Raw genomic sequence first — 56,265 nt, 5'->3', positions numbered from 1 at the left:
CGCATCGCCGGGATCATGGCCGCCAAGCGCACCTGGGAGCTCATCCCCCTCTGCCACCCGCTGCCGCTCTCCAAGCTGGCCATCGACTTCGAGCCGGGCGAGGACCGCGTCCGGATCATCGCGACGGTGACCACCCGCGGCGTCACCGGGGTCGAGATGGAAGCGCTGACCGCCGCGAGCGTCGCCGCGCTGACCCTCTACGACATGATCAAGGCCGTCGACAAGCAGGCCGTCATCACCGGAACCCGCGTCCTCGCGAAGTCCGGCGGGAAGAGCGGCGACTGGAGCGTCGAGTGAGCGCGGAGGCCCTGCGCACCGCGCGCGTGATCGTCGCGTCGACGAGTGCGGCGGCCGGCGACGCGGCGGACCGCACGGGCCCCCTGATCGTCGCGTGGCTGCGCGAGCGCGGCTTCGAGACGCCCGAACCGGTCGTCGTCGCCGACGGCGATCCGGTCGCCGAGGCCGTGACCCGGGCTCTCGCCGAGGACGCGGACGCGGTGCTCACCACCGGCGGCACGGGGATCTCCCCGAGCGACGCGACCCCCGAGGCGGTCGATCCGCTGCTCGACGTGCGCCTGCCCGGCCTGATCGAGGAACTGCGTCGTCGGGGCACGGCGGCGGGCCTGCCGAGCGCCGCGCTCACCCGCGGCGTCGCCGGCTTCGCGGGACCCGCATTCGTCATGACGTTCCCCGGCTCCCCCGGCGGGGTGCGCGACGGCCTCGCCGTCCTCGATCCGCTGCTGGAGCACCTGCTCGACCAGCGCTCGGGATCGCCGCGTACCGGACACGGGGCGCGGTAGCCCTCGACGTCTCGCGGAGCAGCGCACGCCGGGTATCTTCGCCGCGCTCGCCTCGCGGTTGAGGGGGTATGCAAGGTACTTCGAAGGAAACGATGGTAACCACCACCACTCAGCTGTCCGTTGGCCGACCGGACGGCACAGCTGACCGCTCCGACGTCCCGCAGGAGCCACGGGTCTCGAAGTCAATTCCGTTGATTTCACTTGGATTTGCGGCGCTCGGGATCTTTCTCTTGGCGATCTCGAACGGCTCGCTCTGGCTCATCAGCAATGGGGTGAACGGACTCCTGCTTGCAATGGCCGGCGCGTATGTCCTCTGGTATTCGTCCACCAATCGCATCGCAACCGGGCAGGTCCGCTACGCGAGAGGCGGAAGCGGTCTGCGGTTTTCCCCTCGTGGCCCACGCACGATCGCACTCCTGGCGTTTGTAGGAGTCGCGACCACCCTAGGAGGCCTCCCCTCGCTCCTGATCATCGCCTCCGGGTTCGACCCTGAGCTCGCCGGAGGGACCTTTAGCTGGCGCGGCAAGTTCGCAGTGTTCCTCCTGGCCGCGATGTCCTTCGTCGGCGTATACCTCCTCGTCTTGAGCGTGTCCGTCGGCGTCCATCCGCTCGGGCTGCGCATCACTCAGGCCGGGATCTCGCACTTCCGGAGATTCCGCACCGTCACGATCCCGTGGGAAAGGCCGGTACGCATCTTCGTGGATGAGCCGTCGACCGGACCCGTCCTGATGCTGGACCGAGGAGAAGGGAAACCATACAAGTTCCCGGCGCCCTCGCTCGGCTCCGACCCGTACGTGGTGCACGCCATCATCAGCTTCTACCAGGCGCATGAGAGAGATCGACGTTTCCTGGAGACCCCCGAAGAGGCGATTCGCCGGTTCAAGAGTTCATCCTCTTCGTAGCGATCGAGGAACGGGCCACGGAGCACGGCAGCGCGCGGAGCACGAGAGAGGCCCTTCGGGTTCCGGTGATCCGGAACTCAAGGGGCCTCTCTGCTGCGGTGCCGGGCTACGCCCCGAGCAGGGCCTCGATGGGGCCGCGGGCGAAGAACACCACGAAACCGGCGGCGACGATCCAGAGCAGCCAGTGCACCTGCTTGGCCCGACCCGAGAACGCGTGGACGAGCACCCACGAGACGAAGCCCGCGCCGATGCCGTTCGCGATCGAGTAGGTCAGCGGCATGACCGCCGCGGTGAGGAACACAGGCAGCAGCACGCGGAAATCGGTGAGATCGATGTGCGCGATCTGCGCCATCATCAGCGCGCCCACGATGACGAGCGCGGCCGCGGCGACCTCGGTCGGCACGATCTGCGTCAGCGGCGTGAAGAACATGGCGAGCAGGAACACGCCGCCGGTGACGATGTTCGCGAAGCCCGTGCGCGCGCCCTCGCCGATGCCGGCGCCCGACTCGATGAACACCGTGTTCGAGGACGACGAGGTGAAGCCGCCCGCGATCGCGCCGACGCCCTCGACCACCAGAGCCGACTTGAGGCGCGGGAAGTTGCCCTTCTCGTCGGCCAGGCCGGCCTCGCGCGACAGACCCGTCATGGTGCCCATCGCGTCGAAGAAGTTGGTGAAGAGCAGCGTGAAGACGAGCATGACCACGGTGACCATGCTCACCTTGCCGAAGTCGAAGCTGACCGCGCCGAACAGGCTCAGGTCGGGGACGCTGAACGGTGCACCCGAGAGCGCGGGCACGGTGAGTCCCCAGCCGCCCTTGTTCTCCTGCGCGGAGCCGAGGTGCCAGATCGCCTCGACGATCACGGCGACGACGGTGCCGCTGACGAGGCCGATGAGCAGGCCGCCCTTGACCTTGCGGGCCACGAGGATGCCCGTGAGCACGAGCGTGAAGACGAAGATGACGGTCGGGACCGTGCCGACCGATCCGCCGACGCCGAGACCGACGGGCGGAGAAGCCGCACCGGTGGCGGTCACGAAGCCCGCGTTCACGAAGCCGATGAAGGCGATGAAGAGACCGATGCCGACCGTGATCGCGAGCTTGAGCTGCACGGGGACCGCGTCGAAGATCATGCGGCGCAGGCCGGTCGCGGCCAGCAGCACGATGAGCACGCCGTTGATGATGACGAGCGCCATAGCCTCGGGCCAGGTCACCTGGCCCACGACCGAGAAGGCGAGGAAGGCGTTGATGCCGAGGCCCGCGGCGAAGCCGAAGGGCATGCGTGAGACGATGCCGAAGAGGATCGTCATGACGCCGGCGGTGAGCGCCGTGACCGCGCTCACCGAGGCGAACGGCAGCTTGTCGCCCGCGACGTCGGCGCTGCCCGACAGGATGATCGGGTTGAGGATCACGATGTAGGCCATCGTGACGAACGTCACGAGCCCGCCGCGCACCTCCCGCCCGATGGTCGAGCCGCGCTCACTGATCTCGAAGTACCGATCGACCCAGCTCCGTGCCTCGGTCGTCTGCTCTGCTGCCACCATGCGTCCCTTCGTGCAGTGAAAGCTGCGAATCTCCAGGGAACGACGTTACCAGGCGCACGAGGAAGCCCCCGATTCCTGCGGGAATCGGGGGCTTCGAATGTTCGATGCGCGAGCGGGTCAGCTGACGCCGAGCAGATCGATCACGAAGATCAGGGTCTTGCCCGCGAGGGGGTGCGCACCCGCCGCGCCGTAGGCCTGCGCCGGAGGCACGATGAGCTTGCGGCGGCCGCCGACCTTCATGCCGGGGATGCCGACCTGCCAGCCCTGGATCAGGGAACGCAGGGGGAAGTTGATGGACTCGCCGCGGCCCCACGAGGAGTCGAACTCCTCGCCGGACTCGAACTCGACGCCGAGGTAGTGGACGTTGACGGTGGAGCTCGCGAGAGCCTCCTCGCCGGATCCCTCGACGACGTCGACGATCTGCAGCTCGGTGGGAGCGGGGCCCTCGGGGAACTCGATCTCGGGCTTCGACAGCGATGATTCAGTCATGACTCCATTCTTGCGGGTCCGGAGCCCGCTCGACACCGCGTTCGCTCTCAGGGAACCGTGTCACCATTCGCGTTCGCACCGGGATCGTCCGCGACGAACACCGCGTCCGGGTTCAACTGCCCCCGCGGATCGAACAGTTGCCGGATCCCCCGCTGCAGCGCGAACGACTCGTCCCCGAGCTCGTCGCGCAGCCAGCGCGCCTTCAGCACGCCGATGCCGTGCTCGCCGGTGAGGGTGCCGCCCAGGTCGAGCGCTGCGCGGAACACGCGCGCGGCAGCGTCCCAGACACGCTCCGGGATCTCGCCGCCCGGGGTGCGGTCCTCGGCGCGCACGGACAGGTGCGGATGCAGGTTGCCGTCGGCCGCGTGCCCCGCCGTCGGGATCTCGATCCCGGTCTCGGCCTCGATCCGCGCGATCGCCGCGTACATCTCGGCGAGCCGCGAGCGCGGTACGCAGACGTCCTCGATCAGCACGTCGGTGCCGTTCGGCAGCGCCGGGTTCATCGCGCGCCGGACGCCGAGCACCCGCTCTCCGCCCGCTTCGTCGTCGCAGCGGATCGCGCGTCCACCGAGCGCATCGACGAGACGCATCGCGCGCTCCGCGGCCGCTCCGGCGCCCTCCGCGTCCCACTGGACGATGACGGCCGCCGATCCGGCGCCGAGCGGACCCGCGAACGGCCCGGGCCGATCGGCCTCCGGCAGGTACCGGGTCACCGCCGCGAGCGAGCGGGCGTCCATGATCTCGAGCAACGCCGGCCGCTGTCCGGCCGCCTGCAGCTCCCGGCACAGCTCGAGCGCTCCGCCGAGATCCGGCAGGACCGCGCCGACGGTGACCGGCTCCACGTCCGGACGCGGGATCAGGCGCACCGTCGCCTCCGTGATGACGCCGAGGGTGCCCTCCGATCCGACGAGCAGCGCGGTCAGGTCGTAGCCCGTGACCCCCTTCACGCTCCGGTGCCCCGTGCGCAGGATCCTGCCGTCGGCCAGCACCGCGGTGAGGCCGAGCACCGCCTCTCGGGTCACCCCGTACTTCGCGCAGAGCAGACCGCCGGCGTTCGTCGCGATGTTGCCGCCGATCGTCGAGATCGCGCGGCTCGCCGGATCCGGGGCGTACCGCAGGCCGTACTGGCGCGCCGCTCGGTCCAGCTCGGCGTTGATCACGCCGGCGCCGACGACGGCGACCTGGTCGACCGGGTCGATCTCGCGGATCTCGGTCATGCGCGCCGTCGACAGGGCGATGCGTCCCGCACCGACGACTCCACCGCCGGCGAGGCCGGTGCCCGCTCCCCGCGGCACGACCGGGACCCCGTGCGCGGCCGCGATCCGCAGCACCGCCGCGGCCTGCTCGGTGTCCGCGGGCTCCGCGAGCCCGATCCCCCGGCCCTCCGCGATCAGACCGCTCCGGTCCCCGCGCAGCGCTTCGAGCCGCGATCCGTCGGTGATCCAGTGCGCGCCGAGCAGCCCGCTCAGCTCCGCGTCGAGGCTCGATCCCGCATTCGTTCCGCTCATGGGTCCATCGTGGTCTCGCCTCCCGGATCCGTGCAACTGAGGGGTGCCGACGAAACCAGGGGCCCGACGCGCGAGGAACCCCACCATCGAATGCCCGAGTCGTGCGCGCGGAGACATGGATCGGGCCGCTATGCCCTAGCCTGGAGAGGTGAAGTTCGCACATCTCATCCCCGCTGAGTCCCCCGCCGGTTCCGACCCCGAGCTGGTGCTCGTACGCGAGGACCGCGGGGTTCCGGTGCGCGAGCTCGGCAGCAGCGCCACGACCCTCGGCGATCTCATTGCGGAGGGTCCCGAGGCGCTGGACCGGGTGCGCGCCGCAGCCGAGGCGCTGAGCGCCGATGCGGGCTACGCGATCGACTCCGCGAGCTACGCGCCCGCCGTCATCGCACCCCCCATCGTGCTGGCCGTCGGACTCAACTACGACGAGCACGCGAGCGAGCTGAGCCTCGACAACGACTCGGGTCCCGTGCTGTTCTCGCTGTTCCCGAACTCGCTGGGCGCGCACGAGGGTCATGTTCCGCTGCCCCCCGCCATCAGCGACGAGGTCGACTACGAGGGCGAGCTCGGTGTGATCATCGGCAAGACCACCAAGAACGCGTCCGTCGAGGAGGCGCTCGACTCGGTGTTTGGCTACACCGTCATCAACGACATCACGGCCCGCGACATCCAGTTCCGCGAGCCCCAGTGGTCGCGCTGCAAGTCGTTCGACGGCTTCACCCCTGTCGGTCCCGTCGTCGTCACCGCCGACGAGATCCCCGACCCGCAGGCGCTGCACATCACCACCGACGTCGACGGCCTGCGCGTGCAGGACTCGACCACCGGCTTCATGATCCGCACCGTCGCTCAGCTCATCTCGACGCTGTCGCAGGAGCTGACCCTGCTGCCCGGCACGCTCATCTCCACCGGCTCCCCCGGCGGCGCCGGCCGCTCGCGCAAGCCCCCGCTGTACCTGCGGCCCGGCACCGACGTGACCGTGACCATCGAGGGCATCGGCGCGCTCACCTCGCACTGCATCCTGCCCGAGTAGTCCGCGCATGTGCAGCGAACGGCCGCCCGCGTCTCCGCGCGGGCGGCCGTTCGCGTTTCGCGGTGATCGCGTTTCGCGGTGATCGCGTTTCGCCGCACTCGCGGCGTTCGCGTCGGAAACGCGGACGGGGCGGGCGGCGGATCCGTGGATCCACCGCCCGCCCCGTCCGTTCAGGCGGACCCGAGGGTCAGTCGCTGCCCTTCGCGGGCGCCTTGGCTGCCTCGGGAGCCTCGCCCGCGGCGTCCGGCAGAACCTGCTTGGGGATGTCGATGACCCCGGTGTCGGGAGCCAGGCCGGCGAGCTTCGCCGGCTGCAGGATCTCGTCGAGCTGCGCCTGATCGAGCAGGCCGGCCGTGATGACGAGGTCGGAGACCTTCTCGTTGGTGGCGAGCGCCTGCTTCGCGAGCTTCGCGGCCTCGGCGTAGCCGATGACGGGGGCGAGCGCGGTGATGACGGTCACCGAGCGGGCGACGGTGTCGGCCAGACGCTCCTCGTTCGCGGTGATGCCGTCGACGCAGTTCACGCGCAGCGTCTGGCAGGCGCGCTCGAGCCAGGTGATCGACTGGAACAGCGAGTGCGCGATGATCGGCTCGAACGCGTTCAGCTGCAGCTGACCGGCCTCGACCGCCATCGACACGGTGACGTCGGCGCCGGCGACCGAGTACGCCACCTGCGAGACGGCTTCGGGGATGACGGGGTTGACCTTGCCGGGCATGATCGACGAGCCGGCCTGGCGGGCGGGCAGGTTGATCTCGCCGAGACCGGCCTGCGGACCCGACGAGAGCAGGCGCAGGTCGTTGGAGATCTTGGAGAGCTTGAGGGCGCTGCGCTTGAGCGCGCCCGAGAAGGTGATGAACACGCCGGTGTCGCTGGTGGACTCGACGAGGTCGCCCGCGGTGACGAGGTCGAGACCGGTGATCTCGCGCAGGTGCCGGATGACCGACTCCTTGTAGCCGCGCGGCGCGTTGATGCCCGTGCCGATGGCGGTGGCGCCCATGTTCACCTCGCCGAGCAGCGAGACAGCCTCGCGGAGGCGCTCGATGTCCTCGCGGAGGGTGACGGCGAAGGCGTTGAACTCCTGGCCGAGGGTCATGGGGACGGCGTCCTGCAGCTGCGTGCGGCCGACCTTGATGATGTGCGAGAACTCGCGGCCCTTGGCGGCGAACGACTCGGCGAGCAGCGAGAGCTCCTCGAGCAGGCTCTGCAGCGAGAACGCGAGCGCGATCTTGATCGCGGTCGGGTAGGTGTCGTTGGTCGACTGCGAGCGGTTGGTGTGGTCGTTCGGGTTGATGAAGGCGTAGTCGCCCTTCTGGTGACCCGCGAGCTCGAGCGCCCGGTTGGTGATGACCTCGTTCGCGTTCATGTTGGTCGAGGTGCCGGCACCGCCCTGCACCACGCCGACCACGAACTGGTCGAGCAGCATGCCCGTCTTGACCTCTTCGCAGGCGCGGTCGATGAGGGTCGCACGCTGCTCGTCGAGCGCGCCGATCTCGAGGTTGGCGCGCGCCGCCGCCTGCTTCACGCACGCGAACGCGCGCACGAAGTCGGGGTAGACCGAGATCGGTCGGCGCGAGATCGGGAAGTTCACGTGCGCTCGCGCGGTGTGCACCCCCCAATAGGCCGAAGCCGGGATCTCCAGGCTGCCGAGCGAATCAGTCTCGGTGCGGGTCTGGCTGGACAGGAAGTCACTCACGATGTATCAGGCTCCACGAATGATGCTGAGCGCGCGGCGGCCGCCGACGCACGACAGCACTCAGCCTACTCCGTGCGGGGCGTCTCCGCTGTCGTCGCGGACGCGCCGCAGCACCTCGATGGGCGCCGTCAGCGTCTCGACCTGCGCTCCGGGATCGTCTCCGAGTCCGGGTCGCCCCGCGTGGGTCACCCGGAACCGGTGATCCCGGTCGTAGTGCACGCGGAGCCGACGCTCGACGAGCAGCCAGCCGACGCCGATCCCGAACGCGACGGCACCCGAGATCGCCGCGACGCCGAGGGTCCAGCGCGGACCGAAGGCGTCGGCGATCGCGCCGACGACGGGCGCGCCGATGGGCGTGCCCCCCATGAGGATCGCGAAGTAAAGCGAGAGCACCCGCCCGCGCACCGCCGGGTCGGAGGTGGTCTGCACGAAGCCGTTGGCGGTGGTGAGCAGCGTCGCCGTCGAGAAGCCGAGCAGCACGAGCGTCGCCGCGAAGCTCCAGAAGCTCGGCATGAGCGCGGCGATCAGGCTCGCGGCGCCGAAACCGCCGGCCGAGAGCACGACGACGCGCAGGCGCGCCGCGGGCCGACGTGCCGCGAGCAGCGCTCCGGTGAGGGATCCGATGGCGAGGATCGACGACAGCAGGCCGTACTCCCCCGCGCCGCGGTGGAACTCCACCGCCATGGTCGAGGAGACGACGGGGAAGTTCATGCCGAAGGTGCCGATCACGAACACCATCGCGAAGATCACGAGCAGGTCGTGCCGACGCCAGACGTAGCGGAACCCCGCCGCGAGCTGGCTGCCGTAGGAGCCCGCTCCCGCGCCGATCCGCACGTGCTTCGGGAGCCGGATCGCCCAGAGCGCGCCGAGCACAGCGAGGAACGAGACGGCGTTGATGATGAACACCCAGCCGGACCCGACGACCGCGATCAGCAGGCCGGCGGCGGCCGGTCCGATGAGGCGGGCGGAGTTGAACGAGGCGGAGTTGAGCGCGACGGCGTTCGAGAGCTGGGCCGGACCCACGAGATCGGAGACGAACGACTGCCGCGCCGGAGTGTCGAAGGCGTTGACCGTGCCGAGCGCCAGCGCGAAGCCGTAGACCATCCAGAGTTCCGCGACCCCGGTGATGAGCAGGACACCGAGCCCGAGCGCGAGCAGCATCAGCAGCGACTGCGTGACCATGAGCACGCGTCGCCGGTCGAAGCGGTCGGCGACCGCGCCGCTGATGGGCACGAGCAGGATCTGCGGACCGAACTGCAGCGCCATGGTGATGCCGACCGCCACGGCGTCGGTGTGCGTCAGCTCGGTGAGCACCACCCAGTTCTGCGCCGTGGCCTGCATCCAGGCGCCGATGTTCGAGACGAGCGCGCCGCCGAACCAGATGCGATAGTTGCGCACCGAGAGCGAACGGAACATGCCTGACACGGAACGGGTGACCTCCTCGGAGCGTCTTTCCACCCTACGCCCCTCGGGGGCTCCGCGTCGCCGCGCGTGCTGATTCGGCTAGAACTTGCCGCCCATATCGAGCAGACGGCGGATGCGATCCGGGATGGGCGGGTGCGTGGCGAACAGGCGCTGCGCGAGGCCCGGCTTGAGCGGGTCGGCGATCCAGAGGTGCGCCATGCTCGAGTTCTGCTTCTGCATGGGGCGCCCGTACTCGGACAGCTTGTGCAGCGCGCTGGCCAGCGCCTCCGGATGCCGGGTGGTCATGGCGCCGGTAGCGTCGGCCAGGTACTCGCGCTGACGAGAGACCGCGAGCTGCACGAGCGTTGCGACGAGCGGGGCCACGAGCATCGCGACGAGGCCGAGCACCAGCATGATCGGGTTGCTGTTGTTGTTATTGCGCCCGAAGAACGCCATGCGCATGAGCATGTCGGCGATCATGCCGACCGCGACCACGAGCCCGTAGACGATCATCGAGACGCGGATGTCGTAGTTGCGCACGTGCCCGAGCTCGTGCGCCATGACGCCCTCGAGCTCGGAGTCCGTCATCATCTCGAGCAGGCCCGTGGTGGCCGCGACGATCGCGTGCTCGGGATCCCGGCCCGTGGCGAAGGCGTTCGGCGCGGGGTCCTCGACGATGTAGACCTCGGGCATGGGCGTGCCCGTGGTGATCGAGAGGTTCTCGACGATGCGGTAGAGCCGCGGCTCCTCCGCTGCGGTGACCTGTCGCGCGCCCGCCATCGAGATGGCCTGACGCCCGGCCATGAAGTACTGGAAGACGGCGTAGCCGACCGCCATGACGACCACCCAGATGACGATGGTCGGCGAGCGGTAGATGTACGAAGCGAGCCACCCGAGCCCGCCAACGATCGCGAGGAACAGCAGGATGATGAGAACGCTGTTGACCTTGTTGCGACGGATCGCGCGGTACACGGAACCTCGCTAGAACTGGATGCGCGGCGGCTCGGAGATCGCAGCCACGTCTTCGACCTCGAAGAACTCGCGCTGGGTGAACCCCATGCCCTTCGCGAACAGCGAGTTCGGGAACAGCTGGATCTTCGTGTTGTACTCGCGGACCCCGCCGTTGTAGAAGCGGCGAGCCGCCTGGATCTTGTTCTCGGTGTCGACCAGCTCGCTCTGGAGCTGGAGGAAGTTCTGGCTGGCCTGCAGTTGCGGGTAGGCCTCGGCGACCGCGAAGATGCTCTTGAGCGCGGACTGCATGTGACCCTCGGCCAGGGACGCCTCTGCGGGGCCCTGCGCCGAGATGGTCTCGGCACGCGCCTGCGTGACCGAGTCGAACACGCCCTTCTCGTGCGCGGCGTAGCCCTTGACGGTCTCGACCAGCGCGGGGATGAGGTCGGCTCGGCGCTTCAGCTGCACCGTGATGTCGCTCCACGCCTCATCGACCCGCACGCGGAGCGTGACGAGGGAGTTGTACGTGGCCCAGACGTAGATGCCGAGGATGGCGATCAGCGCGACCACGACGATGACGGCGATGAGGGTTGCGTTCATGCCGCCCAGTCTATCGGCGCGCACCGACAATCGGCAGGGAAACGGGAATCGTTCTCCCGCGGAGGAATCCGGCCTACGCCCCCAGCACGCGGCGCAGGTACGGGTTCGCGAACACCCGATCCGGGTCGAGCCGATCGCGCGCCTCGACGAAGCGGTCGAAGTCGGGGTACCGCTCGCTCAGCGACGCGGCGTCCTGCGTGTGCATCTTGCCCCAGTGCGGACGCCCCTCGTGCGCGGCCAGGATCGCCTCGGCTTCGCGGAAGTACTCGCGGTCGGGATCGCGGAAGTAGCGGTGCACCGCGATGTAGCCGGACTCGCGTCCGCTCGCCGTCGACAGCAGCCGGTCGTCTGCAGCCGCGGCGCGCACCTCGATCGGGAACGAGATCCGGTAGTCGCGGCGCTCGATCAGCGCGCGCAGCTCGCGCAGCGCCGTCGGCACGGCCTCGAGCGGGACGCTGTACTCCATCTCGCGGAACTTCACCCGGCGCCGGGTCACGAAGACGCGGTGCGAGAGGTCGCGATAGCTGCGCCGGCTCGAGACCTGCTCGATCATACGGTTGAGCGCCGGCGTGCTCGCCGGGACCCAGCGCTCGAACGAGACGAGACCCGCGAGAGCGGCGTTGTTGACGAGCTCCTCGTCGACGAAGCGCGAGACGGTGCCGAGCGGCTCGGCGCCCGCCGCGACCGGCATGCGGGTGTTGGTCTTGGTACGCGTCCCCTCGGTGTGCGGGAACCAGTAGAACTCGAAGTGGTCGGAATCGCGGCAGCGCTGCTCGTAGCTCTCGAGGACCTCCTCGAACGGCGCCGGCGCCTCGACCGCGTGCAGCAGGTAGCTCGGCACGCACTGGATCGTGACGGTGACGAGGACGCCGAGCGCCCCGAGCCCGAGCGCGACGGCGGGCAGCAGTTCGGCGTTCTCGGTCTCGCTGACGGTCAGGACCTCGCCGGTCCCGGTGACGAGCGTCGCGCCGACCACCCGGCTGGCGAGGCCGCCGTAGCCGAGCCCCGTGCCGTGGGTGCCGGTCTGGGTCGCCCCGGTGATCGTCTGCCGATCGATGTCGCCCATGTTCTCGAGCGCGAGCCCCAGCGGATCGAGGATGTCGGGCAGCTGCCAGAGCCGGGTACCGCCCCAGAGCGTCACCCGCCCGCGCGGCAGATCCGCCGAGACCATGCCCTGCATGCGATCGAGCTCGATCCGGATCCCGTCCGTCGCGCCGATCGCGGTGAAGCTGTGCGAGGCGCCGATCGGCTTCACGGTGTGCCCGGTCTCGCGGGCGCGCTCGACGGCGCGCACCACGTGATCGATCGATTCGGGCGCGATCACGGTCGCCGGTTGCGACGACTCCGTGCGCGCCCAGTTCTGCCAGCGTGCGCTCACAGGAAGCACCGCCCCTCTCCTCGATAGGTCGGCAGCTCGTCGACGACGGCGGCCTCCTGCACCAGCACTGCGGCGTTCGTGTGCTCCATGATCTCGCCGGACTTGGTGTGGCGCAGCCAGACCCGATCCCCGGCCCGCAGCCCCGCGGCCGCTCGGCCGAGCAGCGGGGTCTGCACCTCGCCCGCGCCCTCGCGCGGCGCGAACCGCAGGCCCTCCGGCCAGGCCAGCGTCGGCGAGCGGTCGGCGCCGGCCACTCCGGAGGCGATCCAGCCGCCCCCGAGCAGGGTCGCCGTCTCGGCGCTCGGCTTGCGCACGACGTCGAGCGCGAACGCGGTGGCGGGGGCCGGGGTGAACGACCGGTACCCGTCGAACAGGCGCGGACCGAAGAGCCCGCTGCCCGCCGCGACCTCGGTCACCGCGCCCTCCGACACGGTCCGCTCGATCGACCCGGTGCCTCCCCCGTTCACGAACTCGAGGTCCGCCACCGCGCGCACCGCGGCGATGGCCCGCGCCCGGCGCTCCACCAGCTCCGCGCCGCTCGCACGCTGCACCGCCCGCATCAGGGCGCCGTTCAGCGGCCGCCCGGGAGGATCGTCGGTGACGCCGGCGATCTGCGCCTCGTAGGACATGACCCCGACGAGCGCGAAGCCGTCGCGACGCAGCACCAGTTCGGCCAGCGCGCGCAGCTCGGCCGGCTCATGCACCGGCGAACGCAGCACGCCGATGTGTCCGAGCGCCCGGGTGCGCCAGGACGCGTCGAAGTCCAGGCAGACGCGGATCGGCGCCGCGCGCTCGGCGGGCGGAACGGCCGCATCGATCAGGTCGAGCTGCGCCGCGCTGTCGATCATCACGCTCACCGCAGCCGATGCCCGCTCGCTCGACGCGAGCGAGCGGATCGCCGCGCGGTTCGCCGTGGGGTACGCGACGACCACGTCGTCGGAGACCCCGCTCTCGGCGAGCCAGACCGCCTCGTCCAGCGTGTAGGCCAGGATGCCGCGGTACCCGGGCAGCGCGAGCACCGATTCGAGGACGCTCCGCACCCGGATCGATTTGCTGGCGACACGGATCGGGAGCCCGCCTGCGCGGCGCAGCAGATCGTGCGCGTTCCAACTCAGCGCCTCGACGCTCAGCGCCACGACGGGCGCGGGGAGCTCCCGCGTCGCGGAGGACAGGCTCGTCCAATAGCGCTCGGGGTCCGTGCGCCAGGTCTGTTCAGCGGCTCGGGCGCGCAGCGTCGCGGCCCCCAGATCGAATGCCATGTCCGCAGTGTAGTGGGCGGACCATGAGGCACGGGGAACGCCTCAGCTGGGATCGCCCGATCCCATGCGACGACGCCACCAGCCGCGCACGCGCATGAAGATGCCGAGGATGGCCGCGGTGAGCAGCGAGACGACGAGGAGGATCTTGGCGAGGATCACGCTCCGAGCGTACCGTTCGCGGCTTCCTGCTCCGCACGCTTGACCTTGACACGGTGTCAAGGTGTGGACTACTCGTGGAAGGAGATCCCATGAACACCCAGATCCCGAAGACCAGGCTCCGCGCCGACCGGTTGGCGCTCGCGCTGCGCGCGAGCGATCCCTCCGCGCGCCTGCAGGCCGCACTCACGGCGGGCACGACGCCCGAGCCGGAGTTCGTCGCGCCCCTCGTCGCCCGCTGCGGCGTCGAGCCCGATTTCTCGGTGCGCGACATGCTCACCTGGGCGCTCACCCGCATGCCGCGCGAGCTGGCGCTGCCCGCCGTGCTCGCCGAGCTCGACTCCCCCGTCGCGCTTGCCCGCAGCCAGGCCCTGCACACGCTGTCGAAGTTCGGTGATCCCGCGACCTGGTCCGCGATCCGCACGGAGTTCCTGCACGACGCGGATCCCGACATCGCCCGCACCGCCTGGCGCGCGGCCGTCGCGGTCGCGCCGGAGCCCGCGCACGCCGGACTCGCGCGCGAGCTGGCAGCCGAGTTCGGTCGGGGCGACTCCGAGACCATGCGCAGCCTGAGCCGCGCGCTCGTCGCGCTCGGCGACGCCGCGACCGTGCCCGTGCGGGACGCGAGCCGCGACCCGGACCCCGCCATCCGGATCCACGCGCTCGCGACCGCGCGCCTCCTCGAGGACCCCGACGCGTCGTTCGCCCTCGATCCCGCCGACGCGGGTCGCATGGCCACGGCGTTCTCCGGGAGCCGCGGTGCGCATTAGCGAGGTCGCGAGCCGGTCGGGCGTGAGCGCGCGCATGCTGCGCTACTACGACCGGCTCGGAGTGGTGCGCCCCTCGGGGCGCACCACTTCCGGCTACCGCGAGTACGCCGAGCAGGACGTCTGGCGGCTGCTCCGAGTCGAGGGGCTGCGCTCGCTCGGACTCAGCCTGCAGGAGGTGCAGCGCGTGATCGACGCGTCCCCGGACGCGCACGAGCTGATGCCTCCGGCCCTGCTCGGCGAACTCGTCGCCCGCACCCGCGAGCAGATGCAGCAGCACCGAGAGCTGCTCGACCGGCTGGAGCAGCTCGCGGCCTCGGGTCCGGGCGATTGGGCGGAGGCGCTCGACACCGTCCAGCTGCTCAAGCGGCTGGGTTCGGGGCGTCCGGAGGCCCGGTATCGAGCGGCGCTCGATGCCGCATCCGGATCCGCACCGCCTGCCGCCCCGATCGCGGAGGCGCTGCTCGGGGAAGACGAGACGAACGCCGCGGGCGCGCTGCGCTGGGCGCTGGCGCGCGCCGACGCCGGATCCGACGCCGACGGCCCGGCCGGAGCGGTCGCCGCGCTCGATCCCGTGTTCACCCACCCGGATCCCGCGGTGCGCGAACGCGCCGTCCGCGCGCTCGCGTCGCTGGATCCCGCCCGCTCCGAGGCGCTGCTCCTGCGCGCGCTCGAGGATCCGGTGCGCTCCGTGCGCGGCCTCGCGGCGCTCGCGCTGGGGCGGCACGGCGGCGCAGCGGGGATCCGGGCGGTCCCGGTGCTCATCGCGCTCGTGGTCGACGGGTCGCGCGATGTCGACGCCGCAGAGGCGCTCGGCACAGTCGCCGCGTCCGCGGACCCGCGGGTCGCCGAGCGGATCGTGCGCGCCTTCGCCGCGCGCGTCGACGCGTTCGACTCGGCGCCGGAGGAACGCGCGCGGATCGCGCAGGCGCTCGCGGAGCTGCCGCTCGCGGTCACGGAGCCGCTGCTCGAGCGGCTCGCCGCCGACCCGGACCGCAGCACCGCCCGGATCGCGGCGTACGTGCGCGGCATCGCGGAATAGGCGAGTCCCCCGACTGGGATTCGAACCCCTATTCCCTGACAGAAGTATTCGTCGACCGCCGCTTGCCCCCTCCCCTGAAACTACCCGCTGGATCTGGTCGGGTGTGGGCAAACGACTCAGGCGGCGAACCGCACTTGGTGCCCCTGTCGAGCACATCAGCAACATGCTCAGGATCGTCATCGAAGAGGCCCACGTAGGTGTCGAGCGTCATCGCGGCCGAGGCGTTCCCGGGCATCCGCTGGACAGCCTGGAGATTCGTCTCAGCGCTCATCACCAGAGCGGCCGCCGCGTGGCATCGGTCGTCCGCGACGGCAACTTCGTCTACATGGTCGAGTCTGGCGAGGCCCGCGTCACCTTCCAGACTGAGGGCCGCCAGGTCCGGTTCACGATCCCGCTCCCGGACCGGGCAGCGAAGGAGTTCACGCACCACTCGCGCGGCGTGCGCACGGCGTCGGCGCGCGATGCGGCATACGAGCAGGCGACCCGGCAGCGGTGGCTCGCGCTCGTCGTGAAGGCGAAGCTCAAGGCGATCGATCTTCGCGCACATCGTGCTCCCGTCCGGGCGCACCGTATTCGAGGAGACGGCCGAGCAGGTCGCCCACCTCATCGAGTCCGGCATGCCGGGCCGCCTGATGCTCGAAGGAGGAGCACGATGAGTCGCCGGCAGGTGCGCTGCATCCAGGACCGGTGCACCGAGATCGCGCGCCCGGGGTATGTGCTGGTCGCACTACTCGAAGCACGCAGGGAGGGCGCTCTCCCACACATCACCCCGAAGGCGGTGCCGGTCCAGGCGCCGCCTTCCCCGTCTCTCGGAGAGGCCAGGCACCGACCGCAGCAGCCGTGCGACCGGTGCGGCATCGACATCCCGGAAGGTGCGCGCATCCTCCAGCTTTGCCGGGACTGTCTCTCCGTCGTCCGAGGATCGGAACGACTCGCATGGGCGGCAGCGTGACCACCGCGGTCGACCCCTACGCGGTCAGCGTGGTGCCGTCCCAGGCGCTCGCGGCGTATCGGCAGCTCGGCGCGGTCGCGGCTATTGCCTAGGCGTGTCCCATTCGATCACGGCCACAACGCTCGGTGCCGCGAAGAATGGCTCGAACTGGCAGCTGATCTGCATATCCGGGATGGCGGAAACTTCGTCAGCTCGTCCCGGATTGCGTTGAGCGTGGTTTCCATCGATTGGAAGGTCGTCTTGTAGATCATCGCTTGCCCAATGCCTCTAGCGACATCAACGTGTCCGTCTACGGCCGCGTGCGCTTCTGACCAGTGGGTTCCGAGCCACCACCGGTAGAGCCCTCCATCTTGAAGGTGCCAGCCGATCTGTCGGGATTCAGGGGCGGGCGGCTGGGCGTCTCCGGTCCAATTTTTCCCGTCCCAGTAGCCAAGGTCGCCGGTAGGTGTCGGGTACCAGCCGGGCGGGAAGTTCGAAGCCATGAAGGCACCCTACCGCCGCGCCCGCAACCGCGGCGCGGCCAACCACAACAGACAAGGAGAACACCATGACCGCTGAGATGCGGATCCTGACCGTGCGGCAGCCCTGGGCCTGGGCGATCATGCACGGCGGGAAGAACGTCGAGAACCGCGTGCGGAACATCGCGGGAGCCCGGTCGCGATTCACGCTGGCAAGACCGACGACAGCGAGGCTCTCGCATCCTGGCCCGCCAGGGCCTCCTGGCCGGGGCCGGTCGATCGGGGAACGATCATCGGCGTGGTCGACCTCGTCGACGTGCACGAGAGCCCGGCGCTCGTCGGCATCGCCGACGTCGCCAACCTCCTCGCGCAGGGCAAGCTCATCGTCTCCGACCGCTGCGAGACGTTCCTCGCCGAGGTCACCGAATACGAGTAGGACGAGAAGGCCAGCACCGGAGGCCGCGACGAGGTCGTGAAGAAGGACGAACACGCGATGGACGCCGCGCGCTACGCGATCCGCTCCACCATCGGCCAGTGGGAACCGATCATCTACGCTCTCGCGGCCTAGTCGAGGGGAACTGTGATGCGGCGGTCAACACGGGTTTCATCACGCATCTCGAAGCCGAGCAGCTCTATTGCCCGCACGTGGCCGGCGTACAGGCCAGCTTCAAGAACTAGCGAACCCCCTTGGGGCAGGGTGATCGGCTCCTTCTTCATGCCGTTGCTGCGAGTTGTTGCTGATCGTCCGACCGCTGTGGCTTCGAACAGCGGAGCTTGACCAACATTCACGATCCGAAATTTGCCTCCGTCCAAACGGTGGACCTCAAAGCTCGGCTCACGAGGAGGCATGCCTTCCGCCGCAATGTGGTTGGCACGACGCGCGATGAACAACGCCCATATCGAGACGCCGAAAGCGCCCAACGCGCCGATCCCACTAGCTGCGTTCCACATGTCCATAGCCAACGACCATACCGGGAGGTAGATCCACATGCCGATGCCCGGCCCCAACACGCCCTGGCCCCGAAGGAATGGGCGCCCGCGTACGCGCAGTACGCCGAGAACGACGCCTGGCTGACCGGCGACGTCTCGAAGCTCCAGGAGCTCTACCGTCCGGACGGCAGCGCGACGCACACCCGGAACGGCGTCCCGCACCGCGGCGGCCTCGCCGACATCGCGCAGCGCATGTTCTGGGGCCGCCCGGTCCCCGCGGGCGAGCAGCGCCCCCGCCTGCATATTCCCGCGGCCGGCGACCTCGCCACGCTCGCCTCGGACCTTCAGCATTCCGACCCGCCCGTCACCTCTTTTGCGGGCGACGCGCAGCACAACACTGTAGTGCAGGCCCGCCTCGCCGAGGCAGGACCGCCTCCGATTCCCCTAGTGATTTCTAGGCGAGGCGGCGCTTCCTCTGCGTCCCCCGACTGGGATTCGAACCCAGACTGAACCGATTTTAAGTCGGTTGCCTCTGCCAGTTGGGCTATCGGGGGGGGCGAACTTCCATCGTGCCACAGCGCGTGGGAGCGCCCGGCGCACGGTCACCCGGGCCCGCTCTGGGCCCACCCGCGCAAAAGAGTGAGCCCCGAGCTGGGCAGAACTCGGGGCTCACGGTAGGTCGTGGGGTTCGAGCTGGGCAGAACCCGAACCCCACAGCTGTGGCGGTCGACCGGAGGCCGACCGAAATCATCAGGCGGAGAGGCGCCCTCGCAGCGTCTCGAGCTCCTGGTGCAGGCGAGCCGGCACGCGGTCGCCGAACTGCGCGAAGAACTCCTCGGTCAGCTCCGCCTCGGCCAGCCAGGAGGCCGGGTCGATCGCGAACAGCTCGTCGAGGTCGGCGGCCGGGAGATCCAGGCCGTCGAGGTTCAGCTCGCCCTCGGCGGGCACGGTGCCGACCGCGGTCTCGCGACCCTCGACCTCGCCGGCGATGCGGCGGATCACCCAGTCGATGACGCGCGAGTTGTCGCCGAATCCGGGCCACAGGAAGCGGCCGTCGGCGCCCTTGCGGAACCAGTTCACCTGGAAGATCTTCGGAGCCTTCTCGCCGAGCTTCTCGCCCATCTCGAGCCAGTGGCCCCAGTAGTCGGCCATGTTGTAGCCGCAGAAGGGCAGCATCGCAAAGGGATCGCGGCGCAGCTCGCCGACCGAACCCTCCTGAGCGGCGGTCTTCTCCGAGCCCATGGTCGCGCCGACGAACACGCCGTGCTCCCAGCTGAGCGACTGCGCCACGAGCGGCACGTTGGTCGCGCGGCGGCCGCCGAAGAGGATCACGTCGAGCGGGACGCCGTCCTGCTCGTACCAGTCGTCGGCGAGGGTCGGGGTCTGCTGGATCGGCACGGTGAAGCGCGAGTTCGGGTGCGCCGCCGGTCGGCCGGACTCGGGGGTCCAGTCGTTGCCCTGCCAGTCGATCAGGTGGTCGGGGACCTCATCGGTCATGCCCTCCCACCAGACATCGCCCTGATCGGTGAGCGCGACGTTGGTGAAGATGGTGTTGCCCCAGAGGGTCTCCATCGCGACCGGGTTGGTCGACGCGCCGGTGCCCGGTGCGACGCCGAAGAAGCCGGCCTCGGGGTTGATCGCGTACATGCGACCGTCCTTGCCGGGGCGGAGCCAGGCGATGTCGTCGCCGATGGTCTCGACCTTCCAGCCGGGGATCGTCGGCTGGAGCATCGCGAGGTTGGTCTTGCCGCAGGCCGAGGGGAACGCGGCGGACAGGTGGTAGTCCTTGCCGGTCGCGGTGTCGGTCAGCTTGAGCAGCAGCATGTGCTCGGCGAGCCAGCCCTCGTTGCGGCCCATCACCGAGGCGATGCGCAGCGCGAAGCACTTCTTCGAGAGCAGGGCGTTGCCGCCGTAGCCCGAGCCGAACGACCAGACCTCGAGCGTGTCGGGGAAGTGCGTGATGTACTTCGTGTCGCTGCACGGCCATTCGACGTCCTGCTGGCCCGGCTCGAGCGGAGCGCCGACCGAGTGCACGGTGCGGACCCACTCGCTGCCGGCGGTGATGCCGTCGAGCGCGTCCTGGCCCATGCGGGTCATGATGCGCATGTTGAGCACGGCGTAGGGCGAATCGGTGAGCTGGACGCCCAGCTGCGAGATCGCACCGCCGACGGGGCCCATCGAGAATGGCACCACGTACATGGTGCGGCCGCGCATGGAGCCCGCGAAGAACGGCTGCAGTTCGGCCTTCATCTCGGCCGGCGCGCGCCAGTTGTTGGTGGGGCCCGCATCCGCCTCGTTCTCGGAGCAGATGAAGGTGCGGTCCTCGACGCGCGCCACGTCGCCCGGGTGGGAGCGAGCGAGGAAGCTGCCGGGACGCAGATCCTTGTTGAGCGGGAGCAGGGTGCCCGCCTCGACCATCTCGGAGGTGAGCTGCGCCCACTCCTCCTGGGATCCGTCGCACCAGACGACGGCCTCGGGACGGGTGAGTTCGGCGACCTCGGTCACCCAGGTGAGCACCTCGGCCACATCGGTGGTCGCGTTGCTGCGGACCAGCTCGGCGATCGTGGCTTCCGGCGCGAGAGTCGTGGCGCTGCCCATGACGTCGTACTCCTCGGGTAAGAAACGGTGGTAGACCCATTCTCGGACGCCCTTCGGACACCGAACCGTCACTTTCGACTGTAAAGAATCGCACTTCTTGCCGTATAGTCAAGGAATGGCCCCCCACTCGGATTCCATCACCGACGACAGCGCGAGCCAGCGCCTCCTGCTCGGCAAGCGCATCAAGCACTTCCGCGTCGCGGCCGGACTCACCCTCGATCAGCTCGGCGAACGCGTCGGGGTCGTCGCGAGCCAGCTCTCCCACATCGAGAACGGCCGGCGGGAGCCTCGGCTGTCCCTCCTGCAGGGAATCGCGCAGGCCCTCGATGTCGACACCGCCGAGCTGCTCAAGGCCGAGGCCCCGGATCGCCGCAGCGCGCTCGAGATCGAACTCGATCGCGCGCAGGCGCTCCCCCTCTACGCGCAGCTGCAGCTCCCCCGGGTCCGCATGCCGAAGTCGCTCAGCGACGACGCCCTCGAATCGCTGGTCGGGCTGCACCGGGAGCTGCTGCGCCGTTCGCGCGCCGCGGCCGCGACCCCCGAGGAGGCTCGCCGGGCCAACACGCGCATCCGCATGCAGATGCGCGAGCGCGACAACTACCTGCCCGAGCTGGAGCGCGCCGCGGACGAGCTGATGAGCCGCCTCGGCCCCCGCTACGGCGCGCTGCGCCACCGCGAGGTGGCCGTGCTCGCCGAGTCGCTCGGCTTCACCCTGATCTTCGCCGACGACCTACCGCCGAACACGCGCAGCATCACCGATCTCGAGGGCGGCCGCATCTACCTGCCGCCCGCCTCGATCCCCGGCGGTCACGGGCTGCGCTCCCTCGCGCTCCAGGCGATGGGCCACCGCGTGCTCGGGCACCGGCCGCCGGCGAGCTACGCCGAGTTCCTCGAGCAGCGGCTGCAGATCAACTACTTCGCCGCGGCCTGCCTGATCCCGGAGGCCCGCGCCGCCGAGTTCCTGCAGCAGGCCAAACGCGAGCGGAACCTCGCGATCGAGGATCTGCGCGACGCCTTCGGCGTGACGCACGAGGCCGCCGCGCACCGCTTCACGAACCTCGCGACCGAGCACCTCGGCCTGCGCGTCCACTTCTACCGGGCCGACGGCGCGGGTACGCTGCAGCGCGGCTACGAGAACGACGGCCTGCCGTTCCCCGCAGACGAGTCCGGTTCGGTCGAGGGGCAGCCGCTGTGCCGCAAGTGGGCCGGGCGTACCGCGTTCAACCGGACCAACCGCACGAGCGAGTTCTACCAGTACACCGACACCCCGGCGGGCACGTTCTGGGCGAGCGCGCAGACCGGTGATGCCGAGCAGGGCCCGTTCTCGATCACCTTCGGGGTGCCGTTCGACGACGCGAAGTGGTTCCGCGGTCGGGAGACCACCACGCGGACCTCGTCCACCTGCCCGGATCCGTCGTGCTGCCGCACCGCCGAGGGCGGACTGCTCGAACGCTGGGAGGGGAAGGCCTGGCCGAGCGCGCGCATGCACGCGCACGTGCTCTCTCCCCTGCCGACCGGGTCGTTCCCCGGCGTCGACGACACCGAGATGTACGAGTTCCTGTCACGGCACTCCGACGAGGGCTGAGCCCGACCCCGCTCACCCGACGGGGCGCAGCCGCGGCACCCAGCACCGCACCCGGGCCCGGTAGGCCTCGAACTCCGCGCCGAAGCGACGCGCGAGGTCGTCCTCCTCGAACGGGCGCACGAGCTCGTTCCAATAGAGGATCCCGCAGAGCGCGTAGACGGCGACCAGCCAGGAGCTGCCACAGAGCCCGACCCCGAACGCCTGCACGATCCCGGCCAGCGCCATCGGGTTCCGCACGAGGCGGTAGGGACCCGTGAGCACGAGCCGGTTCGCGGCGGCCGAGGGCAGCGGCGTGCCGTCGCCGCGCAGCGCCATCGCGAACGCCGACCAGACGCCGAGCGCACTCGCCAGCAGCAGGATCCCGGCGCCGAGCACGCGCACGGCGACGGGGAACTCCACCCGCAGCGCCCAGCGCCACTCCAGCAGCGCGATCCCGAGCGGGATCACCCCGAGGAACAGGATCCAGAACACCGACATCTGCAGCAGGGTCCGCACGAGCTGCCGGAGCGGCGGAGTCCCGCGCCGCGCAGTGCCGAAGCCGAGCGGACCTGCGAGCGCGGCGTCGGCGGGGATCCTGCCGAAGCGCAGCAGCAGCCAGGCGAGGGCGCTCCCGATGCCCGCGGCGCCCATGAGCAGCGCGCCCCAGCCCGCCGCCCCGGTGACCGTGGCGACGACGATCATCGCCCCCGCGACGAGCAGGGTCCAGGGCACGGCGATCCAGACCGCCCATCGGGCGCCGAGCGCGACGAGCGCGGAGGCGAGCACGAACAGCGGCACGTCGGCCGCGGCCATGAGCACCGGATCGATGCCGCCCAGCGTCGCACGACGCACCGCGGGGACGGTGAACACCGCGATCCACCAGACCGCGCCGGCGATCGCCTGCAGCCCGAAGTACGCGCGGCCGATCGTGCGCGAGGCGGCGCTCTCGCGCACCCACCGCCCGGAGCCCAGCAGTGCCCCGGCAGCCTGGTTCATGATTTCAGTCTAGGGAGTCCGCACAGCACCCCCGGACACGGCAGCGCCCCGCCGGGCGAATGGCTCGGCGGGGCGCTGCGGTGGAGCTGAGGATTACTCGGCTGCGGGCTTCGGACGGCTCGCGAACTCCTGGAAGATCGCCTTCGGCTCCTGAACGGCCTCGATGTTCACGACATCGCGACCCAGGAAGAAGTGCCCGACCCAGCCGCCGAACACGCGCCACTTGCGCTCCCACGTGGGGATCGCGAGGCCGTGGTAGAAGCGGTGCGCGAGCCACGCGAAGTAGCCCTTCATCGCGAACTTGCCCGACTGGAACACGCCGGTGTTCAGTCCGAGGCCCGCAACCGCGCCGGCGTTCTTGTGGTTGTACTCGCGCACGCCCTCGCCGCGCAGGTCGGCGACGATGTTCTTGGCGAGCAGCTTGCCCTGGCGCACGGCGTGCTGCGCGTTGGGCACGCAGAAGCCGCCGGGGCCGGGGGTCGCCGAGATGTCGGGGACCTGCGAGGTGTCGCCGGCGGTCCATGCGCCGTCGAGCTCCGAGCCGTCCTCCGACGTGATGCGCAGGTTGGGGCTCGCGATCACGTGGCCGCGGGGGCCGATCGGCAGGTCGGTGCCGCGCAGGAACGGGCGGGGCATGACGCCCGCGGTCCAGACGATGAGGTCGGACTCGTAGTTCTCGCCCGTCGAGAGCTCGATCTTGCCGTCGACGGCCGAGCTGAGCTGCGTGTCGAGGTGGATGTCGACGCCGCGGCGGGTCTGGTCCTTGACGACCCAGTTCGCCGTCTCCTGCGACACCTCGGGCATGATCCGTCCCATGGCCTCGATGAGGTGGAACTTCGTCTCGTCGAAGGTGATCTCGGGGTAGCGGCGCAGCAGCGAGGTGGCGAACGAGCGCAGCTCGGAGATCGACTCGATGCCGGCGAAGCCGCCGCCCACGACGGTGACGGTGAGGAGCTTCGCGCGCTCGGGGCTGCCGGCGGGCAGCGACGCGGCGCGCTCGAAGTTGCCGACCATGCGGTCGCGCACGGCGACGGCCTCTTCGATGGTCTTCATGCCGATCGCGTTGTCGGCGATGCCGGCGATCGGGAAGGTGCGCGAGACCGAACCGGTGGTGACCACGATGTGGTCGTACGCGAACTCGAAGGGCTCGCCCTCGGTCGGCGTGACCGTGGCGGTCTTCGTGGCGTGCGAGATGCCCGTGACCTTGCCCGCGATGTTCGCGGTGCGGTTCAGGTGGCGGCGACGCGCCACGACCGCGTGACGGGGCTCGATGGAGCCCGATGCCACCTCGGGGAGGAACGGCAGGTACGCCATGTAGGGCAGCGGGTCAACGATGGTGACCTCGGCCTCACCGGCACGGAGCATCTTCTCGAGCTTCCATGCCGTGTAGAACCCGGCGTAGCCGCCGCCGACGATCAGAATCTTCTTCGCCACGAAGCAGTCTCCTTGGGACGCATAGCTGATGAGCACCCGAGTAGAAACGGGCACAGAAAAACCGGGCGACGTCCGCCCGATGTTTTCAGTCTACTCCCGGGAAACGGGTGGGTGGTGCGCTTTCTGCTGTTTTCGTGCGCGGAAGGCACAGAAGCGGGTGCGAATCAGCGTTTGCGCCGCAGAAGGTTCAGCCGTTCTGCCAGTGGGCGAGTCCCGCACGCTCGAGCGCGAGGTCGCCGATGGGGTTGACGCCCTTGCCCGCGGCCAGCGCGTGGCCGACGAGCGCGTGCAGGCACTTGACCCGGTTGGGCATGCCGCCGGCGCTGACGCCGGCGAGCTCGGGCACCTCGCCCAGCTGATCGCGATCCTCGATGTAGGCGCGGTGCGCTTCACCGTAGGCGGCGAGCACCGCTTCGTCCTCGGCGAGGAGCTCGTTGTACTCGACCATGACGCCGGTCGCCTCGAGACGCGATGCCGCGGCGACCGCCTCCGGGTGGCACAGGTAGTAGAAGGTGGGGAACGGGGAGCCGTCCGGCAGTCGCGGCGAGGTGGCCACGACCGCGGGGCTGCCGTCGGCCGCGCGCGCGGCGATGCCGACGACGCCTCGGGCTTCGCGGCCCAGCTGCTCGCTCACCGCAGCGATATCGGCCTCGGTCGGTGCGGGGTACGGGGGCCTGCTCACGGTGCCTGCTTCTCCTGGGTCTTGGGGGTCTCGGTGGTCTTGGCGGTCGGGCTCGGAGCGGTCTGCTTCGAGCCGGTGCCCGACTTCTGCTGCGCCCGCGCATCGGGGCTCAGCTGCTCGGGGGTCGCGGCGGTCGTTCCGGCCCCGAGGGTCGACGACACCAGCGACTTCGCCCAGTTCCGGTCGATCCGGGAGAGCTTCGAGCTGGTGCCGTCGGTGCGCTCCGGGGGCAGCACGACGTCGCTGATCACGCTCAGCTGGGTCTCCCCCGGCATCACGTAGAACAGTCGGCCGCGCGCCTGGGAGCGCACGTAGACCGGATCCTTCCACTTCGCCCGCTCGGCGTCGATCTCGTTCACCGCTTCGCGGTGCTGCTTCACGCTCTCCCGGAGTTCCGAGATCTGGCGCTGCTGCTGCACGAAGGTCGACAGGATGGGGCTGATCGCGAACGCGCCGATGACGACGAGCGCGATGTTGATCACGGTGAAGGCGCTGAAGCGGAGGCTCGAGGACCAGTCCCCGGCCCCCTGGGCTTCGCGCTTCGCCATGGAAGGATCCGGTCCGGGTGCTTAGTTCGCGTCCGCGGTGAAGCGGGGGAACGCGGCGCGGCCGGCGTAGCGCGCAGCGCCGCCGAGCTCCTCCTCGATGCGGAGCAGCTGGTTGTACTTGGCGACGCGATCGGAGCGGGCAGGTGCACCGGTCTTGATCTGGCCGCAGTCGGTCGCGACGGCGAGGTCGGCGATGGTGACGTCTTCGGTCTCGCCCGAACGGTGCGACATGACGGCGGTGTAGCCCGAGCGCTGCGCGAGCTGCACGGCGTCGAGAGTCTCGGTGAGCGTACCGATCTGGTTGACCTTGACGAGGATCGAGTTGGCGGTGCCCTTCTCGATGCCCTCGGCGAGACGCGCCGGGTTGGTGACGAACAGGTCGTCGCCGACGAGCTGCACGCGCGCGCCGATCTCGTCGGTGAGGTGCTTCCAGCCGTCCCAGTCGCTCTCGTCGAGCGGGTCCTCGATGGAGACCAGCGGGTAGCGGTCGAGCAGATCGGCGTAGTACGCGCTCATCTCGGCCGCGGTGCGATCCTGGCCCTCGAACTTGTAGACGCCGTTCTCGTAGAACTCCGACGACGCCACGTCGAGCGCGACGGCCACGTCGCGGCCCGGCACGTAGCCGGCGCGCTCGATGGCCTCGACGATCAGGTCGAGCGCCTCGGCGTTGGTGGGCAGGTCGGGAGCGAAGCCGCCCTCGTCGCCCAGGCCCGTCGAGAGGCCCTTCTCGTTGAGGAGCGACTTGAGCGCGTGGTAGACCTCGACGCCCCAGCGGAGCCCCTCCGAGAAGGTCTCGGCGCCGAGCGGCACCGCCATGAACTCCTGGATGTCGACGCCGGTGTCGGCGTGCGCGCCGCCGTTGATGATGTTCATGAGCGGCACGGGGAGCGTGCTCGCGTTCGGGCCGCCCAGGTAGCGGTAGAGCGGCAGACCGGCCGACTCGGCGGCGGCGTGCGCCACCGCGAGGCTGACGCCGAGGATCGCGTTCGCACCCAGGGCGCTCTTGTTGTCGGTGCCGTCGGCCTCGATGAGCGCCATGTCGATGAGGCGCTGGTCGTCGGCGGCGAAGTCGTCGATGGCCGGGCCGAGGCGGTCGAACACCGCGTCGACGGCCTTCAGCACGCCCTTGCCCTGGTAGCGATCGGCGTCGCCGTCGCGGAGTTCGTAGGCCTCGAAGGCCCCGGTCGATGCGCCCGACGGGACGGCTGCGCGCCCCACGGAGCTGTCGGTCAGGCCGACCTCGACCTCGACGGTCGGGTTGCCTCGCGAGTCGAGAATCTCGCGTGCGATCACCGCATCGATAAATGCCACCATGCACTCCTTGCATTCGCCGTGGGGGTTGAACGGTACCGGGAGCCGGCACCGGGATCGAGTCTACCGGCGAGCCCCGTCGGGACGCGCCGGAGACGCTGTGGCTACGCGGAGAGTTCGCGCAGTTCGAGCGCGTCGACGTCGCGCTCCCCCGCCCGGACGTTCGCGAAGCGGGTGAAGCCCTGCTCGGCCACGCGGGCCAGCAGCGTCTTCATGTTCTTCTGCCGGCGCTCGAGCCGCACGCGGTGCCCGCGCGCGACGAGCGCGGCCTTGAGCGAGGCCAGGTCGGCGGGAGCCGCATCGGCGTCGTGCACGAGGGCGACGGCCTCGGGGCCGGTCGACGCGGGCAGCTCGATGAGGTCGACGATCCGCTCGAAGCCGATCGACGAGCCGACGGCCGGCACGTCCTGGCCGAGGAAGCGGCCGATCATGCCGTCGTAGCGTCCGCCGCCGCCGACCGAGCTGCCGGAGCCCGGGTGCGCCACCTCGAAGATGGTGCCCGTGTAGTAGCCCATGCCGCGCACGAGCGTCGGGTCGAAGCGCAGCTCGACGCCCTCGGGCAGCACGCCTTCGAGCGCGGCGCCGATCTCGGCGAGGTTCGCGACGCCCTCGGCGGCGGCTCCCGCGGGCAGGACCGCGGAGATCGCCTCCGCGGTGAGCGGGATCCCGTCGCCCGCGAGGCGCGGCTCGACCGCGGCCAGCACGGCACCGAGTCGCTCGGCGGCCTCGGGATCGAGTTCGCGGAGCTCGCCGATGACGCCCTCGGCCCCGATCTTGTCGAGCTTGTCGACGATGATCAGTGCGCGGTCGTGGGTCTCGGGCGCGAAGCCGCAGTGGTCGAGCAGACCGAAGAGGATCCGGCGATCGTTCACGCGGAACACGCAGCCGGTGAGGCCGAGTTCGGCGAACACCCGCGAGGTCGCCGAGAGCAGCTCGACCTCGGCGAGCAGGCCGGCCTCGCCGATGACGTCGATGTCGACCTGCACGAACTGCCGGTAGCGCCCCTTCTGCGGACGTTCGGCGCGCCAGACGGGCCCCATCTGGATCGAGCGGAACACGGGCGGCAGCTCGGCGCGGTGGCTCGCGTAGAAGCGCGACAGCGGCACGGTCAGGTCGAAGCGGAGGCCGAGGTCGGCAAGCTGCTCGGCGTCGCCGGTCTCGGCCGCGGCGGCGAGCGCCTCGGCGCCGAGGCCGCGCTTGAGGATCGAGAAGCTGAGCTTCTCGTTGTCGCCGCCCAGCCCGGCGTGCAGGCGCGCGTGATCCTCGACGACGGGCGTCTCGATCTCGTCGAAGCCGTGATCGCGGTAGACGCGCTTGATCACGCTGAAGGCGTGCTCGCGCTTCGCCTTGTCTGCCGGAAGGAAGTCGCGCATGCCGCGGGGCGGGTTCACCTGTGAGGCCATGCGGACCATTCTTCCATCTCGGCGCGGGCTTCCGCGTCGCGGCGTGTTGCGGGCGGTCGGGACGCGAGGAGACCCTGGGGCGAAATCTTGATCTGCGCAGCCAGCACAAGTTGTGCTACTTTCTCAGCACAAGACGATCGACGAGCACCTCCGGCTCACGGACCGCCCCGAAAGGACGGACATGGACACGCTCATCCAGCTGCTCCACTCAGCCAAGGAACTCTTCCCGGTCGAGGTCGCCCTCACGCTCGGCACCGTATTCTTCGCCCTGTCATGGATCCGACCGCGCAGCACGGTCCAGCTCCCCTCCCGGAAGCAGGCGGCGCTGCCCCTCTTCCTGTGGGGCATCGTCTCAGCGCTCCTGGTGCTCGGGATCGGAACGACGACCAGCTGGATCGCCGCGAGCAACCCGATGCACGTCGACTGGGACGCGTGGTGGCAACGCCCGCTCCCGCTCTTCGCCACCGCCGCCCTGCTGCTCGTCGTGGCGCTCCCCCTCCGCCTGGCCGGAGTGCCGGCGCCAGGCCACCGCGCGATCACCCCTCGCCGCCGCTGGTGGGAGTTCACGCCGAGGACCCTGCTCTGGATCACGGCGATCACGGGCACGCTCGGACTCCTCACCGCAGGGTGGCAGATCCTGATCGGAGTGTCGGTCCCGAGCGACGGGGACCGTTACGGCATCGGCTCCATCCCGACCGATCTTCCGGCATTCGGCCGGTTCCAGGATGGCATGGGCTATTACTGGGGAGCCGGTTGGCCGAACCACCTGCTCACCCTGGTCGCCCTCCTACTCTGCGCGATCGCGCTACCGCTCGCACTGGACGCGGGGGCCAACCGTCCGGCTCCCGTCGATGCCCTCGCTGCTGAAGTTCGCGTATCGCGCGAGGCCGCGGCCAGGACCATGACGCTCTTCGCGCTGGGCGGGATCCTTCTGACGCTCGGGGCAGTCTGGGCCTTCGTCGGCTTCGTCGGCGAGATCATCGTCGGCGTCGATGGTCTCGCGGCTTCCCCCGGAGAGCTCGTCACCATCGGCACGGGCTACCGGGATGTCGCACGACCGCTCCACTGGGCCGGCTACATCGTGCAGGGAATCGGGGCGGCGTTGCTCATGCGTCTCGCCGTCGATCTCGTCCGTTCCTTCGTCTCGGGGCGGCGAGCGGAGGCGAGGGCGGTCGCCAGCAGCGCCGTCGGCGTCGGCGTCGGCGGAGGAATCGCCCGCGCGGAAGGCGAGCAGTGATGACCACGCCGGGAACCGCCGACGAGCTCGCCGAGCTGTTCCGGGGAGCGATCCGCTCGGGCCGGCTCGGCGACGGCGAGCGGCTGCCGACCGTGCGGCAGACCGCACGCGATTTCGGCCTCGCGCAGGCCACCACCGCGAAGGCCTACAAGCAGCTCGAGTCGGAGGGGCTGGTCATCACGCGCACCGCCGCGGGCACCCGCGTCGCCCCCGGCGCCTCACGGGCGCCGCAGCCCGTGGTCGAGGCGGCGCGGCGTCTCGCCGAGGCCGTCCAGAGCGCGGGAACCTCGCTCGACGACGCGGTCGCGGTGCTGCGCGCGCTCTGGGCCGAGCCCGAGGAACCCGGCGCCGGAAACGCTTGAGCCGGCCAGGAGGCGCGTCCGCGCCTCACTCCCCCGGCAGAGCCCGAGCGGCGAGTCGGTCCACCGCGCGACGCAGCGCGCGATCCGGATCCACACCCAGCGCGTTCGCGCGCACCACCAGATCGATCAGCGCATCACCGAGTTCCGCCTCGGCCTCGGCACCGTTCACGGCCTCCTCCGCGCGCACTCGGCCATTCGGGCGCTCCGCCGCGGGATCCAGCGCACCGGCGCGCTTCAGCCGCTCCACGACCTTCGCCGCTCGGGCCAGCGTCGGCATCCCTGCGGGGATCCCCTCGAGCGCCCCGCGCGATCCGCGCCGCTCCCCCGCGGCGTCCTCCTTGAGCCGCTCCCACTCGGCGTGCAGCTCCTCGACGCTCAGGTATCCGCGATCCCCGAAGACGTGCGGGTGCCGCGCGATGAGCTTCTCGTTCAGCCCGCTCGCGATCGCGTCCAGGTCGTACCCCTCGCCGTCCCGCTCCGCGAGCGCCGCGTGGAACAGCACCTGGTACAGCACGTCGCCGAGCTCTCCGCGGACCTCGTCGGCCGGCAGCTCGCGCTCGATCGCATCGACGACCTCGGCGCTCTCCTCGATGAGAAACGGGACGAGCGAGGCATGCGTCTGCACTCCGTGCCAGGCGCACCCGCCGTCGGCGACGAGCCTGCGGACGGTCTCCCGCACCGCGGCCACCGGATCCGACGCCGGAATCGGCACCGTTGCCCCCGCCGCCTCGACCCCATCCGTGCCGAACACCTCAGCTCCGCTCTCGCTCATGCTCGAACCCTATCGCGGCGCACCGGAGCGCCACCGAGTCCCGAATTCTTCGCACTGATCAGGGCATGCCCACAAAAGATTGAATATTCAATTGATCATTTATGTGAAAACAAACATTTCATTGCGGTCACAATTCCCTGACCCCAGCAGCGATATCCCGCATCCGGGGATTTCACATGACTTAGGCTCGCAGAGGCCGGAAACGGTCCGGGCCGAGGCGATCTCGCGCTCATCCCCCCGCAGACATTCCAGACAGGAGTCACCTGATGACGAAGGCCATCCTTCCCCGTATCGGCGGCATCGCCGCAGCGATCGCGCTCACCGTGAGCATGGCGGCCTGCGCCGGCGGCCAGAGCGTCGCCGACGCCTGCAAGCTGGTGAAGACCACCGACAGCAAGATCTCGGAGTCGAACTCGGATATCGCGAACAGCATGTCGAAGCTCACCGAGGGCGAGAAGGTCGACTTCGCAGCCGCGCTCGATCCGGTGTCCAAGGCGCTCAAGGACACCCAGTCGAAGATCACCAACGACAAGGTCAAGCCGCAGTACGACAAGATGGTGGCCGGCTTCGAATCCGTGAAGAAGTCGCTCGCGGGCATCGACATGTCCGTCTTCGCCGGCCTGGCCGACCTGAAGAACCTCGACATGTCGGACCCCGCCTCGATGCAGAAGATCGAGGAGCTCCGCAAGAAGAGCGAGGCCGCCCAGGCCGAGTTCTCGAAGGTCCAGAAGGACCTCGAGACCTCGCAGAAGGACATGACCGGCGCCGTCTCCGAGATCAACAAGGTCTGCAACGCCGGCTGATCCGGCCGCCGAGCGAGGCCCCGGCCTCGCCGCACCCGCAACGGGCGCCGCACGGGATTCCTCCCGGCGGCGCCCGTTCCGCGTTTCCGGCGAACGTAGTCGGATTTCGACGCGCGAGCCCGCTCAGTCGGCGGATCGAACGGGCCCGCTCAGCCGGCGGCCGGCGGATCCGCTTCGAGCAGCGTGCCGAGCACGCGGCCCGTCCAGGCGACGATGTCGCCCTCGTCGCCCATGCGCTTCTGTCCCACGCCCGCGAGCGGGCTGCGCGAGGAGGCGGTCCCGCCCGGCAGCGGGATCTGCAGCGTCTTGGTCGACTCGGTGTAGCGCGAACCCGGGTACATGCGGTTCATGCGCATGCGGCGCGAGTCGAGGAGCTCGACCGGCTCGATCCGCAGGTTCGGACCGGCCGCGACGACCTTCGCGAGACCCAGCTTCGCGGCCCGGCGACGCAGCGCGGACACGGAGGCCAGGCGCTGCACCTCTTCAGGCGGAGCGCCGTAGCGGTCGGTCAGCTCCTCCAGCACGAGGGCCACGTGGTCCTCGGGCGCCTGCGGGTGGGCCGACGCCGCGAACTTCTGGTAGGCCTCGAGGCGCAGGCGCTCGCTCTCGACGTACTCCTCGGGGATGTGCGCGTCGACCGGCAGCTCGAGCACCAGCTCGCTCGGCCCCGTCGTCTCCTCGCCCTTGAACGTGTTCACGGCCTCGCCGATCATGCGCAGGTAGAGGTCGAAGCCGACCCCCGCGATGTGGCCCGACTGCTCGCCGCCGAGCAGGTTGCCCGCGCCGCGCAGCTCGAGATCCTTCAGGGCGACCTGCATGCCCGAACCGAGCTCGTTGTTCGTCGCGAGCGTGTCGAGCCGCTCGTGCGCGTGCTCGGTGAGGGGCTTGTCGGGGTCGTAGAGGAAGTAGGCGTAGGCGCGTTCGCGGCTGCGCCCGACGCGCCCGCGGAGCTGGTGCAGCTGGCTCAGGCCGTACTTGTCGGCCGCGTCGATGATGATCGTGTTCGCGTTGGCGATGTCGAGCCCGGTCTCGATGATCGTCGTCGAAACGAGCACGTCGAACTTGCGCTCCCAGAAGTCCTGCACGACCTGCTCGAGCTGGTGCTCGCTCAGCTTGCCGTGCGCGACCGCGACCCGCGCCTCGGGCACGAGCTCCGAGATCTGCGCCGCGATTCGGGTGATCGACTGCACCCGGTTGTGCACGAAGAACACCTGCCCCTCGCGCAGCAGCTCGCGTCGGATCGCCGCGGTGATCTGCTTGTCGCTGCGGGGGCCGACGAAGGTGAGGATCGGGTGCCGATCCTCGGGGGCCGTCGCGAGGGTCGACATCTCGCGGATGCCGGTGACCGCCATCTCGAGCGTGCGCGGGATCGGGGTCGCGCTCATCGCGAGGATGTCGACGTTGGTCTTGAGCTTCTTCAGCGCGTCCTTGTGCTCGACGCCGAAGCGCTGCTCCTCGTCGATGATGAGCAGGCCGATGTCCTTGTAGGCCACGCTCTCGGCGAGCAGCCGGTGCGTGCCGATCACGACGTCGACCGTACCGGCGGCGAGACCCTCGATGGTGTCCTTCGACTCCTTCTCGCTCTGGAACCGGCTGAGCGGGCGGATCCGCACCGGGAAGCCGGCGAAGCGGTTCTGGAACGTCTCGAGGTGCTGGCTGACGAGCAGCGTCGTCGGCACGAGCATGGCGACCTGCTTGCCGTCCTGCACCGCCTTGAACGCGGCGCGCACCGCGACCTCGGTCTTGCCGAAGCCCACATCGCCCGCGACCAGGCGATCCATCGGGATCTCGCGCTCCATGTCGCGCTTGACCTCGTCGATCGTGGTGAGCTGGTCGAGGGTCTCCGCGTAGGGGAACGCCTCTTCGAGCTCGTGCTGCCACGGGGTGTCGGGCGAGAAGGCGTGCCCCTTCGACGCCACGCGCGCCGAGTAGAGCTTCACGAGCTCCACCGCGATGTCGCGCACCGCCTTGCGGGCCTTCTTCTTCGCGTTGGCCCAGTCGCTGCCGCCCATCTTCGACAGCGGGGGCGCTTCGCCGCCGACGTAGCGCGACAGCTGGTCGAGCTGGTCGGTGGGCACGTAGAGCTTGTCCTTCGGCATGCCGCGCTTGGTCGAGGCGTACTCGAGCACGAGGTACTCGCGCAGCGCCTTCACCGCGTCGCGGCCGATGCCGGTCGGCACCATGCGCTGCGTCAGCTCGACGAACCGGCCGATGCCGTGCGTCTCGTGCACCACGTAGTCGCCGGCCACCAGCTTCAGCGGGTCGACGACGTTCTTGCCGCGCCGCTTCGCGAGCTTCTGCCCGCTCGCCGCCTGGCTCGACACGGCCCGACCGAAGAACTCGGCCTCGGTCGCGAGCAGCAGCTTCGCCTCGGCGCTCTCGAACCCGGTCCAGGCGGTGCCCGGCACGAGGTGGATCACTCCCGGCTCGGGACGCTCGGGCAGCTCGTCGAGCATGCGGGCGGCCGCTCCGGCCTCCGAGAGCATGTCGCGCGCGCGTTCGACCAGGCCGACGCCCTGTGCGGTCACGACGACGGTCCAGCCGTCCCGCAGCCGCTCCGCGAACAGGCGGATCGCCGCGCCGGTGGGATCGGCGGACCCCGCGGCACGCGGGAAGGGGGCCCCGTGCACGGCGATGACGGACGGATCGGCGCCATCGGCGGAGCCGGCCGCGGCCGCCCCGCCGTCGAGCTCGCCGGCGCCCGGATCCTCGGGCCCCTGCACGAAGCTCGAGACCGTCCACCAGGGGCGCCGCCCGGCCGCGGCCCGCAGCTCGGCGACCGACAGCATCCCGCTGTCCTCGACCGGGACCGGGGCGTCGGCGCCCGCGGTCGCCGCCGACCAGGCCGCCTCGAGGAACTCCCGGTTGGTGTCGGCGAGACTGACCGCGCGCCCGGCGACCCGCTCGGGCGAGGCGACCAGCACGGATCCGCCCTCGGGCAGCAGCGCGGTCAGCGGACGCAGCCCGTCGACCAGTTGCGGCAGCAGGCTCTCCATGCCCTCGACCGCGATCCCCTGGCTCATCTTCTCGAGCAGCGAGCCGAGCGCCGGGAACTTCGGCAGCAGCTCGGCGGCGCGCTCGCGCACCGCGTCGGTGAGCAGCAGCTCGCGCGCGTGCCAGAGCTCGATCCCGGGCAGCGGGTCGCCCGCGCTGCGCTGATCGGACACGGCGAAGCGGCGGATCTGATCCACCTCGTCGCCGAAGAAGTCGACGCGCACCGCCTGCTCGGCGGTGGGCGGGAAGACGTCGAGGATCCCGCCGCGCACGGCGAACTCGCCGCGCCGGGTCACCATGTCGACCCGGGTGTAGGCGCGGGCGACGAGCTCACGGGCGATGGCCTCGAGCCCGCGGGCACCGGCGACCTCGGGCTCGGCACCGGCGCGCAGCACGATGGGCTCGGCGAAGGCCGCGTGCGGCGAGACCGGCTGCAGCGCGGCGCGGATCGACGCGACCAGGATCAGGGGGCGCGAATCGTCGTGCTCGCGCAGCAGGCGCAGCGCGAGCGCCCGGCGCCCCACCGTCTCGACGCTGGGGCTCAGGCGCTCGTGCGGCAGGGTCTCCCAGGCCGGGAACTCCGCCGTGACCGCATCGGGGACGATCGACTGCAGCGCGGTGCGCAGGGCGTCCGCCTCGCGGCTCGTCGCCGCGATGACGAGCAGCGCGCCGCGGTCGCCCGCGGCCCGGCGCCGGCGCAGCAGTCCGGCGATCAGTGGGGCGCGCAGCCCCTCGACCACCGAGAACTCGGCGTCGCCGCTCGCCGCGTCGAGCGCCGACGCGAACGACGGCGCGTGTTCGAGCAGCCGATCGATCCCGTGCAGGGTCACTTCGCATCCCTCCCGTGGAAGCGCTGCTGGGCGGCGAGCAGCCCCTCGTCGGCGAGCTGTTCGGCCGCGTCGGCGGCGTCCTCCAGCAGCACGGCGAGCGCATCGCGCTCGGTCGAGGCGAACGGCTTCAGCACGTAGTCGGCGGGATCCTGGCGCCCGGGCGGTCGCCCGACGCCGATGCGCACGCGCAGGAACTCCGGCGTGCCGAGCGCCTTCGCGATGTCGCGCAGACCGTTGTGGCCGCCGTGGCCGCCGCCCTGCTTGAGCTTGATGGTGTCGAACGGGATGTCGAGCTCGTCGTGGAGCACGATGACGTGATCCGGCTCGATCCCGAAGTAGGAGACGAGCGACGAGACGGGGCCGCCCGAGGTGTTCATGTAGCTGTTCGGCTTCGCGAGGATCAGCTTCGGCCCGCCCGGTCGCAGCCAGCCCTCGGCGACGCGCGCGTTGCTGCGGTGCGACCCGAAGCCCGCACCGATGCGGTCGGCGAGCACGTCGAGCGCCATCTGGCCCACGTTGTGGCGCGTCGCCTCGTACTGGGCTCCGGGGTTGCCGAGGCCGACGACCAGCCAGTTGTCCTGCGCCACCGTTGCTGCTCCTTTAGCTGTTCAGGTTCTATCCGCCGCTCCGCGAGGCGCGGAGAACGGCACGAGCCCGCCAGAACCGTCGCGCGTGCGCGAACGGCCCCGGCGGGCTCGCAATGCTCGAACGGGCGTCGATTACTCGGCGGCCGCCTCGCCCTCTTCGTCCTTGGGGCCGCGCGGTGCGACGACGTGCACGACGAGCTGCTCGGGCGCGTCGAGCAGGCTGGCGCCCTTGGGGAGCTCGACCGCGCCGGCGAGGATCTGGGTGCCGGCCACGAGGCCCTCGACCGAGACCTCGACGTTCTCGGGGATGGAGGTCGCGGGAGCGCTCAGGCGGAGGGTGTTGAGCTCCTGCAGCGCGTTGGTGCCCGAGAAGGGCTCGCCGACGACGTGCACGGGGATCTCGACCTCGACGGTCTCGCCCTTCTTCACGATGACCAGGTCGATGTGCTCGATGATCTGGCGCACCGGATCCTTCTGCACGTCCTTGACGAGCACGAGGGTCTTCTTGCCCTCGAGCTCGAGGTTGATGAGCGCGTTGGCCTGACGGATGATCAGGCTCAGCGGGTGGGTCTCGACCGAGAGATGCACCGGCTCGGTGCCGTGGCCGTAGATGACGGCCGGGGTCTGGCCGGCAGCGCGCAGCTTGCGAGCCGCACCCTTGCCGAAGTTGTCGCGGGGGGTGCCGACGAGGGCGTTCGCCTCGGTCATCGTGGTTCTCCTTTGCGGGCTCGCGCCCGATTCGAGGCGGGCTGGGCCGCCGGAATGGTCATGTCTCGCCGAATGGCGCGTCAGAAAGGCCCGCAAGGCAGTCCGTCCCGCGTCGATCACGGATGCTCGCGCATCCCTCGCCGAAGTACAGCTCCACAGTTTACACGGAATTCGCACGCGGTGCGGGGCATCGCGCGGGGCGCCTTGTAGTCTGGAGTCCGCCCACGGACCATCGGCGCAGCCGGTTCCACGCTCCCGAGCGCGGACCGATCGGGCGGTAGAGCGACGAACGCGGCGCGTCGGGTACGCGCGCGGAATGGAGATCCAGAAGATGACCAGCACCCCATCGGCAAACGTCGGAGTGGTGGGCCTCGCGGTCATGGGAGCCAACCTCGCGCGCAACCTCGCCAGCCGCGAGGGCAACCGCGTCGCGGTCTACAACCGCTCCCCCGAGCGCACCCGCACCCTCGTCTCCGCGCACCCGGAGGCCGGTTTCGTCGCGACCGAGAGCGTCGCCGACTTCGCCGCCGCGCTGACCCGGCCCCGCACCGCCATCATCATGGTGCAGGCCGGCAAGGCCACCGACGCGGTCATCTCCGAGCTGGCCGACGCCTTCGAGCCCGGCGACATCATCATCGACGGCGGCAACGCCCAGTACACCGACACGATCCGCCGCGAACTCGAGCTCCGCCAGCGCGGTCTGCACTTCGTCGGCGCCGGCATCTCGGGCGGCGAGGAGGGCGCGCTCAACGGACCGAGCATCATGCCGGGCGGATCCGCCGAGTCCTACGAGACCGTCGGCCCGATCTTCCGATCCATCGCGGCGCGCGCCGAGGAGGACGGCGAGCCCTGCGTCACGCACGTCGGAACCGATGGCGCGGGCCACTTCGTGAAGATGGTGCACAACGGCATCGAGTACGCCGACATGCAGCTCATCGCAGAGGCCTTCGACCTGCTGCGCCGCGGCGCCGGCTTCGAGCCCGCGGAGATCGCCGAGATCTTCGCCGAGTGGAACACGGGCGAGCTCGAGAGCTACCTCATCGAGATCACCGCCGAGGTGCTCCGTCAGGTCGACGCCCGCACCGGGCGCCCCTTCGTCGACGTCGTGCTCGACCAGGCCGGCCAGAAGGGCACCGGCACATGGACCGTGCAGGCCGCGCTCTCCCTCGGCACCCCGATCAGCGGGATCGCCGAGGCCGTCTTCGCCCGCGGTCTCTCTTCGCACCCCGAGCAGCGCCTCGCGGGCGCGCACCTCGAGGGCCCCGGTTCCCCCATCGCGCTCGAGGATCGCGACGCGTTCGTCGAGGACGTGCGCCAGGCGCTCTACGCGTCGAAGATCATCGCCTACTCGCAGGGCTTCGACGTGATCCGCACGGCGGCGTCCCAGTACGGCTGGCACATCGACAGCGGTGCGGTCGCCAAGATCTGGCGCGCCGGCTGCATCATCCGCGCTCGGTTCCTCGGACGCATCGCCGAGGCCTACCAGGCGGATCCGTCGCTCGTCTCGCTCGTCACCGCCCCCTTCTTCTCGGAAGCGGCCGGGCGTGCGCAGCAGGCGTGGCGTCGGGTGGTCTCGACGGCAGCGCTCTCGGGCGTTCCGGCGCCGGGCTTCTCGTCGTCGCTCGCCTACTACGACGCGCTCCGCGCTCCGCGTCTGCCCGCGTCGCTGATCCAGGCCCAGCGCGATTTCTTCGGGGCGCACACCTACCGCCGCATCGACGGCCCCGGGGTGTTCCACACCGAGTGGTCGGGCGACCGCAGCGAGACGCAGACCGGCGAGTGAGGCTCGGATCCGGCGGAGCGCAGTAGCTTGCTCCGCCGGATCGGCCGGCGCCCGTCAGTCCTTCGGGAAGATCCGCTTCGCGATGGTCTGCACATCGCGGTCGATGTCGTCGACGCGCGTCTCGACCCTGCCGACGCGCTGGTCGAGGTGCTCCAGCCGCCGGTCGACCTGATCGAAGCGCCGGTCGACCTGATCGAACTGCCGGTCGACGTTCGAGAAGCGCTCGGCCATCAGCTCGCGCACGGATTCCATCTGCACCGTGACGGTCTTCGACATCGCGCGCATCGTCTGCGCCCTGAAGCCGACGATCGCCGTCAGCGCCGTCAGCAGTCCGGCGGCGAGAGTCCAGAGCTGGGGTTCGGTCATGCGTTCCTCCTCGTTTCGATGGGTACGCAGCCAGCATGTCAGGTGTGTGCTCTGAGCTGTCAAGCGATCGGGCTTGAATGCGCGCAATACCGTCCCGAAAACGCAGAACGGGCCGGAACCCTCGCGGGTTCCGGCCCGTTCTGCGTTCGGGGCGCTTAGGCGGCGCCCTCGAACATGCTCGTCACCGAGCCGTCCTCGAACACCTCGTGGATCGCCTGCGCGAGCAGCGGGGCGATCGACACGACAGTGAGCTTCTCGAAGCGCTTCTCCTCGGGGATGGGGAGCGTGTCGGTCACGACGACCTGATCGATGAAGTCCTGCGACAGGTACTCGGCGGCCTTGCCCGAGAAGATCGGGTGCGTGCAGGCGATGGTCACGCCGCGCGCGCCGTTCTTCTTGAGCGCCTCGGCGGCCTTGGCGATGGTCCCGCCGGTGTCGATCATGTCGTCGACCACGACGCACCAGCGGTCCTTCACGTCGCCGACGATCTCGTGCACCGACACCTGGTTCGGCACCAGCGGGTCGCGGCGCTTGTGGATGATCGCGAGCGGCGCGTCGAGCTTGTCGCTCCACACGTCGGCGACGCGCACGCGGCCCATGTCCGGCGAGACGACGGTGAGGTCGTCGCGGTTGATGGTCTTGCGGAAGTGGTCGAGCAGCACCGGCATCGCGAACAGGTGATCGACGGGGCCGTCGAAGAAGCCCTGGATCTGCGGGGCGTGCAGGTCGATGGTCATGATGCGGTTCGCGCCGGCGGCCTTGAACAGGTCGGCGACGAGGCGGGCCGAGATCGGCTCGCGGCCGCGGCCCTTCTTGTCCTGGCGCGAGTACGGATAGAAGGGGGCGACGACGGTGATCCGCTTCGCCGAGGCGCGCTTGAGCGCGTCGACCATGATGAGCTGCTCCATGAGCCACTCGTTGATGGGGTTGGTGTGCGACTGGATGACGAAGGCGTCGCAACCGCGAACGCTCTCATCGAATCGCGCGTAGAGCTCGCCGTTGGCGAAGGTGCGCGCGTCGGTCGGGACGAGACTCGCCCCGAGCTCCGCGGCGACCGCTTCGGCGAGTTCCGGGTGCGCCCGCCCGGAGACGAGGACGAGCTTCTTCTGCCCCGCCATCTCGATCGCGCTCATGCCTGCTGTTCCCCGTTCTTTTCAGCCGCTGCTGCGGTGTTCGTGCCTGGGCGATGCTCCGCCACCCAGCCTTCGATGTTGCGTTGCGGCGCCACGGTCATGGCAAGCGAGCCCGAAGGCACGTTCTTGCGGATCAGAGCGCCGGCCGCCGTGTAGACGCCGTCCTCAATCGTAACCGGAGCGATGAGCACGTTCTTCGATCCGATGCGCACCGCGTCGCCCACGACGGTCTGGTGCTTGTTCACACCGTCGTAGTTCGCCACGATGGTTCCCGCTCCCACGTTGGTCTCGCGACCGATGGTCGCGTCGCCCACGTAGCTCAGGTGCGGCACCTTGCTCGCCTCGCCGATCTTCGCGTTCTTCGTCTCGACGAACGCTCCGATCTTGCCCTTCGCACCGAGCTCGGTGCCGGGACGGACGAAGGAGTAGGGCCCGACCTCGACGCCCGCGCCGAAGACGGCGAGCGTGGCCTCGCTGCGGCGGATCCGGGCGCCTTCGCCCACCTCGCAGTCGACCAGGGTCGTGTCGGGGCCGACGATCGCACCCGTCGCGATCGAGGTGGCCCCGCGCAGGAAGGTTCCCGGCAGGATCTCGACATCGGGCTCGATCGAGACTTTCGCATCGATCCAGGTGGTCGCCGGGTCCTGGATCGTGACGCCGGCGCGCTGGTGCGCGCGCACGATGCGGCGGTTCATCTCGACGCCGGCGTCGGACAGCTGAGCCCGGTCGTTGACGCCGGCGATGAGCCAGGGGTCGTCGGTCGCGACCGCCTCGACCGCGCCGCCCTCGGAGAGGATCGCCGCTGCTGCGTCGGTCAGGTACTTCTCGCCCTGCGCGTTGTTCGTGTCGATGCCGGCGAGCGCCCGCTCGAGCGCGCGACGCGCGAAGACGTAGATGCCGCCGTTGATCTCGGTGATGCGCCGCTGCGCCTCGTCGGCGTCCTTCTCCTCGACGATGCCCGTGACGAGCCCGTCGGCGCCGCGCAGGATCCGGCCGAGCCCCGTCGGGTTCTCGTAGATGGCCGAGAGCAGGGTCATCGAGCGGCCGCCGCCGACGTGGCCGTCGACCAGGCGCTGCAGGGTGGGAACGTCGATCAGCGGGACGTCGCCCGAGAGCACCACGATCGAGCCGTCGAAGTCGGCGGGCAGCGCCTCGACCGCCTGCTCGACCGCGCGGCCCGTGCCGGGGATCGCGTCCTGGTCGACGATGCGGGTGTGCGGCGCGTGATCCAGGATCGCCGCGGCGACGCGCTCGCGTTCGTGCCGCACCACCGCGACCACCGTCTGCGGATCGAGCCCCGCCGCGGTGTCGAGCACGTGGGCGATGAGCGAGCGGCCGCCGATCGGGTGCAGCACCTTCGGGGTCGCGGACTTCATGCGAGTGCCCTGCCCCGCCGCGAGGATGACGACTGCGAGTTGGTTAGTCATGAGATGGGTGGCCTCCTGATCGAATCACCGCTCCGCCCCAAGGATTCGAACCTTGACCTCACAGCTCCAAAGGCTGTCGTGCTGCCATTACACCAAGGCGGAACGTGCCGTGCGGCACCCCTCGATTCTGTCAGATGCGGCGACGCCCCGCGGACGGCCGGGCGCACGGGCTCCGCACCGCGATAATGGATCCATGAAGCAACAGGACGAGGTCGACCGCATCCTCGGCGAGTGGCAGTCGGCGCGCCCCGATCTGGATCTCGCCCCTCTGGCCGTCTTCTCGCGGATGACGCGCATCACCAAGCACCTGGACCGCGCCCGCGCGCACGCCTTCGAGCGGTCCGGGCTCGCTTCCTGGGAGTTCGACGTGCTCGCCGTGCTGCGGCGCAGCGGCGCCCCGTACCGGCAGAGCCCCAAGTTGCTCGTGCAGCACACGATGGTGTCGAGCGGCACCATGACGAACCGCATCGACCGGCTCGAGGAGCGCGGCCTGGTGCGCCGGCTCACCGACCCGAACGACGGTCGCGGCGTGCTCGTCGAGATGACCGCGCAGGGCCAGACCCTCGTCGACGCGGCCATGACCCGGCTGAGCGACGCCGAGGAGCAGCTGCTCGGGGGCGTGCCGCGCGCGGAGCGGGATCGGCTCGCGACGCTGCTGCGCCGGCTCGCGCTCAGCGTCGACCGGTTCGGGCCGATCGCGGCGGGCGGCGCCGAGGCGCCGGATTCGGCCGGCTGAGCGGGACCGCCCGCACCGTCATCCTGCGCGACGGAGGAGTCGCAGGATCCTGCGACTCGCAAGCTCGCGCAGGATGACGAGGCGTTCCATCGCACAGGATGGCGACGGGTTCAGACCTCCGCGTAGGCGGCCGCGTCGCCCGCGGAACCGTGCGCGAGGGCGACGACGAGCGCGCGCGAGGCCCGCGGGTTGCCGCCGATCTCGGGAACCGGCACGACGGCAGGCAGCACGGCGGTGGCGGCCCAGCGCTCCCCCGAGACCTCGACGGTCACCGGCTGGCCGTTGACGGTCGCCTCGATCGAGCGCGCACCGCGGACCTCGCCCGAGACGAGCAGCAGCTGCGCGCCCTCGTGGTAGAGCTCGGGGTCCAGCGCGAGCTCGACCGTCACCTCGGGCGCCGAGGCGCCGGCGTCGAGGCCGTCGCGCGCCGGGATCAGATCCGCGGGCAGCTCCGGCGCGAACGCGGGAACCGGGCGCATCGACCCGGCCGCCTCGAACGCGGCGGCGTAGCCGAGCAGCACGGGATCGCTGTACGCGCGCCCCGCGAAGGTCAGGCCGATGGGCATGCCGATGTCGCTCATCTGCCCCATCGGGACCGTGATCGAGGGGATGCCGAGGTGGCGCAGCGCGTAGTTGCCGTTCGAGAAGAACACGCCGTTCGCCCAGGCGCGGTCCGCTGCCTCCTGGTCGATGTCGGCGTTCCAAGCGGCGACGTCGGCGTTCGCCGGGAAGATCACGGCGTCGAAACCGCGCTCGGTCAGCCAGTTCTCGAACAGGTCCTCGCGCAGCCGCACCAGGGCGCGCAGACCGTCGGCGAAGTCGGCCCGGTCGCGCGGATCCGAGATGCCGTCCTTCGCGAGCCCGACGGTCACGCGGTAGCGGTTCTCGTAGTCCTCGACCTCCTCGTAGCGGTCGGGCATCGATCCGGCCGGCTGCGGGAAGATCCGGTCGGGATCGACCGTCGCGAGCGACGGGATCGCGGGATCCCCGTTGGCGCGCAGGAAGTCGTCCCAGCCGAAGGCGAGGAAGTGGTTGAACTCGGTGTCCATCCACCCCTCGGGCAGCACGCCGAGCTCGCCGACGTTCTCCTGCCCGGGACGGTCGCCCTCGTAGCGCTCGATGAGCGGGAAGTCGGTCGCCTCGACGATCGCGCCGAGCGACTCGAGCCGCTCGCGGGCCGCCGTGAAGCGCTCGAGCACCGATGCGCGGACCTCGATCGGGAAGTTCGGGTCCTCCCCCAGGTACATGCGGGGCACCGCGAAGCGCTTGCCGCGCAGCGCGTCGGGATCCCGCACATCGAGGTAGGACGCCGGTCGGTGCGCGCTGGGCTTCGGCAGCTCGACGACCTGCTGGTTGCGCCAGAAGTCGCCGCGGGTCACGTCGTCGTCCTGCACGAGCACGTCGAGCAGGCGCAGCATGTCGGGCATGGACCGGGTGTGCGGCACGACGACGTCGCGCGCCGGGAACAGCGGCCAGTTGCCGCGGATCGACAGCACGCCCCACGACGGGGTGTAGGCGCACAAGCCGTTGTTGGATGCGGGGCTGCGACCCGACGAGACGGTCTCCTCGCCCATGCCGAACACGGCCATGTTGGCGGCGGTCGACACCCCCGATCCGTTGGACGAGCCGGACGCGTAGGCCGCGGCGAGGAAGTCGGGGTTGTACGGGCTCTCGGCGCGGCCGTAGACGCCGCGCTGCATGCCGCCGTCGGCCATGGGAGGCATGTTGGTCTTGCCGATGAGCACGGCGCCGGCCTCGCGCAGCTTCGCGACCGAGAACGCGTCCCACTGGGCGACGAGGTCCTTGAACGCCGGGGATCCCGATGCGACGGTGAGCCCCTTGACCATGTAGGAGTCCTTGACGGTGAACGGGACGCCCTCGAGCGGGCGCGCCTCGCCGTCGCGGCGGCGACGGTCGGACTCGGCCGCCTGCGCGAACACCTCGGGGTTCAGCAGCGGGACGGCGTTCAGCCGCGCGCCGTCGCGGTCGAAGGCACCGATGCGGCCCAGGTAGCGGGCGGTGAGCTCGACGCTCGTGATCCGCCCGGATGCGAGCGCTTCGAGCACCTGCTCGATGCTGGCCTCGAGCAGGGTGAACGTGTCCGACGGTGCCGGCATGACTTCCTCGTTTCTGCGGTCGGTTCCCGCGGTGGCACCGCGGAGGAACGTGCGGACGGATCGCACCGCGCTTCGCACCGGGCGTCCTGAATTCATTTTCAGTTCCTGCTGCTAACGTGTCAAGTCCCGGGCACCGGAAGGAGCGCATCATGGCCGAGGACACCCGCGAACGGATCCTCTCCGCCTGCGAGCGGGTCATCGCGCGCTCGGGGCTCCGCGGATTCCGCATGCAGGAGGTCGCCCGCGAGGCCGGCGTCTCGATCGGCCTGCTCGCCTACCACTTCGGCGACCGCGACGGACTGCTCGAGGCCGCGCTGGATCACGTCAACGAGAGCGCCGCGATCCGCGCCGAGGCCCCGGGCGAACAGCCCGCCCCCGCGCGGCTGATCGCGCTGCTCACCTCCGAGTTCGGCGACGACGCGGGGATCCGCGACGGCTCCGTGGCTTGGAACGAGCTGCGCGCGAGCGCCGTCTTCGACGCCGGGCAGGCCCGCGCCGTCGCGCGATCCACCGCCGACTGGCAGCAGCACGTCGTCGAGCTGGTGCGCGAATCGCTCGAACCCGAGAGCGCCGACCCGGAACCCATCGCGCTGCTGCTCACCGCGCTCGTCGAGGGGCTCTCGGGGCGCTGGCTCACCGGCCAGATCACCGCCGCGCAGGCGCAGGACGCCATGCGCGACGCGGCCGCCCGGGTCGGGATCCGCGCGGACTGAGCCGGCAGCCACCGGAAAGCGCTACGCGGTCCGACCGGCCGGATGCTCGCGCCGCGCCGCGACGCGCTTGAGCTCGGCACCGAGCCACGCGGTCGCCGCCGGCGGATGCTCGCTGCGGGTCACGAAGGAGACACGGCGCTCGCCGAGATCCTGCACCGCGGGACGCAGCGCGACGTCGAAGTCCGCGTCGACCGCGGCCGCGGTGGCGAGGGCCAGCCCCAATCCCTCGGCCACGAGCCCGTGGATCATGTACAGGTCGTCCGTGCGCATGAGTTCCCGCACCTCGTGCCCCACCGCACGGCAGGTGCGGCGCAGCACCCGGTCGGGAGCCTCGTCGTTGCTGCGGCTGCACACCCACGGCACCTGGGCGAGCTCCGCGAAGTCGAGCACCGCGTGCTCCGCCCACGGGCTCGACCTGCCGACCATCACGCGATAGGGCTCGCTCAGCAGCGGCTCGAGCCGCAGATCGGGCGAGATGAACGCCGGCTCGTCCGAGAAGTCGTAGATGAGCCCCGCGTGCACCTCGCCGCTGCGCAGCATGCGCACGACCTCAGTCGGCTCGGCTTCGACCGCCTCCACCCGCACGGAGTGCCGCTGCTGCATGCGCGCGATCGCGGCCGGCAGCAGTCGGGATCCGACCGAGGCGAACGTGCCCACCCGCAGGATCGAGACGCCCGACTCCCGCCGGTCGGCGACCATCCGTTCGGCGCGATCGAGGTGGACGACGGCACGCTCGACCTCCTCGGCGTACTCGACGCCCAGCGGAGTGAGCACCGTGCCGGCCCGCCGGCGCTCGACCACGCGGAGCCCGAGGTGCGCTTCGAGCGCATCGAGGTGATGCGCCACGGTCGGCACGCCGTAGTGCAGCGCCTCGGCGGCACGGGTCAGGCTCCCGTGCTCGCGGATCGCGAGCAGCACCCGGATCTGTTGGAGGCTCAGCATGTCATACAGACTATGACACAGCGGGCGAATACTTGATATTCCATCGGAGACACCGGCGGGGCTACGGTCGAGATCATGCTCACGACCTCCCCCGCCGCCGATTCCGGCGCAGACACGACCGTCCCCGCCCCCGCAGAGGCGCCGGTCGATCCGTCGTTCGCCGAACGGCAGTCGCGAGCCCCCTACGTCGATGCACTCCGCAGCCTCTCCGAGATCGATTGGCAGCGGATCCACGTGCCCGGCCACCAGGCGCGGGCCGAGAACGCTCCCGGCGTCGCCTCGATCGTCGGCGAGCAGGCCCTCCGCATGGACTTCCCGATGCTGTTCAGCGGCGTCGACCAGCAGACCTGGCAGCTCGTCACCCCCGGCCGCCGCACCCCCATCATGGAGGCGCAGGAACTGGCCGCCGAAGCCTGGGGCGCCTCGCGCACCTGGTTCATCACGACCGGCGCCTCCGGCGGCAACCACGTCGCCACGACCGTCGTGCGCGGCCTCGGCACCGAGCTCGTCGTGCAGCGCAGCGTCCACTCCAGCGTCATCGACGGGATCACCCACGTCGGCCTCACCCCGCACTTCGTGCACGGAGCCGTCGACGCCGGCCTCGGCTGTAACCACGGCGTCACCGCGCAGCAGGTCGAGGAGGCGCTGACCGCGAACCCCGCGAGCGCCGCCGTCTACATCGTCTCCCCCAGCTACTTCGGCGCCGTCGCCGACATCGCTGCGATCGCCGACGTCGCCCACCGCCACGGCGTCCCGCTCGTCGTCGACGAGGCCTGGGGCTCGCACTTCGGGCTGCACCCGGGCCTGCCGACGAACGCCGCGCGTCTCGGCGCCGACCTCGTCGTCTCGAGCACGCACAAGGCCGTGGGCTCACTCACGCAGTCGGCGATGATCCAGCTCGGCCACGGACCCTACGCCGAGGCCCTCGAATCGCTCGTCGACCGCGTCGTGCGCTCCTACCAGTCGACCAGCACGAGCGCGCTGCTGCTCGCCTCGCTCGACGAAGCGCGCCGCCACATCGTCACCCACCCCGAGCGGGTCGCCGAGGCGATCGCCTCGGCCGAGGCCGTGCGCGCCCTGGTGAAGGCGGATCGCCGCTTCCGCGACGCGACGCCCGACATCCTCGCGAGCCCCGACGCAATCGCGAACGATCCGTTCAAGGTCGCCATCGACACGCGCGGCGCCGGGATCACGGGCGGCGACGCCCACTTCCAGCTGCTCCGCGACCACCGCATCTACTGCGAGCTCTCGACCCCGTCGGCGCTGCTGCTGCTCGTCGGCGCCACCTCGCCCCTCGACGTGGACCGCTTCTGGACCGCGCTGCAGGCGCTGCCCGAGGCCGAGATCGAACCGGAGCGCCCCATCTCGCTGCCGCCGAGCTGCGAGCGCGCCATGGGCCTCGACGAGGCGTTCTTCGCCGACGTCGAGGTCGTCGACGCCGCCGGAGCCGTCGGCCGCGTCTCGGCCGACTCGCTCGCGGCCTACCCGCCCGGGGTGCCGAACGTGCTCCCCGGCGAGGTGCTGAGCGCGGATGCGGTAGCGTTCCTGCGCGGCACCGCTGCCACGCCGACCGGCTACGTGCGCGGCGCGAACGACCCCGCGCTCGACACCTTCCGCGTCGTGGCCCGCTGACCCCTCCGGTGGACCTCCGGAAGGACGGTCCACCCCTCGACCGCTCTTCCCCACCCCATCACAAAGGAGTGTCCGCCATGTCCGCCACCACCTCGAACCCGCCTCCGCAGGAGATGCAGCGCGGTCTCAAGAACCGCCACCTGCAGCTCATGGCGATCGGGGGTGCGATCGGCACCGGACTCTTCCTCGGCTCGGGCAAGCTGATCAGCGTCTCCGGCCCGTCGATCATCTTCGTCTACATGGTGATCGGCTTCTTCGTCTTCTTCATCATGCGCGCCCTCGGCGAGCTGCTGCTGTCGAACCTGCACTACCAGACCTTCGGCGACATCGCGAAGGACATGCTCGGCCCCTGGGCCGGATTCTTCGTCTCGTGGAACTACTGGTTCTCGTGGGTCATCGCCTGCGTCGCCGACATCATCGCGATCACGGCGTACGTGCAGTGGTTCAACCCCGAGATCCCCAACTGGCTCCCCGCGCTCATCGCGGCCGCGGCGCTCCTGGTGCTCAACCTGCAGCCGGTCAAGTACTTCGGCGAGACCGAGTTCTGGTTCGCGATCATCAAGATCGTCGCGATCCTCGCCCTCATCGCCGTCGGAGTGGTGCTCGTGCTCACGAACTTCACCTCGCCCGAGGGCACCCAGGCGTCGTTCACCCACCTCTGGGATCGGGGCGGCATGTTCCCCATGGGCGCGAGCGGTTTCGTACTCGGCTTCCAGATGGGCATCTTCTCGTTCATCGGCGTCGAGCTGGTCGGCACCGCGGCCGCCGAGACGCAGAACCCGCGCAAGACCCTGCCGAAGGCGATCAACTCGATCGTCGTGCGCATCCTCATCTTCTACGTGGGCGCCCTCGCCGTGATCATGAGCGTCACCCCCTGGGACGAGATCGACCCGTCGAAGAGCCCGTTCGTCTCGACCTTCGCGCTCGCCGGCTTCGGCATCGCCGCCGCCGCGATCCAGCTCGTCGTGCTCACCTCGGCAGCATCGAGCGCCAACTCCGGACTGTATTCCGGAACGCGCATGCTGTTCGGGCTCTCGAAGGACGGGCACGCGCCGAAGAGCTTCTCGCTCACCGACGCGCGCGGCGTCCCCCGTCGCTCGGTGTTCTTCACCGCCGTATTCCTGTTCGCCGCGATCCCCCTCCTGTTCGCCGGCGACGGCGTGGTGGCGGCGTTCACCTACGTCTCGTCGATGTGCGCGACGCTGATCCTCTTCACCTGGGGATCCATCGTGGTCAGCTACATCGTCTACCGGCGCCGGTTCCCCGAGCGTCACGAGGCCTCGAAGTTCAAGATGCCGCTGTCGCGCGTCGCCCCGTGGATGGTGCTCGCGTTCTTCGTGTTCATCGCCGGCACCCTGCTCTACGGCGAGGACACGCGCCTGCCGTTCCTCGCGATGCCGTTCTGGTTCGCGCTCCTCACCGTGCTGTGGCAGCTGCGCAAGCGGAAGCTGCTGCGCGAAGGCCGCCCGCTCACCGCGTCGGTTCCGACGGTGACACACCCGCTCGACGAAGAGCACTAGGCCGCAGGCCCGCGACGCGACGGGCGGGGCGAGTCGGGATCCGCAACGATTTCGACTCGCCTCGCCCGTCGCGTCGGCGATGTCCCCGGCCCCGAGTACACTCGTGCCCACTTCCGGTATCCGTGTACCAACGGATCCGGCGCCGGCCCCGACCCCGGGCACGGCCGAGTCCCACCCGATCACGGAGGAGTGACCGAATGTCGGAGACCACCACGAGCGCCGGGCACGAGAACCTGCAACGCGGGCTCACGAACCGCCACCTGCAGCTCATCGCCATCGGCGGCGCCATCGGCACGGGCCTGTTCCTGGGCTCGGGCAAGGTCATCAGCCTCACCGGCCCCTCGGTGCTGTTCATCTACGCCGTGATCGGCTGCATGATGTTCTTCCTCATGCGCGCGCTCGGCGAACTGCTGCTCTCGAACCTCAACTACAAGACCTTCGGCGATATCGCGAAGGACCTCATCGGCCCGTGGGCCGGCTACTTCGTCTCCTGGACCTACTGGATCACGTGGGTCGTCATCTGCGTCGCCGACATCATCGCGATCACGAGCTACGTCGCGTACATCAACGCCGACATCCCCAACTGGGTGCCCGCGCTCGTCACCGCGATCGTGCTCACGATCCTCAACCTGCAGCCCGTCCGCTTCTTCGGCGAGTTCGAGTTCTGGTTCTCGATCATCAAGATCGTCGCGATCCTCGCGCTCATCGTCACCGGCGTCATCCTGCTCGTCACCGGCTTCCAGAACCCCGACACCGGCACCAGCTCCTCTCTCGCCCACCTCTGGGACCACGGCGGCATGTTCCCGTTCGGCGCGAGCGGCTTCCTGCTCGGCTTCCAGCTCGGCATCTTCTCGTTCATCGGCGTCGAGCTCGTCGGTACCGCGGCCGCCGAGACGAAGGATCCGCACCGCAACCTGCCGCGCGCCATCAACTCGATCGTCGTCCGCGTGCTCATCTTCTACATCGGCGCGCTCACCGTGATCATGGCGATCACCCCGTGGGACAAGCTCGACCCCGAGAAGAGCCCGTTCGTCACCACGTTCGCATATGCCGGCTTCGGCGCCGCGGCGTTCGCGATCAACCTCGTCGTCCTCACCTCTGCGGCATCCAGCGCGAACTCCGGCTTCTACTCGGGCACACGCATGATGCACGCGCTCGCGCACGACGGCCATGCCCCGGCGCCTTCGCGCTCACCGACAGCCGCGGCGTCCCCCGCCGCGCCGTGTTCTTCTCGGCCGTCTTCGTCTTCTCGTCCGTGCCGATCCTGCTGCTCGGCGACAGCGTCATCGAGGCGTTCACGTTCGTCACCTCGGTCGCGTCGACGTTCATCCTCTTCATCTGGAGCATGATCGCGATCAGCTTCATCCAGTACCTGCGCAAGCACCCCGAGCGCCACGCCTCGTCGAAGTTCAAGACGCCGCTCCCCCGCGTGGTGCCGTGGGTCGTGCTCGCGTTCTTCGCGTTCATCCTCGTGACGCTCGCGCTCGCCGACGATACGCGCCTGCCGCTGATGTACACCCCGATCTGGTTCGTGGTGCTCGCCGGGATGTGGCAGCTCACCAAGCGCCGCCTCACTCGCGAGGGTCGCCCGCTCACCGCAGCGGTCGAGATCCCGGGTACGGGCGAGGACGCGTAACCACCGGGGTCCGGGCGGTGCGGGCCTGCGTTCGCGCGCCGATCCATCCGCGTTCGAGTCCGGGCCCTGATGCTGACGCATCGGGGCCCGGACTCGAACGCTCCCGCCAGGCCCGGCCAGGCGCGCGACCCGCAGGCCCGCACCGCCCGGACCCCGGCTCTCGCGAGGCGCGCGCGAACGCAGTCCGCTCTGCCGCGGACTCCGATCGCGCCCCGGAGGCTAGGCGAAGGCGGACAGCCCCGTGATCTCTCGGCCGAGGATCAGCGCCTGCACCGTCTCCGTGCCCTCGTAGGTGTGCAGCGCCTCGATGTCGGCGAAGTGCCGGGCGACGCGGTTCTGCAGCAGGATCCCGTTCCCGCCGAGCAGGTCGCGTGCGTTCGCGGCCATGGATCGCGCGGTGCGGGTCGACGTGTACTTTCCGAGCGAGGCGCTCGGACCGGTGAGCTCCCCTGCCGCTTCGACGCGGGTGAGCTGCACGAGCAGCGTCTGCAGCGAGGTGAGCTGGCTGAGCATCTCGGCGAGCCGGTTCTGCACGATGGACGACGCGGCGAGCGGGCGCCCGAACTGCACGCGCTGCTTGGCGTACGCGACGGCGGTCTCGTAGACGGCCGTGGCGTGGCCGAGCCCGGCCCAGGCGACGCCGAGCCGGGTGGCCTGCAGCACGCTCGAAGTGTCGCGGAATGAGCGGGCGCCGGGCAGCTTGAGCTCGGGGCCGACGCGCACGCCGTCGTACTCGATGAGCGCCTGCCAGATGGCGCGCAGCGACAGCTTGCCCTCGATGGTGGTGGCTCGGTAGCCGGGGGTGTCCTGCGGCACGATGAAGCCCTGCACCTGGCCGTCGTCGCCGCGCGCCCACGTGATGGTGACGCCGCCGATGCTGCCGTTGCCGATCCACTTCTTGTGGCCGCTGATCACGTAGTCGTCGCCGTCGGAGACCGCGCGGGTCTCGAGGCTGACGGAGTCGGAGCCGTGGGTGGGCTCGGTGAGGGCGAACGAGCCGGGCAGCGTGCCGAGGGCCATCGGCTCGAGGTACTTCGCGCGCTGCTCCTCGGAGCCGTGCATCGCGATGGAGCGCAGCGCGAGCCCGCCCTGCACGCCGCCGACGGTGCCGATGGATCCGTCGCCGCGACTCAGCTCCATGGTGACCAGGCAGGCGGCGAGCAGGCTCTGCTCGGGGAAGCCGGGGACGTCGATGCCGTCGCGCAGCAGGTCGAGTTCGCCGAGCCGGGGAATCAGGTGCACCGGGTAGTCGGCGCGGTTCCAGTAGTCGTCGATGATGGGCCGCACTTCGTCTTGCACGAACGCGCGGGCGCGGTCGCGGTAGGACTGCTCGTCGGCGGAGAGCCCGGTGAAGACGCCGGCCTGGTCGGGGTCGAGCGGCTGCCAGAGGTCGTACTCGGGCTCGGCGGTGCCGAGGGAGACGCGTTCGGGGCGGGCGTTGGGGCGCGGATCGGACATCGGTGTTCCCTTCTGCGCCGCCCGCGGCGGCGCGGATACGGGATCAGCCTCTCGAATCCCGAGGAGCCCGGGCAAGCGGGATGGAGGTCCGGCACTGCCGAACGTGCTTCCGCACCCGATTCCTCGTCGCACTCCCGACAAAGGGGATCCCGCTCCGGTGCGGAGCGGGATCCCCTCTCGCGGCGTGGTCTCGTCCGCGACTACAGCACGCTGCGGATGAAGCCGCGGGTGCGCTCGTGTTCGGGCTGCTCGATCACCTGGGCGGGCGGTCCGCTCTCGACCACCACGCCGCCGTCCATGAACACGACCTCGTCGGCGACCTCGCGGGCGAAGCCGATCTCGTGGGTCACGACCACCATGGTCATGCCCTCGGCCGCGAGCTCCTTCATCACGTCGAGCACGTCGCCGACGAGCTCGGGGTCGAGCGCCGAGGTCGGCTCGTCGAACAGCATGAGCTTCGGTTTCATGGCGAGCGCGCGGGCGATGGCGACGCGCTGCTGCTGCCCGCCCGAGAGCTGCGACGGGTAGTGGTCGGCCCAGGCGTCGAGACCGACGCGACGCAGCAGCTCCCGCGCGTTCGCGATCGCCTCCGCCTTGCCGCGCCGCGAGACGACCAGCGGGGCCTCGATGATGTTCTCGAGCGCGGTCTTGTGCGGGAACAGGTTGAAGCGCTGGAACACCATGCCGATGGATCGGCGCTGGCGGGCGACCTCGCGGGGGTGCATCTCGCGCAGGTGGTCCCCCGCCTCGCGGTAGCCGACGATCTCGCCGTCGACCGTGATCCGGCCGCCGTCGATCGATTCGAGGTGGTTGATGCACCGCAGCAGCGTCGATTTGCCCGATCCCGACGGGCCGAGCAGCACCGTCACCTGTCCGGCGTGGACGTCCATGGAGATGCCCTTCAGCACCTCGAGCTGGCCGAAGTGCTTGCGCACTCCGCGCAGCTGCACCAGCGCCTGATCGTTGAGCTCAGTCATTGCTCCGCGCTCCCTTCTTCTTGCCCTGGAGCTGCACGGCGATCGCACCGGTGAACTCCTTCGCCTTCTGCAGCGGGGTGGCCGGCGCATTGCGCTCGACTCCCCTGCCGAAATGGCGTTCCAAGTAGTACTGCGGGATCGACAGCAGCGAGACGATGACCAGGTACCAGAGGCTCACCACGATGAGCAGCTCGACCTGCTTGAGGTTCTGCGCGGAGATCTGGGTGGCCCGCGTGTAGACCTCCATGACCGCGATGAGCGACAGCAGCGAGGTGTTCTTGACCATCGAGATGAGCTCGTTGCCGAGCGGCGGGATGATCACGCGCATCGCCTGCGGGAGCAGGATCCGCACGAACGTGGCGAGCGGACTCATGCCCAGCGATGCGGCCGCTTCGCTCTGCCCGGAGTCGACGGACAGCATGCCGGAGCGCACGATCTCGGCCGAGTAGGCCGCCTCGTTCAGCGTCAGCGCGATGATGCCGGCGACGAGCGGGGTGAGCAGCGTGTTGGTGTCCTGCTGCCAGAAGACCACGTCGGTGAACGGGATCCCGATCGAGATCTTCTCGAAGATGAGGCCGAAGTAGCCCCAGATCACGATCTGCACGAGCAGCGGCGTGCCGCGGAACAGCCAGACGTAGAACGAGGAGAACACGACCATGACCGGGTTGCCCGAGAGGCGCATCGCGGCGAGCACGACGGCGAGCACGGTCGAGATCAGCATCGAGACGGCGGTGATGACCAGCGTGAGGCCGACGCCCAGCACGATGTCCCGGTCGAAGAGGTACTTGCCCACGACCGAGTAGTCGATGTTCTTGTTGGTCGCGAGCGCCTGGGTGAACCAGGCGGCGAAGAGGACCAGGACGATCGCCCAGATCCAGCGGCCGGGCCGCCGGAGCGGCAGGGCTTCGATGTCGAAGCTCCTGTCGCGCTCCGAGGCCGTCGTTGCGGGGGTGCTCATGGCTCGCTTCAGCCTTCCGCGCCGGCGCCGTTGACGATGGCCTGGTCGACCGCGAGGTGGCCGAGGTGCTGCTTGTCGAGGATCTTCTGGTAGACGCCCTCGTCGATGATCGCCTGCATGGCGAGGCGCAGCGCCTCGGTCAGCTCGGTGTTGCTCTTGAGCGTTCCGATGCCGGTGTAGACGGGGCTGAAGCCCGCCGGGTTCTCGGGATCGGCGACGCCCTCGAAGTCCTTGCCGTCGCCCGCGGTCGCGACCGTGTAGGCGGCGACGGGCGCGTCGGTGACGTAGGCGTCGACGCGCCCGGCCTTGAGCGCGGTCTGGGGATCCTGCGCGGTCGGAAGCTCCTGCACTTCGATGCCGGACTTGCCCTTCGCGGTGCACTCGGTGACGAGGTCGCGCAGGATCTGTCCCTGCGTCGCCGACTTCTGCACGGCGACCTTGTGCCCGCACAGGTCGAGCAGCGTACCGATCTTCGCGGGGTTGCCCTTCTTCACGACGATCGTGAAGCCGGCGTGCAGCTCCTCGACGAAGTTGAGGGTCTTCTCCCGCTCGACGGTGTCGTTCATGCCGGACATGATGATGTCGAACTTCTTCGCCTGCAGCGACGGGATCACGGTCTCGAACGCCTGGTGCGAGATCTGGATCCGCACGCCGAGCTTCTCGCCGAGGGCCTGCGCGAGGTCGGGATCGAGCCCGACCTGCTGATCGTTCTCGATCATGATGAACGGCGGGTACGGGATCCCGGCGGCCGCGCGGATCACGCCCGACTTCCGGATCGATTCGGGCAGCGCCTTCGCGGCGGCCTGGTCGACACCGGAGGTGAGCTTCTCGGCCTTCGCGGAGGCGGCGGGCGCGTCGCTCGCCGAGCATGCGCTGAGGCCGAGCATCGCGGCTGCGGCCGCCGCGGCGGCGATCACGGTCATGGTCTTCTTCATGGTGGTTCCTCTTCCTCGGGGAATCGTTGCGTGATGAATATCGGAGGGGGTCAGGCCCAGGCTCCGGGCCCGCCCGAGAGGTGCGGGGCCAGGAACTCGGCGTAGCTCTGACGGCGGACGGCCACGCGTGCGTCGCCGTCCCGGCAGAGCACGACCGCGGGCTTGAGAGCGCCGTTGTAGTTGTTCGAGAGGGTGTAGCCGTAGGCGCCGGTGGCGGCGAGCACGACGGTGTCCCCGGTCTCGGGCGAGGCGAGGCGGGCACCGTCCACCAGCAGGTCGCCCGATTCGCACTGCCGGCCGACGAGCTGCGCGGTCGTGTCGGGCTCCCGGTCCGCGCGTTCGGCGATGACGGGCGTGAACTTCGTCGCGGTCAGCGCGGCGTTCATCTGGTCGGCGAGCCCGCCGTCGACCGCGACGAAGGTCGCGGCGGTGCGCTTCACGTTGTTGACCCGGTACACGGTGACGCCGGCGCGGGCGACGAGCGAGCGTCCGGGCTCGATCAGGATCCGGCTCTCCGCCGGCAGCAGGCGGCGCGCGACCTCGGTGAGCGTATCGAGGTAGGCGTCGATCGAGGGGGCTTCCTGCCCGTCGTGGTACTCCGCGCCGAGCCCGCCGCCGAGGTTGTAGATCTCGAACTCCCCGATCCCCGCGATGGCCTCGACGGCCCGCGCGAACGGTTCGAGGTCGAGGATCTGCGAGCCGATGTGCATGTGCACGCCCCGGACGCGGATCGTGGGGTGATCGCGCAGCCGCTCGATGAGCGCCTGCGCCTGCGGGATCGGCAGGCCGAACTTGGACTTCGTGCCGCCCGTCGAGACCGACCGGTGGGTGCGGGGATCCACCCCGGGGATCACGCGCACGAGCACGTCCTGCGGCCGATCCAGCAGCGCATCGAGGCGTTCGATGTCGGCCTCGCCGTCGACCACGATCAGACCGATGCCGGCTTCGATCGCGAGCCGCAGCTCCTCGTCGCTCTTGGCGTTGCCGTGCAGGTGGATGAGCTTCGGATCGACGCCCGCCTCGAGCGCGAGCAGCAGTTCACCCGCGCCGGCGACGTCGATGCCCAGACCCTCGGCCTCGGCGATCCCGTAGGCGGCGAGCACCGGCAGCGATTTGGAGGCGAAGGTGACCTGGCTGTTCGGCCAGCGCGCGGCGAGGCCGTCGCGGTACTCCCGCATGCGCTCGCGCAGCCCCTGCTCGTCGATGACGTAGAGCGGGGTGCCGTACTCGTCGGCCAGCTCGGGAAC

At 70.2% G+C, this 56,265-nt stretch carries 48 protein-coding genes, 2 tRNA genes and 2 pseudogenes (2 of these 52 cut by a window edge); 17 read left to right on the top strand and 35 right to left on the bottom strand.

The window, feature by feature from the left end:
- From moaC to ABD169_RS07575, 3 genes are all read left to right on the top strand, one after another.
- A protein-coding gene (moaC, locus tag ABD169_RS07585) for a cyclic pyranopterin monophosphate synthase MoaC (RefSeq protein WP_344031097.1) crosses the window boundary here: on the top strand, window positions 1-297 show its 3' portion. 186 nt of this gene lie to the left of the window's left edge; the window shows 297 of its 483 coding nt (coding positions 187-483); its start codon lies off the left edge, out of view; the stop codon is at window positions 295-297.
- The gene (locus tag ABD169_RS07580; protein ID WP_344031095.1) at window positions 294-800 is read left to right on the top strand and encodes a MogA/MoaB family molybdenum cofactor biosynthesis protein; all 507 of its coding nucleotides are present in this window, start codon (window positions 294-296) and stop codon (window positions 798-800) included. The genes moaC and ABD169_RS07580 overlap by 4 nt, the downstream gene beginning before the upstream one ends.
- A gap of 92 nt (window positions 801-892) precedes the next feature.
- Window positions 893-1,702 carry a hypothetical protein gene (locus tag ABD169_RS07575; RefSeq protein WP_344031093.1) on the top strand — a complete coding sequence of 270 codons (810 nt, stop codon included), beginning with the start codon at window positions 893-895 and terminating at the stop codon, window positions 1,700-1,702.
- 106 nt (window positions 1,703-1,808) lie between these two features.
- Here ABD169_RS07575 and ABD169_RS07570 read toward each other — a convergent pair whose 3' ends face one another.
- From ABD169_RS07570 to ABD169_RS07560, 3 genes are all read right to left on the bottom strand, one after another.
- Window positions 1,809-3,242 (bottom strand): NCS2 family permease, encoded by a 1,434-nt coding sequence (locus ABD169_RS07570; RefSeq protein ID WP_344031091.1) that lies wholly within the window; start codon window positions 3,240-3,242, stop codon window positions 1,809-1,811.
- Window positions 3,243-3,359: 117 nt separating this feature from the next.
- On the bottom strand, window positions 3,360-3,731 hold the full coding sequence (locus ABD169_RS07565) for an FKBP-type peptidyl-prolyl cis-trans isomerase (RefSeq protein ID WP_046454295.1): 372 nt from the start codon (window positions 3,729-3,731) through the stop codon (window positions 3,360-3,362).
- Between the two features lie 47 nt (window positions 3,732-3,778).
- On the bottom strand, window positions 3,779-5,239 hold the full coding sequence (locus tag ABD169_RS07560; RefSeq protein WP_344031089.1) for an FAD-binding oxidoreductase: 1,461 nt from the start codon (window positions 5,237-5,239) through the stop codon (window positions 3,779-3,781).
- A 148-nt stretch (window positions 5,240-5,387) separates the two neighbouring features.
- On the opposite strand from ABD169_RS07560, the gene ABD169_RS07555 reads away from it, so the two are divergent.
- Window positions 5,388-6,266, top strand: a complete 879-nt coding sequence (locus ABD169_RS07555; protein WP_344031087.1) for a fumarylacetoacetate hydrolase family protein — start codon at window positions 5,388-5,390, stop codon at window positions 6,264-6,266.
- Between the two features lie 187 nt (window positions 6,267-6,453).
- On the opposite strand, the gene ABD169_RS07550 is transcribed toward ABD169_RS07555, so the two are convergent.
- From ABD169_RS07550 to ABD169_RS07525, 6 genes are all read right to left on the bottom strand, one after another.
- Complete coding sequence (locus tag ABD169_RS07550; protein WP_156174912.1) at window positions 6,454-7,959, bottom strand: aspartate ammonia-lyase; 1,506 nt, start codon at window positions 7,957-7,959, stop codon at window positions 6,454-6,456.
- A gap of 60 nt (window positions 7,960-8,019) precedes the next feature.
- Complete coding sequence (locus tag ABD169_RS07545; protein ID WP_344031085.1) at window positions 8,020-9,375, bottom strand: MFS transporter; 1,356 nt, start codon at window positions 9,373-9,375, stop codon at window positions 8,020-8,022.
- An 87-nt stretch (window positions 9,376-9,462) separates the two neighbouring features.
- The gene (locus tag ABD169_RS07540) at window positions 9,463-10,335 is read right to left on the bottom strand and encodes a M48 family metalloprotease (protein ID WP_046454290.1); all 873 of its coding nucleotides are present in this window, start codon (window positions 10,333-10,335) and stop codon (window positions 9,463-9,465) included.
- A 9-nt stretch (window positions 10,336-10,344) separates the two neighbouring features.
- Window positions 10,345-10,914: a LemA family protein gene (locus tag ABD169_RS07535; protein ID WP_046454289.1), complete on the bottom strand. Its 570-nt coding sequence runs from the start codon at window positions 10,912-10,914 to the stop codon at window positions 10,345-10,347.
- 73 nt (window positions 10,915-10,987) lie between these two features.
- On the bottom strand, window positions 10,988-12,301 hold the full coding sequence (locus tag ABD169_RS07530) for a D-arabinono-1,4-lactone oxidase (RefSeq protein WP_344031082.1): 1,314 nt from the start codon (window positions 12,299-12,301) through the stop codon (window positions 10,988-10,990).
- On the bottom strand, window positions 12,289-13,551 hold the full coding sequence (locus ABD169_RS07525; RefSeq protein WP_344031080.1) for an alanine racemase: 1,263 nt from the start codon (window positions 13,549-13,551) through the stop codon (window positions 12,289-12,291). The genes ABD169_RS07530 and ABD169_RS07525 overlap by 13 nt, the downstream gene beginning before the upstream one ends.
- 248 nt (window positions 13,552-13,799) lie before the next feature.
- Here ABD169_RS07525 and ABD169_RS07520 point away from each other — a divergent pair, with 248 nt between their 5' ends.
- Both ABD169_RS07520 and ABD169_RS07515 read left to right on the top strand, forming a co-directional pair.
- Window positions 13,800-14,477 carry a HEAT repeat domain-containing protein gene (locus ABD169_RS07520; protein WP_344031078.1) on the top strand — a complete coding sequence of 226 codons (678 nt, stop codon included), beginning with the start codon at window positions 13,800-13,802 and terminating at the stop codon, window positions 14,475-14,477.
- A 22-nt stretch (window positions 14,478-14,499) separates the two neighbouring features.
- Window positions 14,500-15,516 (top strand): HEAT repeat domain-containing protein, encoded by a 1,017-nt coding sequence (locus tag ABD169_RS07515; RefSeq protein WP_344031076.1) that lies wholly within the window; start codon window positions 14,500-14,502, stop codon window positions 15,514-15,516.
- 28 nt (window positions 15,517-15,544) lie between these two features.
- Here ABD169_RS07515 and ABD169_RS07510 read toward each other — a convergent pair whose 3' ends face one another.
- Window positions 15,545-16,063, bottom strand: coding sequence for a hypothetical protein (locus ABD169_RS07510; RefSeq protein ID WP_344031074.1), 519 nt, complete (start codon window positions 16,061-16,063; stop codon window positions 15,545-15,547).
- Window positions 16,064-16,575: 512 nt separating this feature from the next.
- The gene (locus ABD169_RS16175) at window positions 16,576-16,950 is read right to left on the bottom strand and encodes a DUF2510 domain-containing protein (protein ID WP_425560951.1); all 375 of its coding nucleotides are present in this window, start codon (window positions 16,948-16,950) and stop codon (window positions 16,576-16,578) included.
- Window positions 16,951-17,224: 274 nt separating this feature from the next.
- On the opposite strand from ABD169_RS16175, the gene ABD169_RS07505 reads away from it, so the two are divergent.
- Window positions 17,225-17,362, top strand: a complete 138-nt coding sequence (locus tag ABD169_RS07505) for a hypothetical protein (protein WP_344031072.1) — start codon at window positions 17,225-17,227, stop codon at window positions 17,360-17,362.
- A 128-nt stretch (window positions 17,363-17,490) separates the two neighbouring features.
- On the opposite strand, the gene ABD169_RS07500 is transcribed toward ABD169_RS07505, so the two are convergent.
- The 3 genes from ABD169_RS07500 to ABD169_RS07490 form a co-directional block, all read right to left on the bottom strand.
- The gene (locus ABD169_RS07500) at window positions 17,491-18,249 is read right to left on the bottom strand and encodes a hypothetical protein (RefSeq protein WP_344031070.1); all 759 of its coding nucleotides are present in this window, start codon (window positions 18,247-18,249) and stop codon (window positions 17,491-17,493) included.
- Between the two features lie 87 nt (window positions 18,250-18,336).
- Window positions 18,337-18,410 (bottom strand) — tRNA-Leu (locus ABD169_RS07495).
- Window positions 18,411-18,606: 196 nt separating this feature from the next.
- Window positions 18,607-20,454 (bottom strand): phosphoenolpyruvate carboxykinase (GTP), encoded by a 1,848-nt coding sequence (locus ABD169_RS07490; protein WP_046455008.1) that lies wholly within the window; start codon window positions 20,452-20,454, stop codon window positions 18,607-18,609.
- Between the two features lie 115 nt (window positions 20,455-20,569).
- On the opposite strand from ABD169_RS07490, the gene ABD169_RS07485 reads away from it, so the two are divergent.
- Window positions 20,570-22,039, top strand: a complete 1,470-nt coding sequence (locus ABD169_RS07485) for a helix-turn-helix domain-containing protein (RefSeq protein WP_344031068.1) — start codon at window positions 20,570-20,572, stop codon at window positions 22,037-22,039.
- 12 nt (window positions 22,040-22,051) lie between these two features.
- Here ABD169_RS07485 and ABD169_RS07480 read toward each other — a convergent pair whose 3' ends face one another.
- From ABD169_RS07480 to hisS, 6 genes are all read right to left on the bottom strand, one after another.
- Window positions 22,052-23,014, bottom strand: a complete 963-nt coding sequence (locus tag ABD169_RS07480) for a methyltransferase family protein (protein ID WP_344031066.1) — start codon at window positions 23,012-23,014, stop codon at window positions 22,052-22,054.
- A gap of 93 nt (window positions 23,015-23,107) precedes the next feature.
- Entirely contained in the window at window positions 23,108-24,448 is a 1,341-nt protein-coding gene (locus tag ABD169_RS07475; RefSeq protein ID WP_046455010.1) for an NAD(P)/FAD-dependent oxidoreductase, read from the bottom strand.
- A gap of 187 nt (window positions 24,449-24,635) precedes the next feature.
- Window positions 24,636-25,130, bottom strand: coding sequence for a DUF501 domain-containing protein (locus tag ABD169_RS07470; protein ID WP_099722465.1), 495 nt, complete (start codon window positions 25,128-25,130; stop codon window positions 24,636-24,638).
- On the bottom strand, window positions 25,127-25,678 hold the full coding sequence (locus ABD169_RS07465; protein ID WP_344031063.1) for an FtsB family cell division protein: 552 nt from the start codon (window positions 25,676-25,678) through the stop codon (window positions 25,127-25,129). Before ABD169_RS07465 ends, ABD169_RS07470 begins: the two co-directional genes overlap by 4 nt.
- Window positions 25,679-25,699: 21 nt before the next feature.
- On the bottom strand, window positions 25,700-26,989 hold the full coding sequence (gene eno, locus ABD169_RS07460; RefSeq protein WP_197074161.1) for a phosphopyruvate hydratase: 1,290 nt from the start codon (window positions 26,987-26,989) through the stop codon (window positions 25,700-25,702).
- 104 nt (window positions 26,990-27,093) lie between these two features.
- Complete coding sequence (hisS, locus tag ABD169_RS07455) at window positions 27,094-28,392, bottom strand: histidine--tRNA ligase (protein WP_046455013.1); 1,299 nt, start codon at window positions 28,390-28,392, stop codon at window positions 27,094-27,096.
- Window positions 28,393-28,573: 181 nt separating this feature from the next.
- Here hisS and ABD169_RS07450 point away from each other — a divergent pair, with 181 nt between their 5' ends.
- Together ABD169_RS07450 and ABD169_RS07445 are read left to right on the top strand one after the other, a co-directional pair.
- Window positions 28,574-29,629: a hypothetical protein gene (locus ABD169_RS07450; RefSeq protein WP_344031061.1), complete on the top strand. Its 1,056-nt coding sequence runs from the start codon at window positions 28,574-28,576 to the stop codon at window positions 29,627-29,629.
- A complete protein-coding gene (locus tag ABD169_RS07445) occupies window positions 29,629-29,991 on the top strand; it encodes a GntR family transcriptional regulator (RefSeq protein WP_344031059.1) in 363 nt (120 codons plus the stop codon). The genes ABD169_RS07450 and ABD169_RS07445 overlap by 1 nt, the downstream gene beginning before the upstream one ends.
- A gap of 25 nt (window positions 29,992-30,016) precedes the next feature.
- Here ABD169_RS07445 and ABD169_RS07440 read toward each other — a convergent pair whose 3' ends face one another.
- The gene (locus tag ABD169_RS07440; protein WP_344031057.1) at window positions 30,017-30,763 is read right to left on the bottom strand and encodes a MazG nucleotide pyrophosphohydrolase domain-containing protein; all 747 of its coding nucleotides are present in this window, start codon (window positions 30,761-30,763) and stop codon (window positions 30,017-30,019) included.
- A gap of 266 nt (window positions 30,764-31,029) precedes the next feature.
- Between ABD169_RS07440 and ABD169_RS07435 the strand changes: the two genes are divergently transcribed.
- A complete protein-coding gene (locus tag ABD169_RS07435) occupies window positions 31,030-31,566 on the top strand; it encodes a hypothetical protein (RefSeq protein ID WP_344031055.1) in 537 nt (178 codons plus the stop codon).
- 149 nt (window positions 31,567-31,715) lie between these two features.
- On the opposite strand, the gene mfd is transcribed toward ABD169_RS07435, so the two are convergent.
- From mfd to ABD169_RS07420, 3 genes are all read right to left on the bottom strand, one after another.
- Window positions 31,716-35,390, bottom strand: coding sequence for a transcription-repair coupling factor (gene mfd, locus ABD169_RS07430; RefSeq protein ID WP_344031053.1), 3,675 nt, complete (start codon window positions 35,388-35,390; stop codon window positions 31,716-31,718).
- Window positions 35,387-35,977 (bottom strand): aminoacyl-tRNA hydrolase, encoded by a 591-nt coding sequence (pth, locus tag ABD169_RS07425; RefSeq protein ID WP_344031051.1) that lies wholly within the window; start codon window positions 35,975-35,977, stop codon window positions 35,387-35,389. Before pth ends, mfd begins: the two co-directional genes overlap by 4 nt.
- 132 nt (window positions 35,978-36,109) lie before the next feature.
- Window positions 36,110-36,685: a 50S ribosomal protein L25/general stress protein Ctc gene (locus ABD169_RS07420; protein WP_344031049.1), complete on the bottom strand. Its 576-nt coding sequence runs from the start codon at window positions 36,683-36,685 to the stop codon at window positions 36,110-36,112.
- 331 nt (window positions 36,686-37,016) lie between these two features.
- Here ABD169_RS07420 and gndA point away from each other — a divergent pair, with 331 nt between their 5' ends.
- Complete coding sequence (gene gndA, locus ABD169_RS07415) at window positions 37,017-38,468, top strand: NADP-dependent phosphogluconate dehydrogenase (protein WP_046455053.1); 1,452 nt, start codon at window positions 37,017-37,019, stop codon at window positions 38,466-38,468.
- Window positions 38,469-38,522: 54 nt separating this feature from the next.
- Here gndA and ABD169_RS07410 read toward each other — a convergent pair whose 3' ends face one another.
- The 4 genes from ABD169_RS07410 to ABD169_RS07395 form a co-directional block, all read right to left on the bottom strand.
- A complete protein-coding gene (locus ABD169_RS07410) occupies window positions 38,523-38,834 on the bottom strand; it encodes an SPX domain-containing protein (RefSeq protein WP_344031046.1) in 312 nt (103 codons plus the stop codon).
- A 155-nt stretch (window positions 38,835-38,989) separates the two neighbouring features.
- The gene (locus ABD169_RS07405; protein WP_046455020.1) at window positions 38,990-39,967 is read right to left on the bottom strand and encodes a ribose-phosphate diphosphokinase; all 978 of its coding nucleotides are present in this window, start codon (window positions 39,965-39,967) and stop codon (window positions 38,990-38,992) included.
- A complete protein-coding gene (gene glmU, locus ABD169_RS07400; RefSeq protein ID WP_344031044.1) occupies window positions 39,964-41,394 on the bottom strand; it encodes a bifunctional UDP-N-acetylglucosamine diphosphorylase/glucosamine-1-phosphate N-acetyltransferase GlmU in 1,431 nt (476 codons plus the stop codon). The genes ABD169_RS07405 and glmU overlap by 4 nt, the downstream gene beginning before the upstream one ends.
- Window positions 41,395-41,424: 30 nt before the next feature.
- Window positions 41,425-41,496: transfer RNA gene (locus ABD169_RS07395), tRNA-Gln, on the bottom strand.
- A gap of 91 nt (window positions 41,497-41,587) precedes the next feature.
- On the opposite strand from ABD169_RS07395, the gene ABD169_RS07390 reads away from it, so the two are divergent.
- A complete protein-coding gene (locus ABD169_RS07390; RefSeq protein ID WP_344031043.1) occupies window positions 41,588-42,130 on the top strand; it encodes a MarR family winged helix-turn-helix transcriptional regulator in 543 nt (180 codons plus the stop codon).
- Window positions 42,131-42,567: 437 nt separating this feature from the next.
- Here the strand turns inward: ABD169_RS07390 and ABD169_RS07385 are convergent.
- A pseudogene (locus tag ABD169_RS07385) lies at window positions 42,568-44,247 on the bottom strand (amidase); the annotation flags it as partial.
- Window positions 44,248-44,396: 149 nt separating this feature from the next.
- Here ABD169_RS07385 and ABD169_RS07380 point away from each other — a divergent pair.
- On the top strand, window positions 44,397-44,960 hold the full coding sequence (locus ABD169_RS07380) for a TetR/AcrR family transcriptional regulator (RefSeq protein ID WP_344031039.1): 564 nt from the start codon (window positions 44,397-44,399) through the stop codon (window positions 44,958-44,960).
- A 21-nt stretch (window positions 44,961-44,981) separates the two neighbouring features.
- Here the strand turns inward: ABD169_RS07380 and ABD169_RS07375 are convergent, their stop codons facing one another.
- Window positions 44,982-45,902 carry a LysR family transcriptional regulator gene (locus ABD169_RS07375; protein ID WP_344031037.1) on the bottom strand — a complete coding sequence of 307 codons (921 nt, stop codon included), beginning with the start codon at window positions 45,900-45,902 and terminating at the stop codon, window positions 44,982-44,984.
- Between the two features lie 75 nt (window positions 45,903-45,977).
- On the opposite strand from ABD169_RS07375, the gene ABD169_RS07370 reads away from it, so the two are divergent.
- From ABD169_RS07370 to ABD169_RS16170, 3 genes and pseudogenes are all read left to right on the top strand, one after another.
- On the top strand, window positions 45,978-47,534 hold the full coding sequence (locus ABD169_RS07370; protein ID WP_344031035.1) for an aminotransferase class I/II-fold pyridoxal phosphate-dependent enzyme: 1,557 nt from the start codon (window positions 45,978-45,980) through the stop codon (window positions 47,532-47,534).
- A gap of 77 nt (window positions 47,535-47,611) precedes the next feature.
- On the top strand, window positions 47,612-49,054 hold the full coding sequence (locus ABD169_RS07365) for an amino acid permease (protein WP_046455028.1): 1,443 nt from the start codon (window positions 47,612-47,614) through the stop codon (window positions 49,052-49,054).
- A 197-nt stretch (window positions 49,055-49,251) separates the two neighbouring features.
- Window positions 49,252-50,690 (top strand): annotated as a pseudogene (locus tag ABD169_RS16170) (amino acid permease).
- A gap of 219 nt (window positions 50,691-50,909) precedes the next feature.
- Here the strand turns inward: ABD169_RS16170 and ABD169_RS07350 are convergent.
- The 5 genes from ABD169_RS07350 to lysA all read right to left on the bottom strand — a co-directional run.
- Window positions 50,910-52,148 (bottom strand): acyl-CoA dehydrogenase family protein, encoded by a 1,239-nt coding sequence (locus tag ABD169_RS07350; RefSeq protein ID WP_344031030.1) that lies wholly within the window; start codon window positions 52,146-52,148, stop codon window positions 50,910-50,912.
- A 200-nt stretch (window positions 52,149-52,348) separates the two neighbouring features.
- Complete coding sequence (locus ABD169_RS07345; RefSeq protein ID WP_344031029.1) at window positions 52,349-53,125, bottom strand: amino acid ABC transporter ATP-binding protein; 777 nt, start codon at window positions 53,123-53,125, stop codon at window positions 52,349-52,351.
- Window positions 53,118-54,083 carry an amino acid ABC transporter permease gene (locus tag ABD169_RS07340; RefSeq protein WP_344031028.1) on the bottom strand — a complete coding sequence of 322 codons (966 nt, stop codon included), beginning with the start codon at window positions 54,081-54,083 and terminating at the stop codon, window positions 53,118-53,120. Before ABD169_RS07340 ends, ABD169_RS07345 begins: the two co-directional genes overlap by 8 nt.
- Window positions 54,084-54,091: 8 nt before the next feature.
- Entirely contained in the window at window positions 54,092-55,018 is a 927-nt protein-coding gene (locus tag ABD169_RS07335; protein ID WP_344031027.1) for an ABC transporter substrate-binding protein, read from the bottom strand.
- Window positions 55,019-55,068: 50 nt separating this feature from the next.
- Window positions 55,069-56,265: the 3' portion of a diaminopimelate decarboxylase gene (gene lysA, locus ABD169_RS07330; protein ID WP_344031026.1), read on the bottom strand. It continues 93 nt past the right edge of the window; only the last 1,197 of its 1,290 coding nucleotides appear in the window; its start codon lies off the right edge, out of view; the stop codon is at window positions 55,069-55,071.

It is taken from the genome of Leucobacter iarius (assembly GCF_039530105.1).
Lineage (GTDB): Bacteria > Actinomycetota > Actinomycetes > Actinomycetales > Microbacteriaceae > Leucobacter > Leucobacter iarius.
The sequence above is the reverse complement of the archived record's forward strand: the minus strand, read 5'-3'. Positions and strand labels throughout refer to the sequence as shown.

Bases quoted from the DNA above. Each gene is read 5' to 3' on its own strand.
- glmU (WP_344031044.1), bottom strand. From the start codon at position 41,394: ATGACTAACCAACTCGCAGTCGTCATCCTCGCGGCGGGGCAGGGCACT.
- ABD169_RS16175 (WP_425560951.1), bottom strand. From the start codon at position 16,950: ATGGCTTCGAACTTCCCGCCCGGCTGGTACCCGACACCTACCGGCGAC.
- ABD169_RS07490 (WP_046455008.1), bottom strand. From the start codon at position 20,454: ATGGGCAGCGCCACGACTCTCGCGCCGGAAGCCACGATCGCCGAGCTG.
- ABD169_RS07350 (WP_344031030.1), bottom strand. From the start codon at position 52,148: ATGTCCGATCCGCGCCCCAACGCCCGCCCCGAACGCGTCTCCCTCGGC.
- ABD169_RS07405 (WP_046455020.1), bottom strand. From the start codon at position 39,967: ATGAGCGCGATCGAGATGGCGGGGCAGAAGAAGCTCGTCCTCGTCTCC.
- ABD169_RS07485 (WP_344031068.1), top strand. From the start codon at position 20,570: ATGGCCCCCCACTCGGATTCCATCACCGACGACAGCGCGAGCCAGCGC.
- ABD169_RS07535 (WP_046454289.1), bottom strand. From the start codon at position 10,914: ATGAACGCAACCCTCATCGCCGTCATCGTCGTGGTCGCGCTGATCGCC.
- ABD169_RS07510 (WP_344031074.1), bottom strand. From the start codon at position 16,063: ATGTGCGCGAAGATCGATCGCCTTGAGCTTCGCCTTCACGACGAGCGC.
- ABD169_RS07480 (WP_344031066.1), bottom strand. From the start codon at position 23,014: ATGAACCAGGCTGCCGGGGCACTGCTGGGCTCCGGGCGGTGGGTGCGC.
- ABD169_RS07450 (WP_344031061.1), top strand. From the start codon at position 28,574: ATGGACACGCTCATCCAGCTGCTCCACTCAGCCAAGGAACTCTTCCCG.
- ABD169_RS07545 (WP_344031085.1), bottom strand. From the start codon at position 9,375: ATGTTCCGTTCGCTCTCGGTGCGCAACTATCGCATCTGGTTCGGCGGC.
- ABD169_RS07390 (WP_344031043.1), top strand. From the start codon at position 41,588: ATGAAGCAACAGGACGAGGTCGACCGCATCCTCGGCGAGTGGCAGTCG.
- ABD169_RS07365 (WP_046455028.1), top strand. From the start codon at position 47,612: ATGTCCGCCACCACCTCGAACCCGCCTCCGCAGGAGATGCAGCGCGGT.
- ABD169_RS07525 (WP_344031080.1), bottom strand. From the start codon at position 13,551: ATGGCATTCGATCTGGGGGCCGCGACGCTGCGCGCCCGAGCCGCTGAA.
- ABD169_RS07520 (WP_344031078.1), top strand. From the start codon at position 13,800: ATGAACACCCAGATCCCGAAGACCAGGCTCCGCGCCGACCGGTTGGCG.
- ABD169_RS07410 (WP_344031046.1), bottom strand. From the start codon at position 38,834: ATGACCGAACCCCAGCTCTGGACTCTCGCCGCCGGACTGCTGACGGCG.
- ABD169_RS07420 (WP_344031049.1), bottom strand. From the start codon at position 36,685: ATGACCGAGGCGAACGCCCTCGTCGGCACCCCCCGCGACAACTTCGGC.
- ABD169_RS07375 (WP_344031037.1), bottom strand. From the start codon at position 45,902: ATGCTGAGCCTCCAACAGATCCGGGTGCTGCTCGCGATCCGCGAGCAC.
- ABD169_RS07335 (WP_344031027.1), bottom strand. From the start codon at position 55,018: ATGAAGAAGACCATGACCGTGATCGCCGCCGCGGCGGCCGCAGCCGCG.
- gndA (WP_046455053.1), top strand. From the start codon at position 37,017: ATGACCAGCACCCCATCGGCAAACGTCGGAGTGGTGGGCCTCGCGGTC.
- ABD169_RS07380 (WP_344031039.1), top strand. From the start codon at position 44,397: ATGGCCGAGGACACCCGCGAACGGATCCTCTCCGCCTGCGAGCGGGTC.
- ABD169_RS07575 (WP_344031093.1), top strand. From the start codon at position 893: ATGGTAACCACCACCACTCAGCTGTCCGTTGGCCGACCGGACGGCACA.
- hisS (WP_046455013.1), bottom strand. From the start codon at position 28,392: ATGGCCTCACAGGTGAACCCGCCCCGCGGCATGCGCGACTTCCTTCCG.
- ABD169_RS07445 (WP_344031059.1), top strand. From the start codon at position 29,629: ATGACCACGCCGGGAACCGCCGACGAGCTCGCCGAGCTGTTCCGGGGA.
- ABD169_RS07340 (WP_344031028.1), bottom strand. From the start codon at position 54,083: ATGAGCACCCCCGCAACGACGGCCTCGGAGCGCGACAGGAGCTTCGAC.
- ABD169_RS07565 (WP_046454295.1), bottom strand. From the start codon at position 3,731: ATGACTGAATCATCGCTGTCGAAGCCCGAGATCGAGTTCCCCGAGGGC.
- ABD169_RS07560 (WP_344031089.1), bottom strand. From the start codon at position 5,239: ATGAGCGGAACGAATGCGGGATCGAGCCTCGACGCGGAGCTGAGCGGG.
- ABD169_RS07570 (WP_344031091.1), bottom strand. From the start codon at position 3,242: ATGGTGGCAGCAGAGCAGACGACCGAGGCACGGAGCTGGGTCGATCGG.
- ABD169_RS07345 (WP_344031029.1), bottom strand. From the start codon at position 53,125: ATGACTGAGCTCAACGATCAGGCGCTGGTGCAGCTGCGCGGAGTGCGC.
- ABD169_RS07370 (WP_344031035.1), top strand. From the start codon at position 45,978: ATGCTCACGACCTCCCCCGCCGCCGATTCCGGCGCAGACACGACCGTC.
- ABD169_RS07465 (WP_344031063.1), bottom strand. From the start codon at position 25,678: ATGGCGAAGCGCGAAGCCCAGGGGGCCGGGGACTGGTCCTCGAGCCTC.
- ABD169_RS07435 (WP_344031055.1), top strand. From the start codon at position 31,030: ATGACGAAGGCCATCCTTCCCCGTATCGGCGGCATCGCCGCAGCGATC.
- ABD169_RS07440 (WP_344031057.1), bottom strand. From the start codon at position 30,763: ATGAGCGAGAGCGGAGCTGAGGTGTTCGGCACGGATGGGGTCGAGGCG.